General features: G+C 61.9%; 44 protein-coding genes. 29 read left to right on the top strand and 15 right to left on the bottom strand.

Annotation, left to right across the window (positions count from 1 at the left end; genetic code table 11):
* The first annotated feature begins 98 nt into the window (after positions 1 to 98).
* Positions 99 to 947 carry a carbohydrate-binding protein gene (locus AF337_RS29225; RefSeq protein WP_049734919.1) on the top strand — a complete coding sequence of 283 codons (849 nt, stop codon included), beginning with the start codon at positions 99 to 101 and terminating at the stop codon, positions 945 to 947.
* On the opposite strand, the gene AF337_RS29230 is transcribed toward AF337_RS29225, so the two are convergent.
* Both AF337_RS29230 and AF337_RS29235 read right to left on the bottom strand, forming a co-directional pair.
* Positions 942 to 1,952: a GlxA family transcriptional regulator gene (locus tag AF337_RS29230; protein WP_049734920.1), complete on the bottom strand. Its 1,011-nt coding sequence runs from the start codon at positions 1,950 to 1,952 to the stop codon at positions 942 to 944. The two genes, AF337_RS29225 and AF337_RS29230, sit on opposite strands and share 6 nt — an antisense overlap.
* The gene (locus AF337_RS29235) at positions 1,949 to 2,527 is read right to left on the bottom strand and encodes an isochorismatase family protein (RefSeq protein ID WP_193393669.1); all 579 of its coding nucleotides are present in this window, start codon (positions 2,525 to 2,527) and stop codon (positions 1,949 to 1,951) included. The genes AF337_RS29230 and AF337_RS29235 overlap by 4 nt, the downstream gene beginning before the upstream one ends.
* A 190-nt stretch (positions 2,528 to 2,717) precedes the next feature.
* Here AF337_RS29235 and AF337_RS29240 point away from each other — a divergent pair, with 190 nt between their 5' ends.
* Positions 2,718 to 3,386, top strand: a complete 669-nt coding sequence (locus tag AF337_RS29240) for a response regulator (RefSeq protein ID WP_049734922.1) — start codon at positions 2,718 to 2,720, stop codon at positions 3,384 to 3,386.
* A complete protein-coding gene (locus AF337_RS29245; protein WP_049734923.1) occupies positions 3,376 to 4,776 on the top strand; it encodes a sensor histidine kinase in 1,401 nt (466 codons plus the stop codon). The genes AF337_RS29240 and AF337_RS29245 overlap by 11 nt, the downstream gene beginning before the upstream one ends.
* Positions 4,777 to 4,856: 80 nt before the next feature.
* On the opposite strand, the gene AF337_RS29250 is transcribed toward AF337_RS29245, so the two are convergent.
* The 4 genes from AF337_RS29250 to AF337_RS29265 all read right to left on the bottom strand — a co-directional run bounded on the left by AF337_RS29250 (position 4,857) and on the right by AF337_RS29265 (position 8,693).
* The gene (locus AF337_RS29250; RefSeq protein ID WP_049734924.1) at positions 4,857 to 5,738 is read right to left on the bottom strand and encodes an ABC transporter permease; all 882 of its coding nucleotides are present in this window, start codon (positions 5,736 to 5,738) and stop codon (positions 4,857 to 4,859) included.
* An 11-nt stretch (positions 5,739 to 5,749) separates the two neighbouring features.
* Positions 5,750 to 6,568: an ABC transporter ATP-binding protein gene (locus AF337_RS29255; RefSeq protein ID WP_049734925.1), complete on the bottom strand. Its 819-nt coding sequence runs from the start codon at positions 6,566 to 6,568 to the stop codon at positions 5,750 to 5,752.
* A 94-nt stretch (positions 6,569 to 6,662) separates the two neighbouring features.
* Positions 6,663 to 7,676, bottom strand: a complete 1,014-nt coding sequence (locus AF337_RS29260; RefSeq protein ID WP_049734926.1) for an ABC transporter substrate-binding protein — start codon at positions 7,674 to 7,676, stop codon at positions 6,663 to 6,665.
* Positions 7,677 to 7,964: 288 nt separating this feature from the next.
* Complete coding sequence (locus AF337_RS29265; protein WP_049734927.1) at positions 7,965 to 8,693, bottom strand: FadR/GntR family transcriptional regulator; 729 nt, start codon at positions 8,691 to 8,693, stop codon at positions 7,965 to 7,967.
* A 199-nt stretch (positions 8,694 to 8,892) separates the two neighbouring features.
* Here AF337_RS29265 and AF337_RS29270 point away from each other — a divergent pair, with 199 nt between their 5' ends.
* Both AF337_RS29270 and AF337_RS29275 read left to right on the top strand, forming a co-directional pair.
* Positions 8,893 to 9,153 carry a CopG family ribbon-helix-helix protein gene (locus tag AF337_RS29270; protein WP_049734928.1) on the top strand — a complete coding sequence of 87 codons (261 nt, stop codon included), beginning with the start codon at positions 8,893 to 8,895 and terminating at the stop codon, positions 9,151 to 9,153.
* The gene (locus tag AF337_RS29275; RefSeq protein WP_049734929.1) at positions 9,153 to 9,428 is read left to right on the top strand and encodes a type II toxin-antitoxin system RelE/ParE family toxin; all 276 of its coding nucleotides are present in this window, start codon (positions 9,153 to 9,155) and stop codon (positions 9,426 to 9,428) included. Before AF337_RS29270 ends, AF337_RS29275 begins: the two co-directional genes overlap by 1 nt.
* A gap of 65 nt (positions 9,429 to 9,493) precedes the next feature.
* Here the strand turns inward: AF337_RS29275 and AF337_RS29280 are convergent, their stop codons facing one another.
* The gene (locus AF337_RS29280; protein ID WP_049734930.1) at positions 9,494 to 10,501 is read right to left on the bottom strand and encodes a LacI family DNA-binding transcriptional regulator; all 1,008 of its coding nucleotides are present in this window, start codon (positions 10,499 to 10,501) and stop codon (positions 9,494 to 9,496) included.
* A gap of 207 nt (positions 10,502 to 10,708) precedes the next feature.
* Here AF337_RS29280 and AF337_RS29285 point away from each other — a divergent pair, with 207 nt between their 5' ends.
* From AF337_RS29285 to AF337_RS29310, 6 genes are all read left to right on the top strand, one after another.
* Positions 10,709 to 12,028, top strand: a complete 1,320-nt coding sequence (locus AF337_RS29285; protein ID WP_049734931.1) for an alpha-L-fucosidase — start codon at positions 10,709 to 10,711, stop codon at positions 12,026 to 12,028.
* 49 nt (positions 12,029 to 12,077) lie between these two features.
* Complete coding sequence (locus AF337_RS29290; RefSeq protein WP_049734932.1) at positions 12,078 to 13,298, top strand: ABC transporter substrate-binding protein; 1,221 nt, start codon at positions 12,078 to 12,080, stop codon at positions 13,296 to 13,298.
* A 164-nt stretch (positions 13,299 to 13,462) separates the two neighbouring features.
* On the top strand, positions 13,463 to 14,389 hold the full coding sequence (locus tag AF337_RS29295; protein WP_049734933.1) for a carbohydrate ABC transporter permease: 927 nt from the start codon (positions 13,463 to 13,465) through the stop codon (positions 14,387 to 14,389).
* Positions 14,379 to 15,263 carry a carbohydrate ABC transporter permease gene (locus tag AF337_RS29300; RefSeq protein WP_049734934.1) on the top strand — a complete coding sequence of 295 codons (885 nt, stop codon included), beginning with the start codon at positions 14,379 to 14,381 and terminating at the stop codon, positions 15,261 to 15,263. The genes AF337_RS29295 and AF337_RS29300 overlap by 11 nt, the downstream gene beginning before the upstream one ends.
* Before the next feature lie 199 nt (positions 15,264 to 15,462).
* Entirely contained in the window at positions 15,463 to 16,392 is a 930-nt protein-coding gene (locus tag AF337_RS29305) for a substrate-binding domain-containing protein (RefSeq protein ID WP_049734935.1), read from the top strand.
* A 16-nt stretch (positions 16,393 to 16,408) separates the two neighbouring features.
* Positions 16,409 to 18,553: a methyl-accepting chemotaxis protein gene (locus tag AF337_RS29310; protein WP_049734960.1), complete on the top strand. Its 2,145-nt coding sequence runs from the start codon at positions 16,409 to 16,411 to the stop codon at positions 18,551 to 18,553.
* A 55-nt stretch (positions 18,554 to 18,608) separates the two neighbouring features.
* Here AF337_RS29310 and AF337_RS29315 read toward each other — a convergent pair whose 3' ends face one another.
* Positions 18,609 to 19,871 carry a DUF3422 domain-containing protein gene (locus tag AF337_RS29315; protein ID WP_049734936.1) on the bottom strand — a complete coding sequence of 421 codons (1,263 nt, stop codon included), beginning with the start codon at positions 19,869 to 19,871 and terminating at the stop codon, positions 18,609 to 18,611.
* A 220-nt stretch (positions 19,872 to 20,091) separates the two neighbouring features.
* Between AF337_RS29315 and blh the strand changes: the two genes are divergently transcribed.
* Genes blh through AF337_RS29340 form a run of 5 tightly spaced genes read left to right on the top strand, consistent with a single transcriptional unit; the run spans position 20,092 to position 23,342 of the window.
* Positions 20,092 to 21,390 (top strand): bifunctional sulfur transferase/dioxygenase Blh, encoded by a 1,299-nt coding sequence (gene blh / locus AF337_RS29320; protein WP_049734937.1) that lies wholly within the window; start codon positions 20,092 to 20,094, stop codon positions 21,388 to 21,390.
* On the top strand, positions 21,381 to 21,728 hold the full coding sequence (gene bigR / locus AF337_RS29325; protein WP_116429630.1) for a sulfite-sensing transcriptional repressor BigR: 348 nt from the start codon (positions 21,381 to 21,383) through the stop codon (positions 21,726 to 21,728). Before blh ends, bigR begins: the two co-directional genes overlap by 10 nt.
* A complete protein-coding gene (locus AF337_RS29330; RefSeq protein WP_049734938.1) occupies positions 21,725 to 22,135 on the top strand; it encodes a YeeE/YedE family protein in 411 nt (136 codons plus the stop codon). Before bigR ends, AF337_RS29330 begins: the two co-directional genes overlap by 4 nt.
* Positions 22,132 to 22,563 carry a YeeE/YedE family protein gene (locus AF337_RS29335; RefSeq protein ID WP_049734939.1) on the top strand — a complete coding sequence of 144 codons (432 nt, stop codon included), beginning with the start codon at positions 22,132 to 22,134 and terminating at the stop codon, positions 22,561 to 22,563. Before AF337_RS29330 ends, AF337_RS29335 begins: the two co-directional genes overlap by 4 nt.
* Entirely contained in the window at positions 22,545 to 23,342 is a 798-nt protein-coding gene (locus tag AF337_RS29340) for a sulfite exporter TauE/SafE family protein (RefSeq protein ID WP_049734940.1), read from the top strand. Before AF337_RS29335 ends, AF337_RS29340 begins: the two co-directional genes overlap by 19 nt.
* A gap of 53 nt (positions 23,343 to 23,395) precedes the next feature.
* Here AF337_RS29340 and AF337_RS45720 read toward each other — a convergent pair whose 3' ends face one another.
* The 3 genes from AF337_RS45720 to AF337_RS29350 all read right to left on the bottom strand — a co-directional run bounded on the left by AF337_RS45720 (position 23,396) and on the right by AF337_RS29350 (position 25,375).
* Positions 23,396 to 23,599: a hypothetical protein gene (locus tag AF337_RS45720; RefSeq protein ID WP_244471335.1), complete on the bottom strand. Its 204-nt coding sequence runs from the start codon at positions 23,597 to 23,599 to the stop codon at positions 23,396 to 23,398.
* An 82-nt stretch (positions 23,600 to 23,681) separates the two neighbouring features.
* Positions 23,682 to 23,912 carry a hypothetical protein gene (locus AF337_RS45725; protein WP_244471336.1) on the bottom strand — a complete coding sequence of 77 codons (231 nt, stop codon included), beginning with the start codon at positions 23,910 to 23,912 and terminating at the stop codon, positions 23,682 to 23,684.
* A 176-nt stretch (positions 23,913 to 24,088) separates the two neighbouring features.
* Positions 24,089 to 25,375: an ABC transporter substrate-binding protein gene (locus tag AF337_RS29350; RefSeq protein WP_049734941.1), complete on the bottom strand. Its 1,287-nt coding sequence runs from the start codon at positions 25,373 to 25,375 to the stop codon at positions 24,089 to 24,091.
* Between the two features lie 191 nt (positions 25,376 to 25,566).
* Here AF337_RS29350 and AF337_RS29355 point away from each other — a divergent pair, with 191 nt between their 5' ends.
* The 6 genes from AF337_RS29355 to AF337_RS29380 are packed head-to-tail and all read left to right on the top strand — an operon-like array spanning position 25,567 to position 33,713.
* The gene (locus AF337_RS29355) at positions 25,567 to 28,089 is read left to right on the top strand and encodes a hypothetical protein (RefSeq protein WP_049734942.1); all 2,523 of its coding nucleotides are present in this window, start codon (positions 25,567 to 25,569) and stop codon (positions 28,087 to 28,089) included.
* Between the two features lie 16 nt (positions 28,090 to 28,105).
* Complete coding sequence (bglB, locus tag AF337_RS29360) at positions 28,106 to 29,200, top strand: beta-galactosidase BglB (RefSeq protein ID WP_049734943.1); 1,095 nt, start codon at positions 28,106 to 28,108, stop codon at positions 29,198 to 29,200.
* Positions 29,197 to 30,561, top strand: coding sequence for a polygalacturonase PglB (gene pglB / locus AF337_RS29365; RefSeq protein WP_049734944.1), 1,365 nt, complete (start codon positions 29,197 to 29,199; stop codon positions 30,559 to 30,561). The genes bglB and pglB overlap by 4 nt, the downstream gene beginning before the upstream one ends.
* A complete protein-coding gene (locus AF337_RS29370) occupies positions 30,549 to 31,655 on the top strand; it encodes an ABC transporter ATP-binding protein (RefSeq protein WP_049734945.1) in 1,107 nt (368 codons plus the stop codon). Before pglB ends, AF337_RS29370 begins: the two co-directional genes overlap by 13 nt.
* A 2-nt stretch (positions 31,656 to 31,657) precedes the next feature.
* Positions 31,658 to 32,653, top strand: coding sequence for a carbohydrate ABC transporter permease (locus AF337_RS29375; protein WP_049734946.1), 996 nt, complete (start codon positions 31,658 to 31,660; stop codon positions 32,651 to 32,653).
* A gap of 13 nt (positions 32,654 to 32,666) precedes the next feature.
* Complete coding sequence (locus AF337_RS29380; protein ID WP_190238085.1) at positions 32,667 to 33,713, top strand: carbohydrate ABC transporter permease; 1,047 nt, start codon at positions 32,667 to 32,669, stop codon at positions 33,711 to 33,713.
* Positions 33,714 to 34,133: 420 nt separating this feature from the next.
* Here the strand turns inward: AF337_RS29380 and AF337_RS29390 are convergent, their stop codons facing one another.
* On the bottom strand, positions 34,134 to 35,285 hold the full coding sequence (locus AF337_RS29390) for an ROK family transcriptional regulator (RefSeq protein WP_049734949.1): 1,152 nt from the start codon (positions 35,283 to 35,285) through the stop codon (positions 34,134 to 34,136).
* A gap of 180 nt (positions 35,286 to 35,465) precedes the next feature.
* Between AF337_RS29390 and AF337_RS29395 the strand changes: the two genes are divergently transcribed.
* Positions 35,466 to 36,485: an AraC family transcriptional regulator gene (locus AF337_RS29395; RefSeq protein WP_483150638.1), complete on the top strand. Its 1,020-nt coding sequence runs from the start codon at positions 35,466 to 35,468 to the stop codon at positions 36,483 to 36,485.
* 26 nt (positions 36,486 to 36,511) lie between these two features.
* Here AF337_RS29395 and AF337_RS29400 read toward each other — a convergent pair whose 3' ends face one another.
* Both AF337_RS29400 and AF337_RS29405 read right to left on the bottom strand, forming a co-directional pair.
* Entirely contained in the window at positions 36,512 to 37,549 is a 1,038-nt protein-coding gene (locus AF337_RS29400; protein WP_049734951.1) for a LacI family DNA-binding transcriptional regulator, read from the bottom strand.
* A 177-nt stretch (positions 37,550 to 37,726) separates the two neighbouring features.
* Entirely contained in the window at positions 37,727 to 38,359 is a 633-nt protein-coding gene (locus AF337_RS29405) for a TetR/AcrR family transcriptional regulator (protein WP_049734952.1), read from the bottom strand.
* 112 nt (positions 38,360 to 38,471) lie between these two features.
* Between AF337_RS29405 and AF337_RS29410 the strand changes: the two genes are divergently transcribed.
* The 5 genes from AF337_RS29410 (at position 38,472) to AF337_RS29430 (ending at position 46,515) form a co-directional block, all read left to right on the top strand.
* Positions 38,472 to 39,545, top strand: a complete 1,074-nt coding sequence (locus AF337_RS29410; protein ID WP_049734953.1) for an efflux RND transporter periplasmic adaptor subunit — start codon at positions 38,472 to 38,474, stop codon at positions 39,543 to 39,545.
* On the top strand, positions 39,542 to 40,630 hold the full coding sequence (locus AF337_RS29415; protein WP_049734954.1) for an efflux RND transporter periplasmic adaptor subunit: 1,089 nt from the start codon (positions 39,542 to 39,544) through the stop codon (positions 40,628 to 40,630). Before AF337_RS29410 ends, AF337_RS29415 begins: the two co-directional genes overlap by 4 nt.
* Positions 40,627 to 43,698, top strand: a complete 3,072-nt coding sequence (locus tag AF337_RS29420; protein ID WP_049734955.1) for an efflux RND transporter permease subunit — start codon at positions 40,627 to 40,629, stop codon at positions 43,696 to 43,698. Before AF337_RS29415 ends, AF337_RS29420 begins: the two co-directional genes overlap by 4 nt.
* Before the next feature lie 75 nt (positions 43,699 to 43,773).
* On the top strand, positions 43,774 to 44,919 hold the full coding sequence (locus tag AF337_RS29425; RefSeq protein ID WP_049734956.1) for an alpha/beta hydrolase: 1,146 nt from the start codon (positions 43,774 to 43,776) through the stop codon (positions 44,917 to 44,919).
* Between the two features lie 144 nt (positions 44,920 to 45,063).
* A complete protein-coding gene (locus tag AF337_RS29430; protein WP_049734957.1) occupies positions 45,064 to 46,515 on the top strand; it encodes an NCS1 family nucleobase:cation symporter-1 in 1,452 nt (483 codons plus the stop codon).
* 90 nt (positions 46,516 to 46,605) lie between these two features.
* Here the strand turns inward: AF337_RS29430 and AF337_RS29435 are convergent, their stop codons facing one another.
* A complete protein-coding gene (locus tag AF337_RS29435) occupies positions 46,606 to 48,486 on the bottom strand; it encodes a HAMP domain-containing methyl-accepting chemotaxis protein (protein WP_049734958.1) in 1,881 nt (626 codons plus the stop codon).
* Positions 48,487 to 48,832: 346 nt separating this feature from the next.
* On the opposite strand from AF337_RS29435, the gene AF337_RS29440 reads away from it, so the two are divergent.
* Positions 48,833 to 49,876, top strand: a complete 1,044-nt coding sequence (locus tag AF337_RS29440; RefSeq protein WP_049734959.1) for a magnesium and cobalt transport protein CorA — start codon at positions 48,833 to 48,835, stop codon at positions 49,874 to 49,876.
* Positions 49,877 to 49,931: the final 55 nt, after the last annotated feature.

Here is a 49,931-nt window from a genome sequence, read left to right on the forward strand (position 1 = left end):
GCAAGCGCCTGAGATTGCAGATAAATTAAAGAGTTAGAGCATGATGTCCTCCGAAAACCGCTCACACTTTTCGGCATCATGCTCTGAGGAGGACGAACATGGAATTGACGCTGAAGATCGTGGATGCCGACGGGTTCGTGCTGGCAAGCGCCACCGGGCGGGACGAGACCTTTCTCGTCTATCGCCAGAGCTATCGCGACGGAGACTGCGTCGTCGTCGAGGCTTCCGAGCCTGGCCATGCCTTCCTTGCTCTCGATAGCGCAATCCACCCCGCTTTGGTCTACATCAGGGAAAGCGCCTATTACCTCGCCGTGCCTTTCGGAGACAAGCGCAAGTCCTATTCGCCGAACGCCTTCAAGGGCGATATCCACCGGCTTTCGGTGCGAAGCGCGCGGCCCGACCAGCTCGCCCAGCGGCGCAATCTCGCTTTAAACCCCTGGGACGATCACGCCAATCGGGCGCTCTTTCCGCATGCCCGCGCCAATGTCGAAACCCGCGGCGAAGCGGTCTTTGCCGCGCGCAACGCGATCGACGGCGAGAAGGCCAACGACAATCACGGTTTCTGGCCTTACACCAGTTGGGGCATCAATCGCGATCCTGAAGCCGCCCTGACGGTGGAATTCGGCCGGTCGGTTCGGATCGATGAGATCGTCTTCTACCTCCGGGCGGATTTCCCGCATGATTCCTGGTGGGAGCAGGCGAGCGTCACCTTCTCGAACGGCAGGACCTCCTTCTTTCCGCTGATAAAATCGGGCGCCGCGCAGGGTTTTTCCATAGAGCCCTGCATCGTCGAGTGGGTGGAACTGCACGGGCTGATCAAGGCGCAGGACGGTTCCCCCTATCCGGCGCTGACACAGATCGAAATCTGGGGAACGGAGGCGCCCGGCGCTGCAGCCGTCGCCGTCGAAGACAAGGCCCGGCACGCCGCCCTTCCTCCTACTCTATGAACCCGCGGCCGACCTCGGCCGAGCCGCGCTCGGCGGGCTATCGTGCAGCCGGTTCCAGGCGCGCCGCAACTGCCGGGCCGAGCCGAAGCCGGCGCGCATCGCTACGGCCTCCATATCCAGTCTCGAGCCTGCGAGCATCTCGCGGGCGAGAGCGACGCGCATGCGGTTGATGAAATCCGTAACGCTCATGCCCGTCTGCTCGTTGAACAGCCGCGAAAGGTTGCGCGGGCTGGCGCCGCTGAGGCGCGCGAGCGATGCGACCGACCAGTTCTGAGCCGGATCGGCGGCCACCGCATCCTGTGCACGATGAATGACCGGGTGGATGTGGTTGCGACCTTCGAGCCAGGGCGAAAGCTGTGGGTCCGAGCCGCCGCGCCTGACATAGACCACGAGATACCGCGCGACCGCGACAGCGCATGCGTGGCCGGCCGCTTCGGCGACGATATGCAACATCAGGTCTATGCCGGCGGTGATGCCGGCGCTTGTCAGGCGCTCGCCATCCTCGACATAGAGCCGGTTGTCCCGGATGCGCGCCGTCGGCGCGAGCCTCGCCAGGTCCTCCACGCAGCCGTGATGGGTGGTGCATTCGCGACCGTCGAGCATTCCGGCCTCGGCCGCGAGCAAGGCGCCGGAGCAGATCGAGACCAGCCGAAGCCCCGGACGGATGGCGCGCTTCAGCCACGCGACGATGGCGGCCTGGGCGTCGCGCTCCTGCTCGTTCCACGGACGGTTGTTTTCCATCGGAGCGTCGGCGCTGCCGGCGATGACGACAAGCGCCTTGTCGGGCAAGTGCTCCGGCAGGGAGGCGACGCCGGTAACGGCAAGGCCGATCGAACTGCCGACCGTTGCCGACGGACCGATATAGGTGACGCTGAAGCGCACCGTCCGCTGTTCGAGGTTCGCCTTGCGCAGCACTTCAATTGGCCCGGCCACGTCGAGCAGCAGCACGCGCGGCGGCACGACGACGAAGACGGGGATATCGAAGGGCTGCGCGGCCTCGCTCATGCGGCGAGTTGCTCTGTGTGTGCCGCCAGCGCCTGTTCGACAGTCGCGATCCTGGCGAAACGGTCCGAAAGGACCAGTTCCGTGCGGCCCCGGATTTCTGCGGCGCTCCAGGTGCGGCCCGCCGCGTCGGTCATCGGGAAGGTCAGAGTGGCTTCGCCGACATAGTCGACCTGATAGCCGAGATCCGATGCGTGGCGGGTCGTGGTCTCGCAGCATTGTTCGGTGCGAATCCCGGAAACGATGATACGGCGCACGCCATTTTCGGTCAGCCAGACGTCAAGCCCGGAACCGACGAGCGCGCTGTGACGGCTCTTTCTAAAGGTCGCGTTCGGAGTGATCCGGAGCGGGGCGAGCGTCCTGACGAAGCCGGAGCTTTCCGAAAACGGCCCGCTTCCGTCGACATGGAAGATCTGGATGACGGGTATCCCGCTGGCCTGCGCGCCGTCGATCAGAGCCTGCTGACCATCGATATAGGCGGATGCGGGACTTTCGTCCCAATAATCGCGCTGCCGGAAGGACTCCTGAGCGTCGATGACGAGAAGGACAGTATCATGACCGGACATTTCTTGCTCCATTGACGTTGATCATGAAGCCATACTCCGTCATCCCAGGACAGAGGAAAATGCACGCTCCGGACAAATAGCGGACATTTCACGCCAGCATCTGCCGGGGCGGCATCCACGGGGCGGCAGGTAACATCCAACACCTGGCGGTCTTGCATTCGCCCGCTTCCGCTCGACCCTCTGCCCATGCTAAGGGGAACGGATGAGACTGCTTGTGGTGGAGGACAACAAGGATCTGGCGGCCTGGCTGGGCAAGGCCCTGCGGCAGGCGCAATATGCGATCGATATCGCTTATGACGGCGAGGATGCGGAGCATCTGCTCAAGGTGGCGGAGTATTCGGCGATGATCCTCGACCTTTCGCTGCCGAAGCTTGACGGATTGACGCTTCTGAAGCGGCTGAGACAGTCGGGGAACAAGCTCCCGGTCATCATCCTGACAGCCAATGCGAGCCTGGACGGCCGCGTGGCGGGGCTCGACAGCGGCGCCGACGACTATCTCGCCAAGCCCTTCGAAATCGCCGAGCTGGAAGCGAGGATCCGTGCGGTGGTGCGCCGCGGGCAGGATCGGGCATCCTCCGAGATCACCGTCGGCAACTTGCGTTTTTCCGGCGGCACGCGGCAGTTTTTTGTCGAAGACGAGCCGCTGCAACTGACGCCGCGGGAATATGCCGTGCTCGAACAGCTTGTCATGAAGCTTGGCAACACGGTCTCGAAAGCCGCGCTTTCCGAAAGCGTCTTCGGTTTCGACGACGAGGCGGATCCGAGCGCCATCGAAATCTACGTCCACAGGCTCAGAAAGAAGCTCGAGAGCAGTTCGGTTCAGATCGCGACGTTGCGCGGGCTCGGTTATCTCCTCCGATATGTCGAATAGCGTCGTCACAAAGGCCGGTGCGACGATCGCGCGGCTCAGCCAGAGCCTGAGAGTGCAACTGCTCTGCTGGGTGCTGCTGACGCTGTTCGGCGCGATCGGCTTCAATCTTTACGACAGCTTCTGGACGGCTGATGCGACGGCAAAGCTGGTGACGGATCGAACGCTTCTGGCTTCGGCCCGCGTCATCGCCGAGGCCGTCCGTGTCGACGAGGGTGGCAATGTTCAGGTGGATGTGCCGCCGGCTGCACTCGAAATGTTCGACACGGGCTTCGGCGACCGGGTGTTTTACCAGGTGATCACCGCCTGGGGCAGCCTGGTGAGTGGCTTTCCCGATTTGCCCTTGCCGAGGGTCCAGCGGGCCGGTGAGGATCGGGTGTTCCATGGCGCCGACGTGCGCGTCATCATGCTCGACCATCCCGTCGTCGGCCTTCCCGATGACGGGACCATTTCCGTGACCGTCGCCGTGACGCATAACAGCCAGCATGCGATGCGGAAGCAGCTTTGGCTTTCGGATTTTTCGAAGCAGTTCGTGCTCGTCTTCGTCGCCAGCCTGGTGACCATCCTCGGGCTCCAACGCGGCCTGGCGCCTGCTCTGAGACTTCGGGACGCCGTGCGCCAGCGCGGGCGCAACCGTCTCGATCCGCTGCCGCCTGAGATGGTGCAGAGTGAACTGCGTCCGCTCGTCCATGCGCTCAACGACTATATGGAGCGTGTCCAGAACCAGATGGCCGCACAGCGACGGTTCGTATCGAATGCCGCCCATCAGCTCAGAACACCTCTGGCGCTGATTTCGACGCAGGCGAGTGTGGCGGCTCGCGAAGAAGATGCGGCTCGCCGCGACGAGGCGCTCGTCGCCCTTCGCACCAGCACGCGGCAGATTTCGCGCCTCGCCAGCCAGCTGCTGACCTTGTCGCGCGCCGAGCCGGGAAGCAGACGGCCCCGCAGCGATGCGACCGACCTCAGCAAGGCTGCCCGCGAGATCCTGGAAGCGCATGCCGAAGAGGCGCTCCGGCGCAATATCGACGTCGGATTGGAAGCGGACCGACCCGTCATCGTCGAGGGCGACGGCACGATGTTGCGGGAAATGCTGGTCAACCTCATAGACAACGCCATTCGCTATACCCGGGCCAATGGAAGGATAACCGTCGCGGTCGGACAGGCCGATGGACATGCCGTCGTCACTGTCGAAGACAATGGGCCGGGTATTCCAGAGGTGGAGCGCGAACAGGTGTTTGAACGCTTCTACCGGATCATGGGGACCGAAGCTGAGGGAAGTGGCCTGGGGCTTGCGATCGTTCGGGAGGTCGTGGAAGGCGCGGGAGGTTCGGTGTCGCTGGGGGATGCGGCAGGCGGCGGTCTCGTCGTGACCGTGCGGATTCCGCTCGCGTAAATCCGAGATGCATCGAATGGATGAAGGCCGGGCATCGAGCCCGGCCCTCGTTCGATCTGCCTTGGGAGGAGCTGATCTGATTATTGGGTATCGAGGTGTTGCTGCGGCCGCCACTTCGCCAGCCGGTTTTCGATCAGCGTCATAACGTATTCCGCAATAAGCGTGACGACCATGACGAGGAGGATTGCCGCGAACATGCCGGCTGCGTCGAAGGTGCCCTTGGCGATCGAGATGAGCTGACCGATGCCGAAGCGGGCGCCGACGAATTCGCCGACGATGGCGCCGATGATCGCAAAGCCGAAGGAGACGTGCAGGCTGGCGAAGATCCAGCTCATCGCCGAGGGAATGACCACTGTGCGGGTCACCTGCCAGTCCGAAGCGCCGAGGATGCGGGCATTGGCGATCATGTTGCGGTCGGCTTCGCGCACGCCCTGGAAGGCGTTGGCAAAGACGACGAAGAACACCATGATGAAGGCGAGCGCCACCTTGGACGGCAGCCCGAGGCCCATGATCATGATGAAGATCGGCGCAAGCACCACACGGGGGATCGAGTTGATCGCTTTGATGTAGACGGAGAAAATATCCGACAGGAAGCGGTTGCGGCCGAGGCCGATGCCGACGAAGACGCCGGTGATCGAGCCGGCGAAGAAGCCGATCAGCGCCTCTTCCATCGTCACCCAGAGATTGTACCAGAGCGACCCTTCGGTGGTGCCCTCGGTCGCCCATTCGTAGAGGCGCTCAACGACGCCGCTCGGGCTCGAGTAGAAGAACGGATCGATCCACTGCATGTTGGAGGAGAGCTCCCACATGCCGATTACGAAGACCAGGATGGCGATCTGCCAGAAGCGCACAAGCGTCTTGCGCCGGCGTATTGCCTTCAGAGCGGAGGCTTCGATCTCGGCATCCGAAGTACCCGGACGAAACAGCGCGGCCGAACCGGCCTCAAGAGTGGTGTGTGCCATGATATCCTCCCTCAGGCCGCTTCGCTTGCGCGGCGGTAGCTGGTCTCGACCTCTTCGCGCAGGTCCTCCCAGATCGTCTTGCAGTAATCGATGAAGCTCTGCTCGTAGCGGATCTCCGACACGACGCGCGGGCGGGGAAGATCGATCGTGTAGACCGACTTGACGGTGGCGGGGCCGGCTGTGAGCACATAGACCTTGTCGGCGAGCGCCACGGCCTCTTCGAGATCGTGGGTGACGAAGACTACCGAGGCTTTGCGCTCGGCCCAGAGCTTCAGGAGCTCCTCATGCATGACGGTGCGGGTCTGCACGTCGAGCGCCGAGAAGGGCTCGTCCATCAGCAGGATCTCCGGTTCGTTGATGAAGGTCTGCGCCAGCGAGACGCGCTTGCGCATGCCGCCCGAGAGCTGATGGGGGTAGTGGTGGAGAAACTTCGACAGGCCGACGCGCGCCAGCCAGTCGCGGGCGATCTTCTCAGCCTCGGCGCGTGACTTGCCGCGAAACAGCGGCCCGGCCATGACGTTGTCGATGACGTTCTTCCAGGGGAACAGCGCGTCGGTCTGGAATGCGAAGCCGACACGCGGATCGATGCCGGTGATCGGCCCGCCCATCAGACGGACTTCGCCGGCGGAGGGGCGTGCGAGGCCCGTCACGAGATTAAGCGTCGTCGATTTGCCGCATCCGGTGGGGCCGACGACGGCGACGAATTCGCCGCGGGCGACCGTCATGTTGAAATCGCGCAGCGCAGTGAGCGACTTGCCGGTCGGCGAGACGAAGCGGCGGCTGACATTGATCAGCTCGATCGCCGGGACCTGTTTGTTGTCCTGTTGCATGGTGATACCTGAGGCGTGCTTGAGGGCGCGCACGCAAAGCCCATGATCGAACGAAGGCCGCTCCCGCTTGGGAGTCGGGAGCGGCGCGACTGACTTACTTGACGTTCTTGACGAATTCCGTCGTGTAGGTCTTGGAAAGGTCGATCTGCTTGCCCTTGACGTTCTTGGAGAACTCCGAGAGCACGGCAAGCACGGTCTTCGGGCCATCTTCCGGCATGACGCCGTCAGGTGTGAACATGCCCTTGCCCTCGTCGAGGGCTTTGATGTAGCCGTCCTTGTCGCCGACGTAGAAATCCTTCGGCATCTTGTCGGCGATTTCGGCGGCCGAATGCGTGTTGATGTACTTCAGCGTCTTGACGAAGGCGTTGGCGAGCTTCTGCGCCTCTTCCTTGTGGGCGTCGACCCAGGCGGTTTCCATGTAGAGCGAGGCGGCCGGATAGGTGCCGCCGAGCGCCTTTCGGGTTGATTCGACCGTGCGCATATCGACGAGAACGCTGGCTTCGCCGGTTTTGACCAGCCGCGAAATGGTCGGTTCGGTCGTCATGCCGGCCTGGATCTGATCCTGTTGCATGGCGGCAATGAAGGTGCCGCCGGCGCCGACGGGAACGGTAACGACATCGCCCGGCTGAAGGCCGGCCTTCGAGGCCATGAAGAGCGTCAGGAAGTTGGTGGACGAGCCGAGGCCGGTGACGCCGAGGGTCTTGCCCTTGAAATCGGCCGGCGATTTGATCTCGGGATGCTTGCTCGAGACCATCTCGACCTCACCCGGCGCCTGGCTGAACTGGACGAGGGATTCGACGAATTTGCCCTTGGCCTGCAGGTCCACGCAGTGATCGTAGAAGCCGACAACACCCTGGACGGCGCCTGCCAGCAGCTGGTTTTCGGCATCGACGCCGGCAGCTTCGTTCAGCAGCTCGACGTCGAGGCCCTCGTCTTTGAAGTAACCGAGGGATTCGGCGAGTTTGGCGGGCAGATAGATCTGCTTCTCATAGCCGCCGACCATGATGGTGATCTTGTCGGCCGCATGGGCAGCTGTTGAAGCAAAGGATGCCGCGGTCAGCAGCGCGGAAAAAGCGACGGTGTGAAAAAGGCTGCGTGAAAAACGCATTGATATCTCCTCCTGGTGGTGTGACTGCATCGTCGTCTCGCCACTTCGACCGTGTCTCCTCCACGATGCTGCCCTTTCCTATGACCTCGAAGCTTTCAATTAGCTTTCAGCCGCAGACGGGGTAACCAGTCCGTCCATGCATCCCGCTGATGCGCGCCGTGCAGGGGCCTTCACAATAAAGGCGGCTGCGCAACCGGCCAACAGGTTCGTTCCTGACGACATATTCGCATGGCGGTTGGCTGGTTAATTCTGGAAAACCTGAAGTGCGGGCAGCGCTTCTGGCAGGCCTCAGCTCGTAAAGCTCCGCAGATCCTTCAGCAGGTTCCGATATCTGGCCTGGCTGCCGACCAGATGCTCCCGCATGGCGTTGCGCGCGGCCTGGTCATCCCTGTCCGAGATCGCCATGACGATCGCTTCGTGTTCCCTGTGGATCAGTTTTCGGTAAGCGGTCTGCTCGGCAGTTCTCGTTTCCGGAACGAGCCGCGACTGCGGGATGATCACGGTTCCCTGCGATTCCAGGAAGTGTTTGAACAGCGGGTTGTTCGTCGCCTCGGCGATCGCGACATGGAGGTCGAGATCCGCCTCGCGAATGGATTGATCCGTCTCGATGCGCTGGAGGATTTTCCGGTGGCATTCGAAGATCGCCTCCTCCTGCGCCGGCGAGCGGCGCAAGGCGGCAAGTCCCGCCGCCTCGATTTCGACAGGCGTCCGGATTTCGAGCACTTCCAGATCGGAGGCGACGCGGGCCTTGTCGAGTTTTCGGCCTGACAGCGCCGGATCGGCGCCGATCACGAAAATGCCCGCGCCCTGACGCACCTCGACCAGTCCGTCGGAACGAAGTGCGGCGACAGCCTCGCGCACGACGGTTCGGCTGACACTATGCGTCTCGGTCAGTTCATGCTCGCTCGGAAGCTTGTCGCCGGCGGAATACTGGCCGCTGAGGATGGCTTGCCGAAGGCTTTCGCCGACCTGTGAGACCAGCGATCCCGTGCCTCTGCTGCGATCCTTCGTCTGCATAGCCACGCCTTGACCCCCGCTCCGGCTTTGATCCGGATGCTGCCAAGGTCGGTGACATGCGACATCCTGATTCATCACACATGTATGACAAATTTCCCTTTCTTTCAATGGAGGAAAAGAGCGCTAACATTCATGGGGTTCGATATTGGACATAATCGGAACCAATCACTATGATTGATCATGATTGAAGGAGGTTTTGATGGAAACCAAAGTGCTGACTGCGCATGTTCCCCTGCCCCTGGCGCAAAAGGTCGATCAACTCGCCGCAAGGCTTGAGCGCTCGCGCGGGTGGATCGTCAAGCAGGCGCTGACGGCATGGATCGATCAGGAGGAGGAGCGTCGCCGTTTGACGCTGGAAGCGCTGGCTGATGTGGATGAAGGCAAAGTGGTCGATCATCAGTCCGTCCAGGCCTGGGCCGATAGTCTCGACAGTGACGCGCCGGTTTCGTTGCCTCGTTAATGGAACTCAAATGGACGAGCAAAGCGGTCTCGGACATTGACCGCCTCTATGCCTTTCTCGCTCCGGTCAATCGACAGGCGGCGGCTCGGACTGTGCAGGCCTTGACGGCAGCGCCGCTGCGGCTGCTTGAGCAGCCGCGCCTTGGCGAGCGGCTGGAGGAGTTCGATCCTCGGGAGGTCCGCCGCATTCTCGTTGGCCAATACGAGCTACGTTATGAAATACGGCAGTCGGCCATCTATGTATTGCGGCTCTGGCATACGCGTGAAGACCGGTAAAAACGAACAGGGGTTGGGCACGTTATTGAAAGTGTCCTCCAGAGGCGCTGCCGGCTGAGAGTTGCTCAAAGCCGCCTGGTTGACTCCCCGCGCACGAATCTCGGCGTCAGGATGAAATCCTGCGGCGGCTCGGCGGCGGCTTCGGGGCTTGATATTCTTGCCAGCAGGCGCTGCGCCGCGAGTTCGCCGAGCTTCTGAGCATCCTGCACGACCATGGTGATGCGCGGGGTGATAACGTTGCTCCAGGGCACGTCGTCGACCATCGCCAAAGACACGTCGTCGGGGCAGCGGAAGCCCATTTCCTGCATCACCTGCAGGGCCGCCAGGCCCATCATGTTGTTGGCGCCGATGATGGCGGTCGGGCGGTCGCGCCGTGTCAGCAGCCGCATCGCCTGCGCGTGGCCGCCGGTCCTGGTGTAGCCGCCTTCCACCACCAGCGAGGGGTCGATATCCGCCCCGGCGGCGGACATCGTATCCATAAAACCCTTCAGGCGCTCATCGGCGGTATGCAGGCCGGAGGGGCCGGAAATGAAACCGATGCGGCGGTGGCCGAGCTGCAGCAGATGCTCCGTCAGGATGGTCGTCGTCAGCGGATTGTCGGAGCCGACGAAATCGCGCGCCGCGCCCTCCACCTTCTGGTCGAACATCACGATCGGGGTCTTGAAGTCGCGCAGGAATGCCGCGTATTCCTCGCCGTGGCCGTTTGTCGCCAGCGCGATGCCGGCGATCTTCTGCGCTTCCATCCGCTCCAGCAACGCCCGTTCGAGTTCGGCCCGGCCGGAAGAATCGGCGATCAGGACGAAATAGCCGTGGTCGAGCGCTTGGTGCTCGATCTCCCGGCGGATGTCGCCGAAGAACATGTTGCCGAGATTGGCCGAAACGAAACCGATCAGCGAACTGCGGCCGCGCGCCAGCGTCTGGGCGACCGGATCGATGCGGTAGCCCGTCGATTTGATCGCCTGCTGGATGCGGTCGAGCGTCTCGGCGCCGACCCGCTTCGGGCTGTTGAGCGCGAGCGAGACGGTCGAGATCGAAACTCCCGCGAGGCGCGCGACATCTCGTATGGTCGTCATGTCTATCGAACCGGTTCTAAAGCCTTGTTATGTCAGTTTCTATTTCTCGGTGCAACAGACTTGTCTGAAATCGCCTATCGGAGCAGGAAAAACTTTTCAGCGGCGGTTGTGGTGGAATCGGCTTGACAGGTGGGGCTTCAAGGAAGATGTTCAGTCACCGAACCGGTTCGATATGATGTCGAGCCGGAAAACAGGGAGGAGAAACCTGTGACGAGTTCGGAGCGCCAGCCGCAAAATCCGGTATCGGGAGTGGGTAAGCACACCTGGTTCAGCCATGACAGACTGGGCATGTTCATCCATTGGGGCCTCTATGCTCTCGGGGCCCGGCACGAATGGTTGAAGAACCGCGAAGAGCTGACCGACGAGCATTACCAGCGCTATTTCGACAATTTCGATCCCGATCTCTACGATCCCAAGGAGTGGGCTCGGCGGGCGCGTCTTGCCGGCATGAAATATGTCGTGGTGACGACCAAGCATCACGAGGGTTTCTGCCTGTGGGACAGCAAGGTCACCGATTATAAGGCGCCGAATACGCCTTGCGGCAGGGATCTGCTGACGCCGCTGGTCGAGGCCTTTCGCGCCGAGGGGCTGAAGATCGGCTTCTATTATTCGCTGCTCGACTGGCACCATCCTGATTTTCCGATCGACGTCCACCATCCCCTCCGCAACCATCTGGACGCCAAGGCGCTGAATGCCGGCCGCAACATCGCTAACTACGCCGCCTATATGCGCGAACAGGTGCGCGAACTCCTGACCGGCTTCGGCCGCATCGACATCATCTGGTTCGATTTCAGCTATCCCGGCCGCGAATATCACGGCCTGCCCGGCAAGGGGCGCGCCGACTGGGAGAGCGAACGGCTGATCGAGCTGGTGCGCGAGCTGCAGCCCGAGATCATCGTCAACAACCGCCTCGATCTGCCGCCGGGCCAGTTGCCCGACGTGACGACGCCGGAGCAATATACGCCGCGCGTGGCGCCTGCCATCGCCAGCCAAGGGGTGCTCTGGGAAGCCTGCCACACCTTCAGCGGCTCCTGGGGCTATCACCGCGACGAGGATAGCTGGAAGAGCCCGGAACAGATCATCCAGCTGCTGATCGATTCCGTCGCGCTCGGCGGCAACCTGCTGATGAACGTCGGCCCGACCGGCCGCGGCACCTTCGACGCGCGCGCCGTCGATGCGCTTGAGGTCTACCAGAACTGGATGGCGGTCAACGGCCGCTCCATCTATGGGGCCGGGCCATCGGAACTGCCGGTACCGGCTGGATGCCGCTACACCCAGCGCGGCACCCGTGTCTATCTGCATGTCTATAACTGGCCTTACCGCCACATCCACATCGAGGGCCTCGCCGACAGGATCGCCTATGCGCAATTCCTGCATGATGCCAGTGAAGTGCGCTGGCTCAGCCATACGAGGGATGTGGATTCCAATATCGGCGTGATGGTGCCGGAAGGCATGATCACGTTCGAACTGCCGGTCCGGCGACCTGACGTTACCGTCCCGGTGATCGAGATCGTCCTCAAGGCGTGAGCTCGGTCGCATCCGCGTGTTCATTGCGTCATGGAGGGAGGAGAAACCCATGAAGGTTCTGAAGAAAACGCTTTTGCTCGCCGCAATCGGCGGCAGTCTTTTTGCCACAGCCGCATCGGCTGAGCAGGTCAACCTGACCTGGCAGATGTGGACCGGTTCCGATGCCGACACCAAGGGCTGGCAGCACCTGGCCGACATGGTCACCGCCAAATACCCCGATATCAAGGTGACGCTGACGACGACGGGCTGGGTCGACTACTGGACGAGGCTGCCGGTGCTGGCGGCGTCCGGCCAACTCGCCGACATCGTTTCCATGCAGTCGCTGCGCATGCCGAATTTCTATTCGCTGCTTGAGCCTCTGAATGACCGGATCGCGGCCGACAAGTTCGACGTCGGCGCCTTCACCCCCTCGATCATCGGCGGCATGTCCGTCGACAAGCAGCTTTACGGCCTTCCCTACGACGTCGGTCCGTGGGTCATCTATTATAACCAGGACGCGCTGGAAGCCGCCGGCATTCCGCTGCCGAAGCCGGGCTGGACGCTCGCCGAATTCACCGATGCCGCCAAGAAGCTGACCAAGGACGGCAAATACGGTTTCGGCATCACCCCGCAGAACTATTCGGTCCTCGCCTCGGCCTGGGGCGATAAATATGTCAACGATTCAGGCGCGCTCGACCTGACCAATCCGGGCGCCATTGGCGCGGCCGAGAAGGTGATCGGCTTTGCCGCCAAGGACAAGATCGCGCCGCTGGTGCCGTCGAGCGCCGATGCCGGCACGGTCATCCAGGGCCGGTTCTATTCGGGCAATGTCGCCATGTATGTCGATGGTCCCTGGTCGATCATCGGCATGAAGGACAAGGTCAAATTCAAAATCGGTTCCACTTCCCTCCCGCGCGCAGACGCGGAGCTCACGGCCGTCACGGCGGGCTCAGGTTTCGGCATCGCCACGACGAGCAAGAACAAGGATGCGGCCTGGAAGGCGATCCAGGTGCTGACCAGCCCGGAGGCATTGCAATATCTCGCCGAACAGGGCCGCGCGCTGCCGGCGCGAACGGCATCGCAATCCTCCTGGTACAAGGTGGCAGCCAAGGACATCACCAATGGCGGCGAGGCCATCGACTATTCCTTGGCGCATTCTGTGCCCTACGTGATCACCAATAATTGGGCGGCGGTGGAAAACCTCTTCAACCAGTATTTCCCGCCGGCCTTCGGCGGCAGCGCCGATGCCAAGCAGACGATGGAGTCGATCCAGAGCCTCGCGCAGCAATAATGCATGTCGCCCGGAAGTGTGCAGCGGTTCCGGGACAACGACATGCATCAAAACAAAAGGGCTAAAGCATGTCGCGCAAAAGTGTGCGCGGTTTTGCGGCGACGACATGCATGAAAACAAGAGGTTAAAGCGCGGCGGCAGGATTGCCGCGCATGGAGGAAGACATGTCGCAACGCGCCGTCGCCGAAATTCCCCTGCAGCCCGGTCGGCCGCGGCGCTTTCTGAAACCCGAGACGCAGACGGCCATGCTGTTCCTGCTGCCGAGCTTTCTCGGCTTCATGATCTTCATGGCCCTGCCGATCCTGGCGTCGCTGGCGCTCTCCTTCACCAACTGGCAGCTGATCTCGACGCCGTCCTTCGTCGGCTTTCAGAACTATATCAAACTCTTCACCGTCGATCCGGCCTTCTACACCATATTGCGGAATACGCTGTTCTTCGCCGTCGAGTATTTGGCTGTGAATATCATCGTCTCGCTGACGCTGGCGGTGTGGATATCCAGCCTGAAGCGCGGCAAGGCGATCTTCCGGGTGATCTTCTTCCTGCCGACCTTCACGCCGACGATCGCCGCCTCGGTGGTGTGGCTGCTGATCTTCACGCCGGACGGGCTGGCCGACACCATCATCCGCGCACTCGGCCTCGGCCTGCCGAATTTCCTGCTGAGTTCGAGCTGGGCGATGCAGGCGGTCGTGCTCGTTACGCTCTGGGCCAATGTCGGCTACAACGTCGTGATGTTCAACGCCGCGCTCGATCTCGTGCCGAAACACTATCTCGAGGCGGCGACGATCGACGGCGCCAATGCCTGGCAGCGCTTCTGGCGCATCCGTCTGCCGCTAATCTCGCCGACGGTGTTCTTCGCGACCGTGATGACGGCGATCACCTCGCTGCAGGTCTTCGACGAAATCTTCGCGATGACGCGCGGCGGCCCGGGCTCGGCGACGGCGACCCTCGGCTTTGCCATCTACCAGAAGGGCTTCACCAACTTCCAGATGGGTTATGCCTCCGCTCTTGCCTGGGTGATGTTCGTCATGATCATGGCGCTCACCATCCTGCAGTTCCACATGCAGCGCAAATGGGTGCATTATGACGACTGACCCGAACTCACGGCATCCGCATTCCGTCTCTGCGGGCCGGCATCGCATCCTGCGGCGCATCGGCAACTTTTTGAGTTATGCGGGACTTTCGCTGATCGCGCTGCTTTTCCTCTTTCCCTTCTTCTGGATGGTGTCGAACGCGGTGCGCTCCAATACCGAGGTGATGGCCGTGCCGGTTCGCATCTTCCCCGAGGAGTATCATTGGGGCACCTTCGTCGAAGCGCTGGTGTCCCTGCCGTTCGGCACCTTCCTGCTGAATTCCCTTGTTGTCGCCTGCGGCGTTACGGCGATCGTGATTGCGGTATCCTGCCTTTCCGCCTACGCCTTCGCCCGGCTGAGGTTTCCCGGCCGCGAGGGGCTGCTGCTCACCTATCTCAGCACGCTGATGATCCCGCAGGTGATGCTGGTGATCCCGCTCTTTCTCCTGGTCAGCAAGCTCGGCTGGATCAACACCTATCACGGCATGATCCTGCCGGTCGCTTTCTCCTCTTTCGGCACCTTCCTGATGCGGCAGTTCATCCTCGGTATTCCCAAGGATCTCGACGAGGCGGCGATGATGGATGGCGCTTCGAGGCTGCGCATTCTGGTCAAGATCATCGTGCCGCTCGCCATGCCGGCGATCGGCCTTTTGTCGCTCTTCACCTTCATCGCCCAGTGGAAGAGTTTCCTGTGGCCGCTGATCGCCACCAGCGGGGTGGAAAAAGCCACGCTGCCGCTCGGGCTCACTTTGTTCCAGACCCAGCAGGGCACGGCGTGGAACTACATCATGGCGGGCGCGACGATCTCCATGCTGCCGGGTGTCGTCCTGGCCATCGTGCTGCAAAGGGTGATCTATAGAGGCATCACCATCAGCTCCGGCTTCGGTGGAAGATAGTTCCAGTTAAACAAAGACTTGAAGGCGCCGCATCAAGTTCGTCTCGACGTCCTTCAAGTCCGACCGAGTGCCGCCGAAGAACGCGCTTCTGCCGCCGCTAGATCATTCCCGCGCGCTTAACTTTCGCTTCACGTCGAAAAGTAAAATTTAACCAAGATTTGAAATAACGCGTTCATATCCGAATTGCACAGGGGAATTCATGAAAACCGCCACGCTTGCATCCATCGCCCTGGCGATATCGGTCTCTGTTGCCAATGCACAGACGATCGGGGTTTCGATGACCAATCTCGATAAGTTCAGAGAGATGCTTGTGAACGGCGTCGTCTCGCACGGGAAGACGATATCAGGCCTCAAGCTCGTCACCCAGAATGCCAATGGCGACAATGAGCTGCAGAAGAAGCAGGTTCAGCAGTTCGTCGCCGACAAGGTCGATGCCATTATCATGATGCTGTCTGATGGCGATCTCGGGCCGCAAATGACCAAGATCGCAGCGGATGCCGGCATTCCGCTGATCTACATCAACACGACGCCCTCCAATCTCTTGGACTTGCCGGACAATCAGGTCGTTGTCGCCTCCGATGAGAAAGACTCCGGTACGCTGGAGACGAAGCAAGTATGCTCTCTCCTCAAGGGCAAGGGCCGCGTGGTCGTGCTGATGGGCGAGGTCTTCCATGTGGCCGCCCGCACCCGCACCCAGGACATATCAGATGTCATCGCGACGCCGGAATGCAAAGGTCTTGAGATCGTCGAGCAGCAAGCGGCCTATTGGTCGCGCGATTATGCCGATCAGCAGATGCAGGAATGGCTGGCGGCCGGCGTCAAGTTCGATGCTGTGATCGCCAACAATGACGAGATGGCGCTCGGTGCGATCCGCGCCATGAAGAAAGCCAATATTCCGATGAAGGACGTCGTCGTCGGCGGCGTCGATGCGACCGACGACGCGCTCGCCGCAATGGTAGCGGGCGATCTCGATGTCACCGTTCTCCAGAGCGCCGTCGGCCAGGGCGCGGCTGCGGTCGATGCCGCCATGAAGCTCATCAAAAAGGAGAAGGTGCCGCGCGAAAACAACGTTCCCTTCGAACTCGTCACACCTGAGAACATTGCCCAATACCTGCCGAAGAGCCAGTGAGCATAAGAGGCCTATGATGTTGCATTTCTGGAATAAATTCGGCATTCGCGCGCAGATCACCGCAGGTTTCGTGCCGCTGATCCTGCTGATGAGCCTACTTACCGTCAGCGCGATCTCCGGCATGAACGGGCTCGCCGCGATCTTCGCCTCCTATCGCGCCACCGCCGGCCAGAGTCTGGCCATCTCCGACTACAGCGACCAGCTGCACGAAATCCAGATGTCGGCGGAGGCTTTCCGCTCGACGCCGACACAGGCTGTCGTCGACAGCTTCCGCGCCGGTGTGAAGGCTTTCGAGGCGGACGATCCGCGTTTTGCCGGCAACAAGGACCTGCAGTCGGGGCTTGCAGAAATCCGCCAGGATATTGCCGCCTACGGCAAGGCATTCGAACAGATCGTCTCCCTGCAGGCCCGGCGCGACCTGCTGATCTCCAAGGTTACCGAATTCGGGCCCTGGACCAGTATCGCGCTCAATGACGTCATGCGCAGCGCCTGGCGCCAGAATGACGTGGCCCTGCTGCACATGACGGCGGAAACGCTGGAAGCCCTGAACCGCAGCCTTTATTTCTCCGAGCGCTTCGTCCATTCCAACGATTTCTCCGCCTATGACACGGCGCAGGCAGCGCTTGCCGAAGCGGTGGCGCTGAACGATGCCGCCGCGAAGGCCGCCAAGAACGAGCTGCAGAAGAAGCGCCTGATGGGCGCCGGCCAGCTCATGCAGAACTACACCGCCCGTCTCGGCGACATGAAGGAAGTGCTGCAGGCATCCGGCAATATTCGTCAGACGCAGCTCGGCGTGCTTGCGCCAAAAATATCAGGCGAGTTCATGGATTTGCAGGCGACTGTGACGGGCGCCCAGAAGAATCTGGACGGTTCGATGGACGCGACGGTCGCTTCCGCGACCAGCACGACGCTCGTCATCAGCGGCCTGCTGATCGTCATCGGCCTGGTGCTCTCCTATTTCGTCGGTCGGCTGATTTCCTCGGCGGTGCGCAAGATGGCCCAGTCCATGGAGCAGCTGGCCCGCGGCGAGGAGGGGATCGCGATAACGGGGGTCGAGCATCGCCACGAACTGGGAGCCATGGCGCGTTCGCTGAAGGTTTTCCAGGAGACGGGCCGTGCCAAGCTGATCGCCGAAGCCAATGCCGAGCGAGCTCGCCTCGCCGCCGAAGAAGAACGGCTGCGCCAGGAGGCCGAGCGGCTCAGCGATGCGCAGGTGATGGAACATGCCTTCCGCCAGATCTCCGTCGGCCTCGATGCGCTGTCGAAGGGTGATCTCACCGTTCGCGTCGGCGAAGTCGACCATCGCTACGTCAGGATCCGCGATCATTTCAACAACTCGGTCGCGAGCCTCGAGGAAGCGGTCGACTCCGTCATTCGCGCGGTCGCCACCATTCGGTCCGGTCTGTCGGAAATCTCCACGGCTTCCAACGATCTCGCCCGCCGCACCGAACAGCAGGCAGCGTCCCTGGAAGAAACGGTCGCCGCACTCGGCGACGTCACCCGCGGCGTCAACGGCACGGCCGAAGGTGCGGGCCGCGCCCAGGCTGTCGTGGCGACGGCCCGCACCAATGCCGAAAAGGGCGGCGAGATCGTCGCCCGCGCCATCGACGCGATGACGGAGATTCAAAATTCGTCGTCGAAGATCGGCAACATCATCAGCGTCATCGACGAAATCGCCTTCCAGACCAATCTCTTGGCGCTGAATGCCGGCGTCGAAGCGGCGCGTGCCGGTGAAGCCGGCAAGGGCTTTGCGGTGGTTGCCCAGGAAGTGCGTGAACTCGCCCAGCGCTCCGCCAATGCGGCGAGGGAGATCAAGCAATTGATCTCGACCTCCTCGGCGCAGGTCAAAACCGGCGTCGAGCTGGTCGGCGAATCCGGTCTCTCGCTCGAACAGATCGTCGAGCAGGTCACGGCGATGAATGCGACCGTCGCCGAGATCGCCGTTGCCGCCCGCGAACAGGCAACCAGCCTGCGCGAGGTCTCGGCCGCCGGCGACCAGATGGACAAGGTGACGCAACAGAACGCCGCGATGGTCGAGGAAACCACGGCCGCCGCCCAGAGCCTGACCCAGGAAACCGAAAGTCTTGCCGAGTTGCTGCGACGGTTCAGAACGAGCAGCGGCCGGGCATCGGGCCACCGCCATTACGCGATGGCGTCGTAACGTTCTGCGATCACAGCCAAGAGAACACCGCCGCCTCGAAAGGGCGGCGGTCGCGTCAGTGGCCTCCGGCTACCGGTCCATGCGGCGTGCCAGCGATGCTTCTGCGGACATGGCGGACCGCCGTCCAGACGGCGAAGAGGACCAACGGGATGGCACCGAGAACGGCGAGTTTCGTCACGTGCGGATCGACACCCAAGGCGGAAATGCTTTCGAGGCAGATCTTCGCCAAGCCGATGGTGTAGTAGGTGATGGCGATGACGGAGAAGCCTTCGACCGCCTGCTGGATATGCACCTGGATGCGCGCCCGCTCTTCCATTGAGGTCAGCAGTGAGGCGTTTTGATCTTCGAGCTGAACCTGCACGGTGGTTCTCAATAGGTCACCGGCGAGACTGACGCGTTCGGCGAGTTCATCGAGGCGGCGTTCGGCGGCATGCACCGAGCGGACGGCCGGCTGGAAGCGCCGGCGGATGAAGGTGCCGATCCGCTGGCGCTGCTCGACGCGTTCTTCGCGCAGTTCCGACACCCGGCTGGCGACGATTTCGGCATAGGCTGTCGTCGCCCCGAAGCGGTGGCGGGCAAGGGCAGAGAAATTGAGAACATCTGACGAAAGCCTGGTGACCTCGGATAGCAGCGCCTTGTCGACTTTGACGGCGCTCTGCATGTGCGCGATCAGGAGATCGAGGCGCTGGTCGAAGGCCGAAAGCTGCGAGATCGTCTCGCGCGCCATCGGCATCGCCAGCATCGCCATCATCCTGTACGTCTCGATCTCCAGGAACCGCCGGACCATGCGGCCGGTGCGATAGGCGTTGAGGTTGCGGTTGAAGAACAGGAATTCGACGAAACCGCTGTCGCTCAGCCGGAAGTTCGTATGCACTTCGGCATCGCCGCCGCCGACCTCGGAGGCGACATAATCAAGATTCGGTTTTTCGAGAGCCTGTCCGTTCTTTTCGTCGCGCACGAGCACCCGGACGGCAGCGATCACCTTTCCTTCGATCTTGCGGTAGCAGGCCTGAAAGGCTTCCGGCGGATGGGTGCCGGGCGCGGAGGCCGCGGGCGTGACGAAGGTCAGCGTCAGGAACTCGGTATGGGCTTCCCATTTCAGCCGGCCGTCGCCGAAGCGGCCGATGCCGTGGTTGCCTCCGTGGGTGGTCGAGACGTCCTCAAGCCCCGGCAAGGAAACCGGCAGCGGAGGCGAGCCGTTGTCGCCGACGATGGCGACGTGCCAGACATCGGTGTCGCCGTCGAAGTAAAGCGAGGGCCGCGCATGGAGCTCGTCATGCAACTCCCTGCGCAGCGGATGCTCGGAACCCATCGGCATGGAGATGCACCTCTATATGGTAGACAGATCGACGGCTGACATGACCGGAGTTGCCGGCTTTTGGAATTGACCACGACGCCTATAGCCTCTCACGAGGCTCGTGTCACGACGGCTTCACCATCGGATGTGGAGACTGCATCGGTTGCTGCTTGACTTATTCATAATTAAAAAATATATATTATATTAGAATATATAATGACTTTTTGCCACGGAGCCAATCATGCCTGTCATCGCAATTTCGGAGAAACTCTCGATCTCGCCGCAGCCAAGTATCGAGGACATCCGGTTGCTGCGTGATAGCGGGTTCCGGACGCTCATTAACAACAGGTCTGACCGCGAAGACTCCATTCAGCCGGGGACACGCGCGCAAGGGCAGGAGGCGAGACGCTGCGGCCTGTCCTACACGTTCATTCCGGTTACGGCCGATACGATCACCGAGGGGGATGTGCGCGCTTTCCAGCGGGCCGTCGCCGAGGCGGAAGGGCCGGTCGTTGCGCATTGCCAGACGGGCGGACGGTCTTTGAGCCTTTACCTCATTGGTGAGGTTCTCGATGGTCGCATGTCTGTCGGCGAAGTCGTCGAGTTCGGACGCAGCCGCGGTTTCGACACTGCTTCCGCCGCAGCCTGGCTCGAGAGGCATGCCGCGCGCAGGCCGCAGGTGAAGGGTTTCTTCGACAAGCGTACCTGGAGCGTCCAGTACGTGGTGTCCGATCCCGTCACGCGCAAATGTGCCATCATCGATCCGGTTCTCGACTTCGACGAGAAGGCCGGAGCAACGGCGACCATCAATGCCGATGCTATTCTCGACTATATCAGTGATCGCGACCTGATCGTTGAATGGATTCTCGATACGCATCCGCATGCCGACCACTTCTCAGCGGCCCGGTATCTGAAGGAGAAGACCGGCGCTCGCACGGCCATTGGCGAGCGCGTCGTTGACGTCCAGAAGCTGTGGAAAGGCATCTATAATTGGCCGGACCTCGCGACCGATGGTTCGCAATGGGACCGGCTGTTCGCCCATGGCGAAACCTTTAAGATTGGTTCGATCGACGCGAAGGTGCTGTTCTCTCCCGGGCACACGCTAGCCTCCGTCACCTATGTGATTGGCGACGCTGCCTTTGTGCACGACACGCTTTTCATGCCCGACAGCGGCACGGCACGCGCCGACTTTCCTGGCGGCGATGCCCGTATTCTCTGGAGGTCGATCCAGGACATCCTGGCGCAGCCGGACGATACCCGGATCTTCACGGGCCACGATTATCAGCCCGACGGTCGCGAACCTCGCTGGGAAAGCACGGTCGCGGATCAGAAGAAATCCAATCCGCATCTTGCCGACGTGACGGAGGAAGAGTTCGTGGCGCTGCGAACGAAGCGCGACAAGACGCTGCCGATGCCGAAGCTGATCCTGCATGCCTTGCAGGTGAACATATGCGGCGGGCGCCTGCCGGAACCGGAAGCCAACGGTAAGCGCTATCTCAAGTTTCCCTTGAACGCATTGCAGGGAGCCGCATGGGCATGAGTTCCGATCCGAAAGAGATGATGAAAGCGGGGCTATCGCCCGCCGAGCTGTTGTCGCGTGCCGGCGAGGTCGCCGACCTGTTGAAGACTCTGTCTCACCCGGCGCGCCTGATGATCGTCTGCACGCTTGTACAGGGGGAGTATGCGGTCGGCGAGCTGGAAGAGAAGGTGGACGTCCACCAGCCGCATCTGTCGCAGCATCTGACGGTGCTGCGCGGTTCGGGCATCGTCGAAACCCGGCGGGAAGGCAAGCAGATCTTCTACCGGCTGACGGAGGAGAAGGCGGCCCAACTGGTCGGCGCGCTGTACGACATTTTCTGCGTGAAGGAAGAAAAATGAGTGCCTATCTTCCATCGTTGATGGGAGGCGTGCTGATCGGCGCCTCCGCGGTCATGTTTCTCCTCCTCAACGGCCGGATTGCCGGGATCAGCGGGATCGTCGGTCGACTGATACAAGGCGCCGGCATAACCAACAACCTTGCCTTCGTCCTTGGATTGCTACTCGGGCCGGTATCCTACCTCATGATGTTTGGCGACTTGCCGGCCGTGCAGATCACCGCCGGCTGGCCGCTGATCGTGGTTGCCGGACTGCTCGTCGGTTTCGGCTCAAGAATGGGATCGGGCTGCACCAGCGGACACGGTGTAATCGGGCTTGCCCGCTTGTCGCCAAGATCGATGGTGGCGGTCGCCACCTTTCTGACGGCAGGCGTGGTCGCCGTCGCAGCTCTGCGAACGTTCGGATCATGAACCTGAATCTCCGCCGATCCTCCGCAGCCTTCGCATCCGGCATCGTCTTCGGCTTTGGGCTATCCTTATCCGGCATGCTGGATCCAGTTCGCGTTCAAGGCTTCCTCGATATCTTCGGCGCTTGGGATCCAAGCTTGGCATTCGTTCTCGGCGGCGCGGTGATCGTCACTTTCATCGGCGTGCAGGCGATGAAACGGATGACGCATCCAGCCTTCGACGACAGCTTCCATGTGCCTGAGAACCGTGAGATCGATGCTCCTTTGGTCGTCGGTTCCACCCTTTTCGGTCTGGGCTGGGGGATCGGCGGATTCTGTCCCGGCCCGGCAGTCGCTTCCCTCTCAATCGGTCTTCCCCAGACGGTCCTTTTGGTCGCTGCAATGCTGGTCGGGATGACCTTGCATGACAGGGTATGGAACCGACGCCCGTGAGCTATTCGAGTTTATCGATAATCGGTTCCGGCGGGCTCGTCGGGTTCATGCTCGGTCTCCTGGGCGGAGGCGGATCCATTCTGGCCACCCCACTGCTGCTCTATGTCGTCGGCGTGGCGCAGCCGCATGTCGCCATAGGCACCGGGGCGCTTGTGGTTTCGGTGAACGCATTCGCCAACTTTGCCGGCCATGCAATCAAGGGGCACGTTTGGTGGCGCTGCGCGGTCGTCTTCTCCTTACTCGGCATTGTCGGCGCTCTCGCCGGTTCCAGCCTTGGCAAGGCGATGGACGGAGACCATCTGATCTTCCTGTTCGGCATTCTGATGCTGGTCGTCGGCGTCCTGATGTTGAAGCCTAAAAAGGCGGTGGCGGCAGAATGTCGCCCGGTTGACTTGAAGATGTGCCTTGCCACCGGCGCTGTGGCACTTGCCGCCGGCGCGACATCCGGGTTCTTCGGCATCGGCGGAGGATTCCTGATCGTTCCCGGGCTGATGCTGGCCACAGGCATGCCGATGATCAATGCGGTCGGCACCTCGCTTCTGTCTGTCGGTGTGTTCGGGCTGGCGACAGCCCTAAACTATGCCAATTCCGGGCTGGTGGACTGGTGGCTTGCCGCCGAGTTCATCGGTGGCGGCCTCATAGGGGGAACGTTCGGCATGCTCCTTGCCGCCCGTCTAAGCGCGTACAAGAACGTCCTCAATCGCCTCTTTGCCGTGCTCATCTTCGTGGTCGCGGGTTACATCCTGTATCGGAACGCGGGACCATTTCTGCCGAGGTGAGTGCGCCTGGAAGACAGATGGACCGCACACAGTCTCTGCATCTGGCCGCGCGTTCAGAGCGAGCGCCATGCAATGAAGCTTCCAAGCATCTGTACGCTGCCGCCGGCCGCCGTCGCGACGATGAAGGCCGTTTCGGCTTCGCCGAGGAAAGCGAAAATAGCGCCTAGGACGGCGACGCCGATCGTCGCTCCCACCATGCGGGCGACGTTGATCAGGGCGCTCGCCGTGCCGGCGCGATCGGCGGTCACGGTCGACACCGCGACTGCCGTCAGAGGCCCGTCGCCATGCCCATGCCGACGCTGGCCAAAAAAGATAAGCCGAGCAGGAGGTTGCCGAGACTCATCGCCGCCAGCCCCGCCGAGATGGCGCTCTCTTTCCCAAGCGCTCCGTGATCGAACCAGAGAAGGGCGAGATGGCGATGAAGCTGAGCGCCATCGGCAGCAGCGGCTGGACTGCCAGATTGACGACTGATGTATCGATCTGCGCCACGACCACGCCGAGGCACAGAATTGCGAGGGCGGCAGGCTTCAGGTTTGACTGGGACTGCCTGCTTCGTTCGATGACATTCATGACGCTACCTTTCCTTGGGGAAAGACCTAGCGTGGTTGAGTTGATCGACAATTCGAAACCGATCGAACTGTTCGAGACTGGAATGTAAGCAGGGCAAAAAAAACGATCAGCCACGGCCCGTTGCGAGACCGTGGCTGATGCAGCGCGCATTCTGCGGAGGGCGCAGGCGCGGCCGATTACTTGTTGGCGGCGAGCGCCACGTTGACCTTGTCGACGTCCGCGCTCATCGCCTTGAAGGTGTCTTCGAGGGAAAGCTCGCCGACGATCAGCTGGCTCATCCGCTGGACGATGAGCTGATAGATGGCGGAAGATCCCTTGAGGCGTTCCAGGTCGCGGGCGGCCTTCGGGGCGCTGTCGCGGCTTGCGAGGAAGACGGCCATGGCGTCCTTGGCGTTCTTGCTCTCAAGCTTGTACTGCGGGTCTTTGATGTCGGCGCCGGTCAGGATGACGTAGTTTTCGGCGACTTCGCGCTGGACCTTTTCAGAGCCGAGGAACTCGATGAAGGAGGCGACGGCCTGCGGGTACTTGGTGCGCTTGAAGCCGACGATCGCGGTACCACCAGGCATTGCGTAGCAACCGGCATCGCCGCAGGGCGCACTGATCGCCGTCCAGTCGAAGGCGTCGCCGATCTTTTTCTGGAACGGATTGACCATCCAGTTGCCGGCGATATAGGTCACGACATTGCCGTTGACGAACTCGTCACCCATGTTCTTGTACTGGGTTCCGCCGGCCGCGCCCCACATTTCCTTCGGGAAAGAGCCGTCCTTCGTCCAGTTGTAGAGATCGGTGATGTAGTGCTTGGCGGCATCGTCGGGGAAGGCGAACTTGCCGTCCTTGACGTAGTTCGAGCCGTAGGAGAAGGCAGCACCCGAGAAGCGGTGGCCCGAGCGGTCCATCGTGAAGGGGATCTGGGCGCCGGTCGCCTTGGCGACGCGCGCGGAAGCTTCGACGATGTCCTTCAGCGTGGCGGTCGGCTTCGGCAGCGGTTCTTTCGCCTGTTCGAACAGCGTCTTGTTGACGAAGGGCAGGTTGAAGGTCTGAGACGCGACATAGCCGTTGATCGAGTTCGGATCGTTGACGCCGGGGAAACGAAGCGTGTTCAGGCTGTCGCCGTGCAGCTTGGCGAATCCGTCCGGGTCTTTCATCAAGGGGCGCATGTCGAGGTAGTAGGGCGCCAGCTGCCAGTCGGTGATCTTGGCGACATCCGGGCCTTCGCCGACGGCAAGCTGCACCGGCAGCTGCTTGGCGACGGCATCATAACCGGAGGAGACGAAATTCACCTTGATGTCGGGATGCGCGGTCTCGAATTCCTTGCTCAGCGCTTCCATCCGCTCGACATAAGCCTGGTCGTCGTCAGTGAAGAGAAAGGTGATCGTCTGGGTTTCGGCCATGGCCACGCTGGACCATGCGAAAGAAACGGTGGCAAGCGCCAGTGCGAAAGCCCCTGAAAGATACGTTTTCATTTTCATCCTCCCATGAAAACATTTTCATCAATCGCGGCCTCAGCCATCGATATGTAAATTTCATATACTTGACATTCGTCCCGTCAAGCTATTTTCTGCGGCAATAGCGATGTTTTTGAGCAATTTTCAAAAATCAGGCGCCAAAATGACCTAATGAAAATATTTTCATAGGATTGCGGAGGAGGCGATCTGTGAAAGCGGAAAGCATCAAGCAGCCGGACGGCATGGCGCCGGCATACAGCGTGGCTGAGGGGCAGACGATAACGGCATGGGCCGTTTCGGCCCTCATCGAGCGCTATTTTCCCGGCGAGCCGGCCCCGGCCGAAGATCGCGTGAACTATCGTTTCATCAACGGTTTCGTCGATGTCGGCGATCTGCCGTGCCGCAAGGCTTTCTGGTCCGCCATGGTCGGCCGCGAGCTTGCCCCCGACACCTCCTGGCCGACCGAAAGCCTCTATCTTCCCGGCTCGAACCGCCGCGTCGAATTCACCAGCTTCTGGCATGTGCCGACGCATGTCAGCCGATGGCTGAAGGGCACGTTCAGGACGGACGCACCACGTACGCTCAATCTCGCGCTCAAGACCTGCGGCGGCGTTCGCATCTGGGTCAACGGGCAGGAGGCGATGCGCTTCGAGCCCTTCAGGCGCAATGTGGAAAGTGCAACTGAAATAGTGCTGTCGCTTGACGCCGGCGACAACGAGATCCTCGTCCATAGCGAAGATCTCGCCGAGCGTGACACGACCTGGTTCTTCGAGCTCGAAATGCTGGACAAGGAGCCGCTCTCGGTGCTGCTGCCGGTATCGCTTGATCAGGATGAGGTGCGCGAGCTGGAAGCGCTTTCGCGCGGCGTGCGACCGGCCCGCGACGTCTTCGTCAACCAGCCGCTGGAGATCATCTTCGACACGGCGCCGGAGCGCGACCTGCCGGTGGAAATCAAGGTTGTCGGCCATGGCCACGAGCGGCCGGTTCTCGCCCATTCGAAACTGATCCTGCGTGCCCATCAGAACAGCCTGACGGCCGACGATGTCTGCGGCATTGCCGACGGTTATCACGGCATCCACATGACGATCGGTTCCGGGCCGGGTTCGGTCACCCGCGTCATCGATGCCGCCTTCATGTGCAGCCTTTCGCCCTTGCCTGAAGAGACCTCGCTTTCCGCCCGCAAGCGCCACGCCCTGGAATACAGCGCTCGCTTCGGGGCCAACCGCGCCGGGCGTCTCATCGCGATGATGGAAACCGGCCATCAAGACCATGAAAGCTTCGACCGTATCGTCGATGCGACACTCGCCTCGATCGATGCGCGGGAGGATTGCTCCGATTTCGTCATGGTGCCGCTTTTGTGGTTGCTCGGCGCCTATGGCGAGCGGATGCCCGAGGCGACGGTCGATCGCATCCGCCGTTCCGTTCTCTCCTACCGTTACTGGGTCGACGAGCCGGGCAATGACGCGATGTGGTTCTGGAGCGAGAACCATGTGCTCTGCTTCCATACGAGCCAGTTGCTGGCCGGCCTTCTCCTGCCCGACGCGGTGTTCTCGGCCTCCGGGCGGACGGGACGACAGCAGGCGGAGCTCGCCGCCGGGCGCCTCGGGCGCTGGTTCGACAGCGTCGAGGCTCATGGCCTGGCGGAGTGGAATTCGGCGGCCTATTACCCGATCGATTTCATCGGTTTGCTGGCGCTGGAGCGCTGGGCCGAGCGCGGGATCGCCGATCGTGCCCGCGGCCAGATCGATCTCATCTTCCGGATGATCGCCCTTCACACGCTCGCCGGCGTTCCGGCCGGATCGCAGGGTCGCGCCTACGACAAGGAACTGCGCGCCGGCCCGCTGACCGAGCTTGCGCCCTTCGCCCAGGTCGCCTTCGGAACTGGTTGGTTGAACAACGGTGTCGCCGCGCTGACGATGTTCTGCGCCGGCAGCTACGAGCCGCCCGCCGATCTGACCGAGCTTGCCGCCCTTCCCAGGGGCAGAAGCGTCGAGGCGCGTTACAGCCAGGGGCTCGAGAGCGGCAAGCTCGTGTTGTTCAAGAACGAGGCGGCGCAGCTTTCGACGGTCGTCGATCACAAGACCGGCCAGAAAGGCCACCAGCAGCATGTCCTCGATGTCAGGCTGGCCGGCCATCCGATGGCGAGGTTGTGGGTCAATCATCCGGGCGAAGACGATCCCTGGGGCAATCAAAGGCCGTCCTATTGGGCCGGCAATGGCATCCTGCCGCGCGTCGCCCAGCATCGCGACGTCGCGTTGCTGATCGAGGATACTCGCGACGCACGGCATGCATGGACGCATGCCTATATCGGCCGCGACGGCCTGGACGATCTCATCGTCGAAGACAAATGGCTGATCGCGCGGTCCGGCCGGGGATTTGCCGCCCTCTGGGCCTCGAACGGCCTGGAGCTGATCGCCGATGGGCCGACCGCCGGCCGCGAGGCGCGCTCCTACGGTCCGCTCTGCGGCTGGGCTGCTATCGTCGGATGCGGCAATGGCGACGCCTTCAAGGCCTTCCTCGAGCGCCTGTGCCAGACGACGGTTTCCTTCGATCCCGCGCTTCGGCATCTCTCATTGACGCCGCCGGGCGGCCCCGCGCTCTCGCTTTCCTATGCCGACGGTCTTTCGATCGCCGGCAAGCCCCGGCCGTACACCCATGACCAGCCGCACCCGATCCTCACCCACGACAGTGCCGCGTCCCAAGCCGGCACTGACGGACCGTTCTACTCGTAAAACATAGGTCTCCAGCATGAACACAACATCTGTCGATAACGCCGCGCTCCTGACGACGATCGATCGCGTGGCGACGGCTTTCAGCCGGCTCAGAGGCATCAAGGAAGGTCTCGTCAGCGAAAGCGCCACCACCGGGATCCAGTTCGACGAGTGGGACTGGGAGGTCGGCGTCGGCCTTTACGGGTTTTTGCGACGCGCAATTTCCACCAATGACCAGAAGGCGCTGCAGGAGCTCGTCGCCTGGTATGCCGGCCAGATCGAACGCGGCCTGCCGCCGCGCCAGATCAACAGCACGGCGCCGATGCTGCCGCTCGCGATCCTCGTCCAGCATGTCGACCGTCCCGATTTCCGCGCCCTCGTCGAGGACTGGGCCGAATGGCTCGTCAAGGAATTGCCGAAGACCGAGGAGGGCGGCTTCCAGCACGTCGTCAAGGAACGCCTCAACGAGGGCGAATTGTGGGACGACACGCTGTTCATGGCCTGCCTGTTCCTCGCCCGGGCCGGCGTGCTCTGCGAGCGCAGCGACTGGATCGACGAGGCCGTCTATCAGTTCGTGATCCACACGCGCTATCTCTCCGATCCGGTGAGTGGTCTCTGGTATCACGGCTGGACCTTCAACGGCCGGCATAATTTCGCCAATGCCTTCTGGGCGCGCGGCAATGCCTGGATCACCGTCGCCATTCCGGAACTCTTCGATCTCGTCCCGACGCTCGGCGAGAAGGACCGGCGTTTCCTGTCGAACGTTCTCGTCAGCCAGGTGCGCTCGCTGAAGACCTATCAGCGGCCGGACGGGATGTTCACGACGCTTCTGGACGATCCGTCCTCGCCGCTCGAAACCTCGGCCACGGCAGGCATCGCCTATGGCATCCTGCGCGCCGTCGACGCCGGCATTCTCGATAAGAGCGACAAGGTTCATGCGGAGCGCGCGCTTGCAGCGGTGCTGGCGCAGATCGATGAGGAAGGCGTTGTCCACGGCGTCTCGGACGGCACGCCAATGGGGCACGACCTCGATTTCTACCGGCGCATCCCGAACATCCCAACGCCTTACGGCCAGGCGCTGACCATGCTGCTGCTGACGGAAGTCTTTCTCGAAGGCGGTCAGCGCCAATGACTTCAACCTCCCTCGTCGCGATCGAGGCGTTCGACGGCGACAATACCGACCGCCTCCAGGCGGAGATCGACAGCCTTTCGGCTTCCGGCGGCGGACGCCTGGAACTCCTGGCGGGCATTCACCTCTGCCGGGGGCTCCGGCTTCGCTCCGGTGTCGATCTTCATCTGGCTGCCGGCGCGATCCTGCGTCCCGTTCCCGACTATGCGGCTTACGCGCATACGACTGTTTCGGTGATCGCCGAGAAGTCGGATCGCGGCATGATCGTCGCCAAGGGCGCGCGGCGGATCAGCCTGACGGGGCCGGGACGCATCGAAGCCGGTTGTGACAGCTTCATCATCGGCGACGACGAGACGGTCGGAACCTTCATCCCGGCCGAATTCCGCCCCCGCGTCGTCGTCTTCGAGGGTTGCGACGAGGTCGAGATCAGCGCGCTGCATATCAGCCGCTCACCGATGTGGACGCTGCATTTCGTCGACTGCACCGATGTCAGGGTCCGGAACGTGAGGATCGACAACGACCGCCGCCTTCCCAACACGGATGGCATCGTGCTCGATGCCTGCCGCGGCGCCGTCATCGAGGATTGCACGATATCGACGGCCGACGACGGCATCTGCCTGAAGACCAGCATCGGTCCTGAAGGTGTCGCCATCGGCCGATGCGAAAACATTCTCGTCCGCCGCTGCTCGGTTCAGAGCCTCAGCTGCGCGCTGAAGATCGGCACGGAAACGCATGGCGACGTCACCAATGTCGTCTTCGAGGATTGCAGCGTTTCCGCCTCCAACCGAGCGCTCGGCATCTTCTCCCGCGACGGCGGCCGGATATCGAACGTCAGGTTTTCGCGGATCGCGGTAGAGTGCCGCGAAACGCCCGATGGCTTCTGGGGCTCGGGGGAGGCGCTGACCGTCAATGTCGTTGACCGAATCACCGAGCGCCCGGCGGGCGCCATCGAGAACCTCATCGTCGAGGATGTGACCGGGCAGATGGAAGGAGCGATGACGGTCATCGCGGCCGCGCCCGCGGGCATCCGCAACGTTTGGCTGCGGCGCGTCGGCATAGAACAACGGCCGGGCCTGCTCGGCACCGGACAGACCTATGACCTGCGCCCGACCAATGCCGATCTCTCCCCGAAGGCAGACGGCGGTGGCCGCGCCAATGCCTGGACGCGTGGCGTGGATGGGCGGGTGATCGGCCTGCAGGACTATCCGGCCGGAATGCCCGCCGTCTATGTGGCTGGGGTCGCCGGGATTTTGATGAACGAGGTGCGGATCACAAGGCCGACACCGCTGCCGCAAGGCTGGAACGCAATCGACGTCGTGTTCGAAACGGCGGCACCCGATGGGAGTAGGGCATGGCAGAACTGAAACTTTCCACCGTCAACAAGTCGTATGGCTCCGTCAAAGTGCTGCACGACGTCGAACTCGATATCAAGGACGGCGAGTTCGTCGTCTTCGTCGGCCCGTCGGGATGCGGCAAGTCGACCCTGCTGCGCGTCATCGCTGGCCTTGAAGAAGTCACGTCTGGCGGAATTTCGATCGGGGCGAGGGACGTCAGCGCCCTTTCGCCGGCCGAGCGCAAGATCGCCATGGTCTTCCAGTCCTACGCGCTCTATCCGCATATGAGCGTTCGCAAGAACCTCGCTTTCGGCCTTGAAAATCTGAAGTTCAAGCGCGCCGAGATCGAGGCGCGAATTGCCGAGGCTGCCAGGATGCTGGCGATCGAACCCTATCTCGACCGGCGTCCGAAGCAGCTTTCGGGCGGCCAGCGCCAGCGCGTGGCGATCGGCCGGGCCATCGTGCGTGAACCCGACATTTTCCTCTTCGACGAGCCGCTTTCCAATCTCGACGCGGCGTTGCGTGTCCAGACCCGCGCCGAGATCACCAAGCTGCATCGCGAGATCAAGACGACGATGATCTATGTCACGCACGACCAGGTCGAGGCGATGACGATGGCCGACAAGATCGTCGTGCTGCGCGCCGGGCGGGTAGAGCAGGTCGGTGCGCCGCTCGAACTCTTCGACCACCCGCGCAATCTTTTCGTCGCCGGTTTCCTCGGCTCGCCGCGCATGAACATCATCAAGGGCAAGGTCTCGGCTATCGGTGAAAACGGTGTGGTCATCGATGTCGCCGGCGGCGGCAGGATCGTCAGCGATGTCGATTCCACGGGCATCACGGTCGGGCAGGACGTGCTTGCCGGCATCAGGCCCGCGCATTTTTCCCGCTCCAGCGAAAAGGGCCTGCCGTTCATCGTCCAGTATCACGAGGGTCTCGGCACCGAGACCTATGTCTACGGCAACCTTGCGGGGCAGGAGGAGCAGATCATCATTCATGAGGCCGGCCATTTCGCGCCTGTTCAGGGCGACCGGATCATGATCGATGCCGTTCCGGAACGGGTCCATCTGTTCGATCCCGAAAGCGGCCTGGCCTTTGCCCGTCGATCAGGACAGGGGAGGGGCTGAACATGGCGGCGCTCAAGGCAGGTGCATTGCTGGCTCAGGCAGGCGACACGGCGATGAGGGGGGTCGAGGCTCCGATGAATGCGGTCGAACGCATTTTCGGCCGCAAGCGCATGCCTTGGCTGTTCCTGGCGCCGAACCTCGTTCTCTTCGCGATCTTCACATTCCTTCCGATTGCGATCGCGGTTGGCTACGCCTTCACCGGCGGCACCAATCTTTTCGTGTCGGAGCGGCCCTACGTCGGCCTGGACAATTTCCGCACGCTGCTTTCCTGCGGCAATTATCTGCAGCCGGGAACCTGCCAGGAATCGCTGTTCTGGACGGCGGTGTGGAACACGCTTTGGTTCGTGGGGTTCAACGTCGTCGCGACTTTGCTGGTGGCGCTGATCACCGCGCTGATCCTCAATCGGGCGATTTTTGCGCGCGGCTTTTTCAGGGCGATGTTCTTCTACCCCGTCCTGCTGTCGCCCGTCGTCATCGGCCTGATCTGGAAATGGTTCCTCGATCGCAACGGGCTGCTGAACGCCTTCTTTCAGATGATCGGCGTTCCCCCTGAAATCTTCCTGCTGGATGTCGGCTGGTCGCGCTTCTTCGTCGTCGTGGTGTCGGTCTGGTTCCATATGGGCTTCTACACGCTCATCCTGCTCGCCGGTCTGCAGGCGATTCCGAAGGAACTCTACGAGGCCGCTTCCATCGACGCCGCTTCACCGCGCCGCACGCTTTTCAGGATCACGCTGCCGCTGCTGGCCCCGAACCTGCTCGTCGTCTTCATCCTTCTGATGATCAAATCCGTGCAGATCTTCGACGAAGCCTGGGTTCTGACCAATGGCGGCGGCCCGGGCACGGCCAACAGCTTCATCGTCCAATATATCTACCAGATGGCGTTCAGCAGCGACCTCCGCCTGTTCGGACTGGCCTCGGCCGCATCGGTTCTGATGGGGCTGGTGCTTCTGGTTCTCACCCTCATACAGCTGCGCCTCGGCAAGCGAATGGAGTCCTGAGATGAACAGCTCTATGAACCCGATCAGCTTCCTCTCGCGCACGCGCCGGGCCGGGCGCGTCGACATCACCGATATTCTGTCATGGGTCTGGCTGATCGGCGGAACGCTCGCCGTGCTCGTTCCCGTCGTCTGGGCCGGCCTGTCTTCGCTGAAGCCGGCGGCCGAGATCACCCGTTTTCCGCCGACGCTGCTTCCGCGCGCCGCCGTGGAGCAGACCGTGCCAGGGTTCGACAAACCGCTCAGCCTCTGGCAGGTTACCGTCGACGGTCAGCCGCGCGAAATGGCGATGGTCCGGCGCATCGGCCTCAAGGCGCAGATGGTCGATCCCGCAAATCCGGGGCAGCCGGTCAGCGTCGACGTCAAGGGGATGACGCCGGTGCAGCATCTGACCGTCGCCACCGAGAATTACACCGATCCGCTGACGCGCTTCAACTTCCTGACCTTTCTGAAGAATTCGGTGTTCGTCACCGTGGTTGCGACGCTGCTGACGCTGATCGTCAACGCTATGGCGGCCTTCGCGCTGTCGAAATACAAATTCAAAGGCGACACGACGGTCTTCGTGATCATCATTTCCACCCTGATGATCCCGCTCGCCGTTGTCATGGTCCCGGCTTATCTCGTCATTGTCGGGGTCGGGCTCGCCGATAATCTCTGGGGCGTCATCCTGCCGACGGTGGCCTCCCCGACGGCGGTCTTCCTGCTGCGGCAATATATGCTGACCATACCCGATGAGCTGATCGAGGCGGCGCGCGTCGACGCGGCGAGCGAATTCTGCATCTTCTGGCGCATCATCCTGCCGCTGACGGCGCCCGCTCTCGCAGTGCTGGCGATCTTCTCCGTGCTCTGGCGCTGGAACGACTTCCTCTGGCCGCTCATCGTCCTCAACAGCCGCGAGAACTTCACGCTGCAGGTCGGCCTCAACGCCTTCCAGGGAGAGTTCTCCGTGCAGTGGCACTATATCCTGGCGATGACATTCCTCAGCCTGCTGCCCGTCACCGTCGTCTTCCTGTTCCTGCAGAAATACATCACCACCGGCATTGCCGGAACAGGGATGAAGTGAACCGACCTGGCGCAGCCCCCCGAAATCGGGGCCGAGACGTGGAGCAATATCCTCCCAAGCGTTGAAGACCGCATTCCACTCTCCCCGTGCCGGCTAAAGACCGCCGCATCGAACTCGATCGATGCGGCGGGCTTCGTGCCTTTATCTTCGTGCATGGCTTCCAGGGGGAATTTCTCGTTCAGGCTGTACAGGCCATGGCATTGGCACGAGCGTCAGCGAACCGCCCCGCCTCGTGCGGCAATGTGGCTCTGAAGCAGGATGAGTGGGCCGAATTCTGATATCGGCGTCGCAGCGCCAGCAAAGCGTTCCAGCCTCCCGCTTTAGATAGAGCGGCGCGGGTTCGATCGCCTGGGCCGCTTCAAGTCCTGATGGGCAACTCCTCGGGTTCCGCTTCATCGAGGTACTGCCGGCGACCGGGTATCACAAAACGGTTTCGAAAAGCGGGATCAAGGCCGCGCCGATTGCGCCCGGGGCGTCGATGACCTGTGCCACGGCGAGGCTGGGAACGTCGCGCAAGACGCCATGCCGAGGCAGATTGTTGAATTCCGTCCGTTCGATAAGCATTCTCGCCAGCGAAGGCGGAAGCTCGCCGCCAAGGACGATGAGGGCCGGGTCGAATATCGCGCAGATCGCATTGATGGCGCGATTGTGGGCCGGCATGACGCGGTCGACCCATTCGCGAACGCCATCCCAATCCACCAGCTTTTCGTTCTTCAGATCCTTGAGGGTCAGGTCTGAGCACCCCCTGCTGCGAAGAAATTCGAGTAATTGGCCGAGTGCAGGGCGGTCGTCATAGTCCTGACGCGCGAAGAGAACGGAGAACTCGCCGGCGTTGCCGAAACTGCCGCGAAACGGCATGCCTCCGGACACCAGGCCGCCGCCGTAGCCGTGAAGATGGGCGATATAGGCGAAATCCGCGACATCACGGCCAACGCCGAAAATTGCTTCCGCCAAAGCGGCGGTCCGGGCGACATTGTCTGCCCAGACCGGCAGGCCAAGCCGTTCCCCAAGCAGAGGCGCCAGATCTATCAGTGACCAATGAGCGAGCGGCAGAGGACAGTTGAAGGCCGTCTCCAGCATGCGGTGGCCGGCGACCGCGAGACCGACGCCGAGGACGTCGCGCCGTGTGGCGCCCCGGCGGCCAAGAATGTCTTCGACCGCCGCTTCAATCCGTTCCAGTTCCACCGGCAGCGAGGCGCCTGCCTGCGGGATTTCCAAGTTTTCCAGAGGCTCGCCGAAACCCATGAGGCAAAGGCCGATCGAGCCGACGTTCACGGAGATGCCAAGCGTCAGACACCAGTCCTTTCGAAGGGTCAGCTCCGGGCTGGGCGGACCCGCGCGCCGGCCTTCCGAATGCGAAAAAACGATCATTCCGCGCTCATGAAGCCGGGCGACGATCCTGTGCAAGGATTGCTGGGTGAGATCGAGCGGCTCGGTCAGGTCGGAGCGCTCGATCCCGGGAGACTTCCAGATCAACCGCAAGAGATCCCTCTCGTTGCGGGAGGCAACCCGCGCCGGTTGTACGTCTCGCAAAAAATGTGCAGCGACATGGTTTAGAGGAACGTACTTCATTTTCTGATCGTTTTGATTTACACTGTGAGTGTGAAGCTAAGGAGGGGACGCTTTATTTCCGTCAGAGGCAAGGAAATTCATCCGTGGTGTTGGCCGTCCTGCTTACCTCATCGAGATTGGTCAGGCCAGTCGAGATGACGTCTCGTGTGGCTAGAGAAAGAATCGAGTTGCATGATTTCATTGAGATCCGAGAATACAGCCCGCGTTCTTCAGCCTGAGGCTTATGGGTTTGTGCCGACACATGAAGGCACCAACTTCGAATCCATGGTCCAAGCCTTTTCGACAGGATACGGGGTTTTCGGCGCGCAACCGCTGAGTAACGACCGGACTTTCGCCTGGGCGGCGGACTTGAGGAGGACCGAGGCATTCACGGTGATTCATGCGGTGTACCAGAGTTCCTGGACACTCCGGACGCTCGACGAAACGCCGCAACATCTTGCGTTTTACCTGCCACAGACGGGATCCTATCGATTGTCGATCGGAAAAAAGATGGTTGAAAGCGGGGCCGGTCATCTTCTGATGGCCAACAACCATGAGACCGGTGATCGTTTCATCCAAGGCCCGCATAGGTCGGACGTTCTCTTTCTGGACTGGCAGGTCTTCAGGCGAATGCTCGTTTCGCTTGTGGAAACGCCGCTCTCCGAATCGCTCGACCTCGAGCCCATCCTGGATCTCGCGACACAGTCGGGCCAGCTTATCGGCAACCTGGTGCAGACGATCGTGCAGGGCATGCGCAACGGTGGCCCGCTTCTGTCGTCCCCTCTCGCCATGGCAACGATGAGCGAAACGCTCGCTCATCTTGTCATCCGATTTGGCCACCACCGGCTGTCCGGCCATCTGGAAAAAAAGAAAGTGTCGCTGGTTGCGCCCTGGCATGTCCGGCGTGCCATCGACTATATGCATGCCAATATCGCAGAGCCACTCACCATGACGATGGTTGCGGACGATGTCGGCGTTTCACTTCGCGCCCTGCAGACGGGCTTCAAGGCCTTCCGGGGAACCTCGCCGGCGGGTTACCTGCGCACGATCCGGCTGCAAGCGGCCCGTGAGCAACTGCGGGATCCAACGAACCAGCAATCCGTCCGCGAAATCTGCATGATATGGGGGTTCGCACATGCGGGCAGGTTCTCCATCACCTACCGCAGCACCTTCGGCGAAAGTCCGCGGGATACGCGCCTGCGGGCGGAGCGCTTGCGCTGATTTAGGGGACGCTGTCCGACAGGTTTCTAGCGCGGCGGCGCGATGCTGCCGCGCAGGACGAGGTGGCATCCGAGTTCCAGGCGATGGGCCGGCCGCTGCGGGTCGTTGGCGATCAGCCTCTGTTCGATGAGCGCGAGCGCGGCGGCGCCGAGCTTGTCGGTGGGAACGCTGACCGTTGAAAGCGGCGGACGGCTGAATTCGCCGGGGACGATATCGTCGAAGCCCAGCACGGAGATCGCTTCAGGCACGGTTATGTCGTGATCGGCCAATGCCTTCAGGCAGCCCAGCGCCAGATTGTCGGCGGCGCAGAAGACGGCGGTGGCGCCTTTCATCGTGGGATCGCGGTCAAGCAACGCGTTGATGGCAGCCTCGCCGTGACGAGGCTCATATCCTTCGGCCTCGACGATCATGTCTTCGGGTATGGGAAGCTGCGCTGCGAAATAGGCATCGGAAAAACCGTCATATCGGCGCTGGATCGTCGTGCGGCCCTTCCAGGTCAGGTGCAGGATGCGGCGATGTCCGAGCGCCAGCAGGTGCTCGATGCCGAGCCGAGCCCCGAAGCGGTTTTCCGGTGTCACCGTATCGACCAGCATGGCCGGATCCTCGCCGTTGACGATGACAACAGGCATATCAGGGGAGGAGAGGCTGCGGATGAGTTCCGGCTGATCGTCGTTCAGTACCACGATGCCGTCGGCGCGCTCGGAGAGCGCGATCTGCCTGACCTGAGCGCCGTCGATGCGCCGGCCGGTGCTGACGAAAGGCACGATCCGGATGCCGCGACGCTCGCACTCCTTCCTGAGTCCGTTGAGGATCGTCCAGCTCACAAGGTTGAGGTCGCTCTCCGGCGCGGCATCGCCTGGAATGGCAAGAAGCAGGACGCGCAGCGCCGCGATCGTCGCCTTCTTCCTGCGGCGGTCGAGATAACCTAAGCGTTTGGCCGAATCCAGAACCCTTTCGCGCACTTCGACCGTCAGCGGCGCGGTTCCGTTCAGCGCATGCGAGGCCGTACTCAGCGATACATCAGCGTCGCGCGCGACATCCTTGAGATTGACTTTGCGTTCCACTTTATTCCGTCGCGAATTGAGGTTTCGCCTTCGAAGACACAAGCTAACGCGATGTTTTCACATAAAGACTTCAGAAAAGCTACGTGCGCCTTCGCCTATTTTTCGGCTTTCGGCGAAAACCGGCCGCAGCGCTGCCGCAAACGAAGCGATGATCGCTGCGCTAGGAGCCCTTAACGATCACTGAGGTTTGGCAAGCAGGCCGTTGAACAGCAGGTCGAAATAGGTCCGCAGGAAGGCCTCCTTGTTGGGAGTCGGCACGCGGCGGTCGTCGAATATCAGCCGCAGAACCGTCGTCGTCAGGATGGGCGCGACCACGATGTCGGAGAATTCCACGGGAACTGGGCGAAACTCCCCCGATGCCACGCCCTCCAGGATGAGGGCGTCGATCTTGGCGATGATCGGCGCAATGAACTGATCGTGGTGGCGATCGATCAGGTCGGGGAAACGCTGTCCCTCCGAGATAACCAGCCGCGTCAATTCGCGCGTCGTGCGGTCCTCGGGGATCTGGTCGTAAAAGAGGCCGAGAATGGAAGCCAGTTTCTCGGCAGCGCTGCCGCTGAGCCGATCGGCGATCGCGACCAGTTCCTGAAAGGGCACGGAGAAATGGTTGATCATGGCTTCGAATAGCTTTTCCTTCGTCTCGAAGTAGACGTAGACCGTGCCCTTGGTGACGCCGACCCTGTCGGCGATGTCTTCGACGCGTGTGCCGGCAAAGCCGCATTTGACGAATTCCTCAAAGGCGGCATCCAGGATCTGGATGGGCCGCAGCGCCTTTTGTTCCGCCCTTGTGAGCTTCTTTTGAGCTGCCATTTCCTAGCTCCTCCTGTTGGCTGCGCGCACCTCGTCCCCGCGACGCAAAGCTTCATTGACTAATCCGTCAGTCAATTATATAGCAGCTGCCGTTGAGAGCAAGAGGTCAACTATGAGAACCATTCTGGTCGCCACAACGATCGTATGCGCCATCGGTCTCGGATCATGCAGCGATTCGAGCGGGCCGACAGAGCCTATCCCGCGGCAGGTCGGCGTCGTCGTGGCCAAGTCTGAGCCGCTGGCCGAGGGCGGCGCGCTGACCGGAGAAGTCCGGGCCCGTATCCAGACCGATCTGTCCTTCCGCGTCAGCGGCAGGATCGTCGAGCGGCTGGTGGAGGTCGGGCAGAGCGTGAAGGCGGGCGAGGTGCTGGCGCGCATCGATCCGGAAGAGCAGAAGGCCGACCTGGATGTGGCCGCCGCCAATCTTCAGTCCGCTGAGGCGCAGCAGACCCAGGCGCAGCTTGCATACGACCGTCAACAGAGCCTGTTTCGAACGCAGGTGACGACGCGTGCCGCGCTCGATCAGGCGCAAGAGGCGCTTCTGACCGCGCAGGCATCGACGAAGTCGGCGCAGGCACTGTTGGAAACCGCTCAGGACACTCTGTCCTACACTGAGTTGAAGGCGGATGCCGACGGTGTGATCACCGCCCGCAATGCCGAAGTAGGACAGGTGGCGCAGGCAGCCCAGGTCGTCTTCACCCTTGCTCATGACGGCGACCGTGACGCCGTGTTCGAAGTGGTCGAAAGCGCATTCCTGCGTCCGGTGGACGGCGATGGAACCGTGACTCTTCTGTCGGACCCTTCGCAGAAGATCACGGCTAGGGTTCGCGAGATTTCTCCGACGATCGATTCTTCCACCGGCACGATCAGGGTCAAGGTCGCGATAGCGAGCAATGCTCCCATTCCGCTCGGCGCTCCCGTCGTCGGGCGATTCACTTACGTCCCGCAGGACGTCATCCAATTGCCCTGGTCGGCCATGACCTCCAAAGACGGCAAACCGGCCGTCTGGATCGTCGATCCCGCATCGTCGGCCGCTTCGGTCAGGGCGGTCGAGATCGCCGGTTACGAGACCGGCAGCTTCATCGTCAAATCGGGTGTGACGGCAGGAGAGGTCGTGGTGGCCGACGGAACCAAGTTTCTCAGGCCCGGTGAAATCGTGTCTTATCTCAAGGAAGCTTCCAAGTGAGTATTCGTCTCAAGATAGCCGCACTGATGGTGGGCACCGCCCTGGTCTCGTCCTGCTCGCCGAAGGCAGAAGAGAGCGGGGAGGAAGCGTCCCGCCCGGTGCTGTCGATGACGGTCAAGCAGACGCCGGCTGCAAGCCTCAGCCTGACCGGCACCATCGAGCCGACGATCGAGACCGATCTCGGCTTCCGGATTCTCGGGCGAATGATCGCCCGCAACGTCAACGTCGGCGATATCGTCAGGAAGGGTGACGTGGTTGCAGCCATCGATCCCGTGGCGCTGGAGCTTGCCGTGCGCAACGCGCAGTCCGACGTAGAAAACAGCGACGCCCAGCTCAGAAACGCGGTGACCACCGAGCAGCGCCAGCGCGCGTTGCTGGAGTCGCGCTCCGGCACCGAGGCCGCGCTCGAAGAGGCCGAGCAGGGGAGACGGACCGCCGCCGCTGCCTTCGCCAAGGCGCAGGCCAATCTCGACAAGGCCAAGGAGCAGCTCGGCTATGCCCAGCTTCAGGCGGAGTTCGACGGGGTGGTGACGGCGACCTCGGCCGAAGTCGGACAGGTCGTGTCGGCCGGCCAGACGGTCGTCACCATCGCGCGGCCGGACAAGCGCGACGCCGTGGTCGACGTGCCGCAAGCCGCCGCCCAGAAGCTGAAGATCGGCGCGCCATTCGAAGTGACGCTGCAGCTCGATCCCGCGATCCGCACATCGGGGATCGTGCGCGAGATCGCGCCGGAGGCCGAGACGGCCACGCGCACGAGCAGGACCAAGATCGCCCTCAGCGATCCGCCTGAAGCCTTCAGGCTCGGCGCCGTGATATCGGCCGCGGCCACCATCGCCGCCGATCCTCAGATCGTGCTGCCGTCTTCCGCAATCTTTGCCGGCACCGACGGTGCGAGTGTCTGGATCGTCGACGTGCCCGGCAAAAAGGTATCGCTCCGCCGGGTGAAGATCGACGGCGACGTGGCCGACGGCGGTACCGTGCGCATCACCGAAGGGCTCGCGCCCGGAGAAAGGGTGGTCGTGGCCGGCGTGCATAAACTTGAAGATGGCCAGGCCATCAGGATCGACCAGGAGATCAGCCAGTGAAGTCCTTCAATCTTTCCGACTGGGCGCTCGAACACCGTTCGCTCGTCTGGTACTTCATGATCGTCTTCATTCTCGCCGGTGCTTTCTCCTACCTGAATCTCGGCCGCGAGGAAGACCCGAACTTCACGATCAAGACGATGGTGATCACCGCGCAGTGGCCCGGCGCCTCCGCCGATGAGGTGACGCGGCAGGTGACCGACCGGATCGAGAAGAAGCTTCAGGAACTGGAATCGCTCGACTACACCAAGAGCGAGACCGTTGCCGGCCAGACGACCGTCTTCGTCGAGCTGCTGCCGACGACCAAGGCTAGGGATGTCGCGCCGACCTGGCTGCGCATCCGCAACATGATCGCCGATATCAAGGGCGATTTTCCGACCGGCGTGGTCGGTCCCTTCTTCAATGATCGCTTCGGCGACGTGTTCGGAAACATCTACGCCTTCACCAGCGACGGGTTGAGCCAACGGCAGCTCCGCGATCTCGTGGAAAATGCCCGCTCCGAAGTTCTGACCGTGCCCAATGTCGGCAAGGTCGATGTGATCGGCGCGCAGGACGAGGCGATCTATCTCGAATTCTCCACCCGCCAGATCGCAGCCCTCGGCATCGACCAGCAGTCGGTCATCCAGACCCTGCAGGCGCAGAATGCCGTCACGCAGTCCGGCTTCGTCGATGCCGGGCCGGAGCGTATCGCCTTGCGAGTGAGCGGACAGTTCACCTCCGAGGAAAGCCTGCGGTCCATCAACCTTCGCATCAACGACCGCTTCTTCCCGCTGACCGACGTCGCCACCATCAAGCGCGGCTATGTCGATCCGCCGTCGGCGCTGTTCCGCTTCAACGGCGAGCCGGCGATCGGGCTTGCGATCGGCATGAAACAGGGCGCCAATCTGCTGCAGTTCGGCGAGGGGCTCGACGCGCAGATGAAACGCGTCGTCGCCGATCTTCCGATCGGCGTCGATGTCCACCGTGTTTCCGACCAGCCGCAGGTCGTCGATGAAGCGGTTTCGGGCTTCACCCGCGCGCTCTTCGAAGCGATCGTCATCGTGCTCGTCATCAGCTTCATCAGTCTTGGCCTGCGCGCCGGCATGGTGGTGGCGATCTCCATTCCGCTCGTGCTGGCGATCACCTTCGTGGTGATGGAATATTCCGGCATCTCGCTGCAGCGCATCTCGCTTGGCGCGCTCATCATCGCGCTCGGGCTGCTCGTCGACGACGCCATGATCGCCGTCGAAATGATGGTGGCCCGCCTGGAGGCGGGCGACGATCTGAGGAAAGCTGCCACCTACGTCTACACGTCGACCGCCTTTCCGATGCTGACGGGAACGCTCGTCACCGTCGCGGGCTTCATTCCCGTCGGTCTCAACAACAGCGCCGCCGGCGAATTCACCTTCACGCTTTTCGTGGTCATCGCGGTTTCGCTGGTCGTTTCCTGGGTCGTGGCGGTGCTGTTCACGCCGCTCCTCGGCGTCACCATCCTGCCGAAGACCATGAAGTCGCATCACGAAAAGAAGGGGCGCTTTGCCGCCGTCTTCTCCTGGCTTCTGGGGTTGGCGATGCGCTGGCGCTGGATCACCATCATCCTGACGGTCGGCGTCTTCGGCCTCTCGATCGGCGCCATGGGTCTGGTGCAGCAGCAGTTCTTCCCCAATTCCGACAGGCCCGAGCTGATCATCGACTGGAACCTGCCGCACAACAGTTCGATTGCCGAAACCAACAGACAGATGGCCAGGTTCGAAAAGGAGATGCTGGCCGGCAACAAGGATATCGATCATTGGACGACTTATGTCGGCCAGGGCGCGCCGCGCTTTATCCTCTCCTTCGACGTGCAGACGCCCAATGTCACCTTCGGACAGACGGTGATCGTCACGAAGGGGCTTGACGTGCGCGACAAGGTGCGGGCGGACCTGCAGGACTATCTGACCAAAACCTTCCCAGGCACCGACGCTTTCGTGAAGCTTCTCGATATCGGCCCGCCGGTGGGCAAACCGGTCCAGTACCGCATCAGCGGCCCCGATATCCAGAAGGTCCGGGATGTCTCCCAGCAATTTGCCGGCGTCGTCGGCATGCATCCGCTGCTGTCGAACATGGTGCTGGACTGGAACGAGCCCTCGCGTGTGGTCAAGGTCGATGTCCTGCAGGACAAGGCGCGCCAACTCGGCGTTTCCTCCGAAGACATCGCCACCGCGCTCAACGGCATCGTCGAAGGCTCTACGGCGACGCAGATCCGCGACGACATCTATCTCGTCAACGTCATCGGCCGGGCCAGTGCCTCCGAGCGCGACTCCGTCCAGACGCTGCAGAATTTGCAGCTCTCGACCTCGAACGGCAAGGTCGTGCCGCTCTCGGCGGTTGCGAACTTCCGCTACGAGCTCGAGCAGCCGACGATCTGGCGTCGTGACCGGCAGCCGACCATCACCCTCAAGGCGGCCGTGATCGGTTCGACGCAGCCGGCCACGATCGTCGACCAGCTCAAGCCGAAGGTCGAGGAATTCCAGAAGAACCTGCCTGTGGGATACAAGGTGGAAATCGGCGGCGCGGTCGAATCGAGTGCGGAGGCTCAGGGGCCGATCGCCGCTGTCGCTCCGCTGATGCTGTTCATCATGGCGACGATCCTGATGATCCAGCTGCAGAGCTTCAGCCGCCTGTTCCTGGTCTTCGCGGTGGCGCCGACGGCGCTGATCGGCGTGGTCGCAGCACTCTTGCTGAGCAATGCCCCCATGGGCTTCGTGGCGATCCTCGGTGTCTTGGCGCTGATCGGCATCCTGATCCGCAACTCGGTCATCCTGGTCGTGCAGATCGAACATCTGCGCGCCGAAGGTGTCGCCGCGTGGCAGGCGGTCATCGAGGCGACCGAGCACCGCATGCGGCCGATTATGCTGACGGCCGCGGCTGCCACCCTCGCGCTGATCCCGATCTCGCGCGAGATCTTCTGGGGGCCGATGGCCTATGCCATGATGGGCGGCATCGTTGTGGGAACCGCGCTCACCCTGCTGTTCCTGCCGGCGCTCTACGTCGCCTGGTTCAGGATCCCGAGGGATGAAGGCGTCAAGGCCGATGTTCCGGTGGAAGCCTGAGGACGAACTCCGTCAGCCATCGCAGCGGCCACCGACGTGGCCGCTGCACGCCTTGACCTGCGAGGGGATCGCTCGATGCCGCAACGACGTTTGAACGGGCTTGCGAAAATAGTTTCGGCCATGCTGATTGCGGTCGGTATGGCGACACTGACGGGCTGCATCTCGAGACCGTCGCCCGATGTCTTGAAGCCGGTCCATCTGCAGGCTCGTGCCGATGCGGCTGCTTCGAACCGGGTGAGCGTGCTGGCCGCGACGAACAGGACCCCCGAGCGCGGCGGCTTCGGGAGCGCATGGGCCGACAACCTCACCTATGAGCAATATGCTTTTTCGGTGCCTTCGGACCGGAAGGGTATCACGATCGCATACCCCACTTCGATGCCGGATCCCGACCGGCAATTTGCCGTCATCGGGCGCAAGCAGCTTGCAAAGGACGCCTTCGTTGAGGAGGCGCTTCGGTCGGTTCAGCCGAACGGAACCATCGGCATCTTCGTGCATGGCTATAACTACAGTTACCAGGAGGCGCTCTATCGCACGGCACAGATCGCCGCGGATGCGAAACTACCGGGTGCTCCGATCCTGTTTTCCTGGCCTTCGGCTGCAGCCGTTGCCGGATATGTCGCAGACCGCGATGCGGCGCTCGCCTCGCGCAGAGCGCTCGATTCCCTCGTCACATCGCTTTCGGCCTCCGGCAAGGTGAAACGCATCATCCTGTTCGGGCACAGCATGGGCGGGTTCCTGGTGATGGAAACGGTGCGGGAGCTCAGGCTGCAGCACCGCGACGATGTCGTCGGCAAACTGGCGGTCGTGCTCGCCGCCCCCGATATCGACGTCGATGTCTTCCGGTCTCAGCTGAAGGATATCGGCCGAATGCCGATGCCGATCTCTCTCCTGGTCTCGAAGGACGATCGGGCGCTCGTGGCGTCGAGCTTCATCGCAGGGGAGCGGCCGCGCGTCGGGCGTCTCGATATTAACGATCCCGTCATCGAGGAGGCCGCCGTGAAGGAAAGGCTCCGGGTCATCGACATCACTTCGATCCAGGCGTCCGACGGGCTGGGGCATGACCGTTACGCATCACTCGCCAAGTTCGGTGCGGAGCTTGCCTCCTTCGAAAACGGCAAGCGTTCATCCGCCGGCGATGTCGGCGCCTATGTCTTCGACGCGGCCGGCGCGGCAGTCGCAAGCCCGTTTCGCCTGGCCGGGCGCGTCGTCGGCGCGCACTGAACCGCCTGGGCGCGCTCAGGAGGATCTGTACAGCGCTGCCGCCGACATTGTGTACAATGTGACTATTAAATTGTCAGATGCTCAAATGAAGAGCAGACTTCCGTCCGTGGTCGAGTCGGCCTCAGGGGATATGGGAGGGCATTCATGAGCATACGAAATCCGTCTCCCTCGTTATACAACGAGGATCTTGCACCCGCCGAGGAGCGCAAATGGGGTGCGTTCAGTATCTTTAACGTCTGGACATCTGACGTTCACAGCCTGTGGGGCTATTATCTGGCGGCGAGCCTGTTCCTGCTGTGCGGCAGCTTCGTGAATTTCGTCATCGCCATCGGCATCGGCTCGCTGGTCATCTTTCTTCTGATGAGCCTGGTCGGCAATGCGGGTGTGCGCACCGGCGTACCCTTTCCGGTTCTGGCGCGCGCCTCCTTCGGCACGTTCGGCGCCAACGTTCCGGCCCTGGTCCGGGCGGTGGTCGCCTGCTTCTGGTACGGCGCGCAGACCGCCGCTGCATCCGGCGCCATCGTCGCTCTGCTGATCAGGAACGAGAGCCTGCTCGCCTTCCACCAGAACAGCCATATGCTCGGCCACTCGACCCTCGAACTCATCTGCTACGTCATCGTCTGGGCGCTGCAGCTGCTGATCATCCAGCGGGGAATGGAAACGGTTCGCAAGTTCCAGGATTGGGCCGGTCCCGCCGTCTGGATCATGATGCTGATCCTGGCGGTCTATCTGGTGGTCAAATCGGGGACCTTCTCCTTCGGTTCGGAAATCCCGCGCGACGTGCTGATCGAGAAGACCAAGGATGCCGGCGTGCCGGGCGAGCCCGGCTCGATCGCGGCGCTAGCCGCGGTGGCCGCCACCTGGATTACCTATTTCGCGGCGCTTTACCTGAATTTCTGCGATTTCTCGCGTTACGCAACGAGCGAAAAGGCGCTGCGAAAAGGGAACCTCTGGGGTCTGCCGATCAACCTCCTGGCGTTCTGCCTCGTCGCAGGTGTCACGACCACGGCCGCCTTCACCGTCTATGGCGAGGTCCTGCTGCATCCGGAAATGATATCGGCGAAATTCGACAGCTGGTTCCTGGCGCTGCTTGCGGCACTGACCTTCGCGATCGCAACGCTCGGCATCAACGTCGTGGCGAATTTCGTCTCGCCGGCCTTCGACTTCGCCAATGTCTTCCCGCGCCAGATCAACTTCAAACGCGGCGGATACATTGCGGCTTTGATTGCGCTGGTGCTTTATCCGTTTGCTCCCTGGGAAACGGGTGCGGCGCATTTCGTCAACTTCATCGGCTCGACCATGGGGCCGATCTTCGGCATCATGATGGTGGATTACTACCTCATCCGGAAGAGCCAGCTGAACGTCGAGGCGCTCTACCATGAGAATGGCGAGTTCCGCTTCCAGAGCGGATGGCACGGCAATGCCTTTATCGCATTCGTGGTCGGTGCGCTGTTCTCCTCGATCCTGCCGACCTTCACCTCGATCCTGCCGGATTGGTGGGGCACCTATGGCTGGTTCTTCGGCGTCGGTATCGGCGGGGCGATCTATTTCGTGCTGAGAATGGGTGCGCGGCGCAATCCGGCCTTCGCTGCATGAATGAAATGAGAGGCGCCCGGCGATGCCGGGCGCCTTCCTATTTGGTCTGTCCAAGCGGTCAGGGCAGGGGACCGCCCGTTCGTATCCGTCTTAACGGCGGGCGGCCACTGCATGGACGGGCCCGCGGGCTGGCTGCGCCATCGTTCTCGCCGTCGAGCGAAGGGCCGACGACTGGTTGAACGCCGTATCGTCGAGCTTGAACTGGGCGATAAGCTCGCGCAGTGTCTGGGCTTGCTGCGCGAGTGAATCGGATGCCGCCGTCGACTGTTGCACCATGGTCGCGTTCTGCTGCGTGGTCTGGTCCATGCGGTTGACCGCAACATTGACTTCGCTGAGGCCGATCGACTGCTCTTTCGCAGAGGTGGCGATCGAGTCCATATGGTGATTGATCTGGGTGATGAAGCCGCCGATGGTCTTCAGCGCCTGGCCGGTATCGCGCACCAGCTTGACGCCGCTTTCAACTTCCTTCGAAGAGTTCTGGATCAGGCCCTTGATTTCCTTGGCAGCGCTTGCCGAGCGCTGGGCGAGTTCGCGCACTTCCTGGGCGACGACGGCAAAGCCCTTGCCGGCCTCGCCGGCACGGGCGGCTTCCACACCGGCGTTGAGGGCGAGAAGATTGGTCTGGAAGGCGATTTCGTCGATGACGCTGATAATGTTGGAAATCTGTTGCGACGAGGTCTCGATGCGCTCCATCGCCTCTTCGGCATGGGAGACGACTTCCGCGGAGATGCCGGCGCTGCGGTTTGCCTCGGTGGCCACCGTGCGCGTCTCCTCGGTCCGCTTGCTGGAGTTCGCAACGTTTGCGGTGATCTCTTCCAGTGCGGCCGCGGTCTCTTCGAGCGAGGCCGCCTGCTGCTCCGTGCGCTTCGACAGATCGCTCGCACCGGAGGAGATCTCCCGCGTGCCTTCGTCGATCGTGCCGATGCTTTCGGAAATCGCCCGGAGCGTCGCGCCAAGCTGGGTGACGGACTGGTTGAAGTCGTGGCGCAGCGCCTCGAAATCGGGTGCGAAGGTCTCGTTGATCTGAAAGGCGAGGTCGCCTGCGGCCAGCCGCTTCAAACCGGCGGCGAGACCCGAGGTGGCGATGCGCAGCCGCTCCGAGGCGTCGGCCTCCGCCTGCTTCTGGGCGGCCACGCGATCGGCCTCCGCCCTGTTGCGGTTTTCCTCGGCGTCCAGTGCCATCCGCTTATTCGTGATCGCGGCTTGGCGGAAGATCTCGACGGCTCCCGCCATCGATCCGACTTCGTCGGCGCGGTCGGCAAACGGAATCTCCGCATCGGTGTCGCCGTCGGCCAGCCGCCGCATCGAAGCGGTGATGCCGGTAATCGGATTGGCAATGCCCTTCAGCACGAAGGCGACGGCGCCGACAACGACCAACCCGGCAACGCTGATTGCGACGAGCAGATAGAATTCGATGGAATCGAAGGTTTCCTTGCTGAGGGCGGCAGCCTTATTGCTGCCGCTGACATCCAATTCAACCAGGCTCGTCGTGGCTTCCTTGAGCTTATCCGAATAGGAGCGCATCTCGCCGCCCAGATATTGCCCGGCCTCTTCGGTCTTGTTGGCGCGGGAAAGGGCGAGCAGCTGTGAGCTGCTGGCGATATAGCCGCCGACGCTCTCCTTGATCGTCTTGATCAGGTCGCGCTCGTGGTCCGATGATGCCAGCGGAAGATAGGCATCCACCGATTTGCCAACCGCATTCTCGGCCACTTTGATGGCCTCTTCGCGTGTTTTCTTTTCCGCCTCTGTCTGAGCGATGATGTGATCGCGGTAAGCAAGGCGCAAATTCGTCATGGCGAGATTGATCGATTGCGAAGCCTGCACGCTCGGCAGCCAATGGGTCGCGATTTCTTCGGTGGAGCCGTTCGTGTTTCGAAGGCCGTCGACGGCAAGATAGGCGACGAGGCCGAAAAGAAGAGCTATGCCGCTGAAAATAAACAGCAAACTCGATTTAATGTTTGGACGACGCATTGAAAGTCCTCGATCGAACGGTCCGGCCTCATGCCGCTTGGCTAAGGACTTTTGTACAGAAAAAAATTTAACGATTTGCTCAATATGTAAAACGCCGTTTACCAGCCTGACGTCGCTTTTGCGCAGAACATATCCCCATCGCGCCGGAAATGTTTATCGATGCGTCAGAGAGTTGAGGGGAGCCAGACATAGTGAAGTGGGTTGCCGCCTCCACGGCGGAGAAGACCCACTCAGCCTCGCATAGAGACGGATGCATGTTTTACAAAATAGCATTATGATTGACCCGACGCCTGCCGGGCGTTGCTTGCGGATGCGTGATCCGCGCGGAAGCGGGAGGACGGCAGGATTGGAACGGCTGAAGGATCTGGACAAAGTTTCCCCGCAGGCCGGCAGCGGCTCTGCATCGCTGCCGTATGAGCGGCGCGGCGTCGTGGCCGCCGCCGTGTACCAGCATGGGCAGCGCATTCGCGATATCCGGATAGAAGAGGCCGGCGAATGGCGCGGCCGGGAGAATGCCGTCGTCTGGATCGGTCTGCACGAGCCGGATGAAGTGCTGCTGCATCAGGTCCAGGCCGAGTTCAATCTCCACGCCTTGGCGATCGAGGACGCGGCACAGCCCCACCAGCGCCCGAAGCTGGAGATCTATGGGGACGCAATGTTCATCGTCGCCCGGACCGCCCATATGAAGGATGACGAAATCATCTTCGGCGAAACGCATTTATTCGTCGGCCGCGGTTACGTCGTCTCTGTTCGCCATGGGGATTCGTCCTCTTATCTGGCGGTGCGGCAGCGATGCGAGGCAACGCCGGCGGCGCTGGCCCACGGCGAGAATTACATTCTCTATTCCATCCTCGATTTCATCGTCGACAACTACATGCCGGTCATCGAGGTCGTGCAGGAGGAGGTGGAGAAGCTCGAAGATCTGGTGCTGCGCGAACAACTGGGAAAGTCCGATATCGAGCGGCTTTACCTGCTGCGGCGCAAGCTTCTGCGGCTGCGCAATGCCGTGGTGCCGCTCGTCGACGTCTGCCGGCGATATGAGCATATCGATCTGCCCGGCATGGATCCGACGCTGCAGTCGCTGTTTCGCGATGTGACCGATCACGTGCGCCGGGTTCAGGAAGATATCGATGCACTGCGCGAGGTGCTTGCCTTCGCCTTCGAGGCCAGCGTGATGATCGGCCAGACCGAGCAGACGGCGATTGCCCGCAAGCTCGCCGCCTGGGCGGCAATCCTTGCCGTCCCCACCGCGATCGCCGGCATTTACGGGATGAATTTCAGCGACATGCCGGAACTGAAAACCCAGTATGGCTATTTCGTCGTGCTCGGCGTCATCGCCGTCTTGTGTCTCGGCCTGTTCGGCTTCTTCCGCCGGAGGAAGTGGCTCTAGATGTGAGCTTCCAATAGGTTGTCCATTCGATCCGTACCGGGAAAGCTGAGGTTGA

It is taken from the genome of Rhizobium ecuadorense (assembly GCF_001187535.1).
Taxonomy (GTDB): Bacteria; Pseudomonadota; Alphaproteobacteria; order Rhizobiales; family Rhizobiaceae; genus Rhizobium; species Rhizobium ecuadorense.

Coding starts and splice junctions, on each gene's coding strand:
- bigR (WP_116429630.1), top strand. CDS start 21,381: ATGGGCATGAGTTCCGATCCGAAAGAGATGATGAAAGCGGGGCTATCG.
- AF337_RS29280 (WP_049734930.1), bottom strand. CDS start 10,501: ATGACGACCATACGAGATGTCGCGCGCCTCGCGGGAGTTTCGATCTCG.
- AF337_RS29410 (WP_049734953.1), top strand. CDS start 38,472: ATGAGAACCATTCTGGTCGCCACAACGATCGTATGCGCCATCGGTCTC.
- AF337_RS29245 (WP_049734923.1), top strand. CDS start 3,376: ATGTCGAATAGCGTCGTCACAAAGGCCGGTGCGACGATCGCGCGGCTC.
- AF337_RS29390 (WP_049734949.1), bottom strand. CDS start 35,285: ATGAAGTACGTTCCTCTAAACCATGTCGCTGCACATTTTTTGCGAGAC.
- AF337_RS29300 (WP_049734934.1), top strand. CDS start 14,379: ATGACGACTGACCCGAACTCACGGCATCCGCATTCCGTCTCTGCGGGC.
- AF337_RS29240 (WP_049734922.1), top strand. CDS start 2,718: ATGAGACTGCTTGTGGTGGAGGACAACAAGGATCTGGCGGCCTGGCTG.
- AF337_RS29340 (WP_049734940.1), top strand. CDS start 22,545: ATGGAACCGACGCCCGTGAGCTATTCGAGTTTATCGATAATCGGTTCC.
- AF337_RS29435 (WP_049734958.1), bottom strand. CDS start 48,486: ATGCGTCGTCCAAACATTAAATCGAGTTTGCTGTTTATTTTCAGCGGC.
- AF337_RS29270 (WP_049734928.1), top strand. CDS start 8,893: ATGGAAACCAAAGTGCTGACTGCGCATGTTCCCCTGCCCCTGGCGCAA.
- AF337_RS29290 (WP_049734932.1), top strand. CDS start 12,078: ATGAAGGTTCTGAAGAAAACGCTTTTGCTCGCCGCAATCGGCGGCAGT.
- AF337_RS29225 (WP_049734919.1), top strand. CDS start 99: ATGGAATTGACGCTGAAGATCGTGGATGCCGACGGGTTCGTGCTGGCA.
- AF337_RS29330 (WP_049734938.1), top strand. CDS start 21,725: ATGAGTGCCTATCTTCCATCGTTGATGGGAGGCGTGCTGATCGGCGCC.
- AF337_RS29370 (WP_049734945.1), top strand. CDS start 30,549: ATGGCAGAACTGAAACTTTCCACCGTCAACAAGTCGTATGGCTCCGTC.
- AF337_RS29230 (WP_049734920.1), bottom strand. CDS start 1,952: ATGAGCGAGGCCGCGCAGCCCTTCGATATCCCCGTCTTCGTCGTCGTG.
- AF337_RS29255 (WP_049734925.1), bottom strand. CDS start 6,568: ATGCAACAGGACAACAAACAGGTCCCGGCGATCGAGCTGATCAATGTC.
- AF337_RS29250 (WP_049734924.1), bottom strand. CDS start 5,738: ATGGCACACACCACTCTTGAGGCCGGTTCGGCCGCGCTGTTTCGTCCG.
- AF337_RS29335 (WP_049734939.1), top strand. CDS start 22,132: ATGAACCTGAATCTCCGCCGATCCTCCGCAGCCTTCGCATCCGGCATC.
- blh (WP_049734937.1), top strand. CDS start 20,092: ATGCCTGTCATCGCAATTTCGGAGAAACTCTCGATCTCGCCGCAGCCA.
- AF337_RS29235 (WP_193393669.1), bottom strand. CDS start 2,527: ATGGAGCAAGAAATGTCCGGTCATGATACTGTCCTTCTCGTCATCGAC.
- AF337_RS29265 (WP_049734927.1), bottom strand. CDS start 8,693: ATGCAGACGAAGGATCGCAGCAGAGGCACGGGATCGCTGGTCTCACAG.
- bglB (WP_049734943.1), top strand. CDS start 28,106: ATGAACACAACATCTGTCGATAACGCCGCGCTCCTGACGACGATCGAT.
- AF337_RS29275 (WP_049734929.1), top strand. CDS start 9,153: ATGGAACTCAAATGGACGAGCAAAGCGGTCTCGGACATTGACCGCCTC.
- AF337_RS29430 (WP_049734957.1), top strand. CDS start 45,064: ATGAGCATACGAAATCCGTCTCCCTCGTTATACAACGAGGATCTTGCA.
- AF337_RS29260 (WP_049734926.1), bottom strand. CDS start 7,676: ATGCGTTTTTCACGCAGCCTTTTTCACACCGTCGCTTTTTCCGCGCTG.
- AF337_RS29380 (WP_190238085.1), top strand. CDS start 32,667: ATGAACCCGATCAGCTTCCTCTCGCGCACGCGCCGGGCCGGGCGCGTC.
- AF337_RS45725 (WP_244471336.1), bottom strand. CDS start 23,912: ATGAATGTCATCGAACGAAGCAGGCAGTCCCAGTCAAACCTGAAGCCT.
- AF337_RS29375 (WP_049734946.1), top strand. CDS start 31,658: ATGGCGGCGCTCAAGGCAGGTGCATTGCTGGCTCAGGCAGGCGACACG.
- AF337_RS29350 (WP_049734941.1), bottom strand. CDS start 25,375: ATGAAAACGTATCTTTCAGGGGCTTTCGCACTGGCGCTTGCCACCGTT.
- AF337_RS29315 (WP_049734936.1), bottom strand. CDS start 19,871: ATGCCGATGGGTTCCGAGCATCCGCTGCGCAGGGAGTTGCATGACGAG.
- pglB (WP_049734944.1), top strand. CDS start 29,197: ATGACTTCAACCTCCCTCGTCGCGATCGAGGCGTTCGACGGCGACAAT.
- AF337_RS29425 (WP_049734956.1), top strand. CDS start 43,774: ATGCCGCAACGACGTTTGAACGGGCTTGCGAAAATAGTTTCGGCCATG.
- AF337_RS29295 (WP_049734933.1), top strand. CDS start 13,463: ATGTCGCAACGCGCCGTCGCCGAAATTCCCCTGCAGCCCGGTCGGCCG.
- AF337_RS29405 (WP_049734952.1), bottom strand. CDS start 38,359: ATGGCAGCTCAAAAGAAGCTCACAAGGGCGGAACAAAAGGCGCTGCGG.
- AF337_RS29310 (WP_049734960.1), top strand. CDS start 16,409: ATGTTGCATTTCTGGAATAAATTCGGCATTCGCGCGCAGATCACCGCA.
- AF337_RS29305 (WP_049734935.1), top strand. CDS start 15,463: ATGAAAACCGCCACGCTTGCATCCATCGCCCTGGCGATATCGGTCTCT.